General features: G+C 34.8%; 60 protein-coding genes, 4 tRNA genes and 8 pseudogenes (2 of these 72 only partly in view). 24 read left to right on the top strand and 48 right to left on the bottom strand.

Features of this window, described 5'->3' with window-relative positions:
- Window positions 1–836, top strand: the 3' portion of a protein-coding gene (locus tag ACQ9BO_RS24375) for an iron chelate uptake ABC transporter family permease subunit (RefSeq protein WP_431245200.1). 133 nt of this gene lie to the left of the window's left edge; only the last 836 of its 969 coding nucleotides appear in the window; its start codon lies off the left edge, out of view; the stop codon is at window positions 834–836.
- An 85-nt stretch (window positions 837–921) separates the two neighbouring features.
- The gene (locus tag ACQ9BO_RS24370) at window positions 922–1698 is read left to right on the top strand and encodes an ABC transporter ATP-binding protein (RefSeq protein ID WP_431242829.1); all 777 of its coding nucleotides are present in this window, start codon (window positions 922–924) and stop codon (window positions 1696–1698) included.
- A 619-nt stretch (window positions 1699–2317) separates the two neighbouring features.
- Here ACQ9BO_RS24370 and ACQ9BO_RS24365 read toward each other — a convergent pair.
- The 3 genes from ACQ9BO_RS24365 to ACQ9BO_RS24355 are packed head-to-tail and all read right to left on the bottom strand — an operon-like array spanning window position 2318 to window position 3621.
- On the bottom strand, window positions 2318–2776 hold the full coding sequence (locus ACQ9BO_RS24365) for a tRNA (cytidine(34)-2'-O)-methyltransferase (RefSeq protein ID WP_431242828.1): 459 nt from the start codon (window positions 2774–2776) through the stop codon (window positions 2318–2320).
- A gap of 22 nt (window positions 2777–2798) precedes the next feature.
- Window positions 2799–3371 carry a pseudouridine synthase gene (locus ACQ9BO_RS24360; RefSeq protein ID WP_431242827.1) on the bottom strand — a complete coding sequence of 191 codons (573 nt, stop codon included), beginning with the start codon at window positions 3369–3371 and terminating at the stop codon, window positions 2799–2801.
- Between the two features lie 52 nt (window positions 3372–3423).
- Window positions 3424–3621, bottom strand: a complete 198-nt coding sequence (locus tag ACQ9BO_RS24355) for a hypothetical protein (protein ID WP_431242826.1) — start codon at window positions 3619–3621, stop codon at window positions 3424–3426.
- A gap of 117 nt (window positions 3622–3738) precedes the next feature.
- Here ACQ9BO_RS24355 and ACQ9BO_RS24350 point away from each other — a divergent pair, with 117 nt between their 5' ends.
- Window positions 3739–4140 (top strand): hypothetical protein, encoded by a 402-nt coding sequence (locus tag ACQ9BO_RS24350; RefSeq protein WP_431242825.1) that lies wholly within the window; start codon window positions 3739–3741, stop codon window positions 4138–4140.
- A gap of 149 nt (window positions 4141–4289) precedes the next feature.
- On the top strand, window positions 4290–5042 hold the full coding sequence (locus tag ACQ9BO_RS24345) for an SDR family NAD(P)-dependent oxidoreductase (RefSeq protein WP_431242824.1): 753 nt from the start codon (window positions 4290–4292) through the stop codon (window positions 5040–5042).
- 55 nt (window positions 5043–5097) lie between these two features.
- Here ACQ9BO_RS24345 and ACQ9BO_RS24340 read toward each other — a convergent pair whose 3' ends face one another.
- The 6 genes from ACQ9BO_RS24340 to ACQ9BO_RS24315 all read right to left on the bottom strand — a co-directional run bounded on the left by ACQ9BO_RS24340 (window position 5098) and on the right by ACQ9BO_RS24315 (window position 9523).
- Window positions 5098–5658, bottom strand: a complete 561-nt coding sequence (locus ACQ9BO_RS24340) for a MepB family protein (protein ID WP_431242823.1) — start codon at window positions 5656–5658, stop codon at window positions 5098–5100.
- Window positions 5659–5714: 56 nt separating this feature from the next.
- On the bottom strand, window positions 5715–6023 hold the full coding sequence (locus ACQ9BO_RS24335) for a hypothetical protein (RefSeq protein WP_431242822.1): 309 nt from the start codon (window positions 6021–6023) through the stop codon (window positions 5715–5717).
- 308 nt (window positions 6024–6331) lie between these two features.
- Window positions 6332–7189 (bottom strand): hypothetical protein, encoded by an 858-nt coding sequence (locus ACQ9BO_RS24330; RefSeq protein WP_431242821.1) that lies wholly within the window; start codon window positions 7187–7189, stop codon window positions 6332–6334.
- A complete protein-coding gene (locus tag ACQ9BO_RS24325; protein WP_431242820.1) occupies window positions 7176–7643 on the bottom strand; it encodes a hypothetical protein in 468 nt (155 codons plus the stop codon). Before ACQ9BO_RS24325 ends, ACQ9BO_RS24330 begins: the two co-directional genes overlap by 14 nt.
- Complete coding sequence (locus ACQ9BO_RS24320; protein ID WP_343536918.1) at window positions 7640–8191, bottom strand: RNA polymerase sigma factor; 552 nt, start codon at window positions 8189–8191, stop codon at window positions 7640–7642. Before ACQ9BO_RS24320 ends, ACQ9BO_RS24325 begins: the two co-directional genes overlap by 4 nt.
- Before the next feature lie 456 nt (window positions 8192–8647).
- Window positions 8648–9523 (bottom strand): protease complex subunit PrcB family protein, encoded by an 876-nt coding sequence (locus tag ACQ9BO_RS24315; RefSeq protein ID WP_431242819.1) that lies wholly within the window; start codon window positions 9521–9523, stop codon window positions 8648–8650.
- A gap of 188 nt (window positions 9524–9711) precedes the next feature.
- Here ACQ9BO_RS24315 and rmuC point away from each other — a divergent pair, with 188 nt between their 5' ends.
- The 3 genes from rmuC to ACQ9BO_RS24300 all read left to right on the top strand — a co-directional run bounded on the left by rmuC (window position 9712) and on the right by ACQ9BO_RS24300 (window position 12899).
- Window positions 9712–11085, top strand: a complete 1374-nt coding sequence (gene rmuC, locus ACQ9BO_RS24310) for a DNA recombination protein RmuC (RefSeq protein ID WP_431242818.1) — start codon at window positions 9712–9714, stop codon at window positions 11083–11085.
- A 185-nt stretch (window positions 11086–11270) separates the two neighbouring features.
- A complete protein-coding gene (locus ACQ9BO_RS24305; RefSeq protein ID WP_431245199.1) occupies window positions 11271–11819 on the top strand; it encodes an acyl-CoA thioesterase in 549 nt (182 codons plus the stop codon).
- A 540-nt stretch (window positions 11820–12359) separates the two neighbouring features.
- Window positions 12360–12899: a YceI family protein gene (locus ACQ9BO_RS24300; protein WP_431242817.1), complete on the top strand. Its 540-nt coding sequence runs from the start codon at window positions 12360–12362 to the stop codon at window positions 12897–12899.
- A gap of 92 nt (window positions 12900–12991) precedes the next feature.
- On the opposite strand, the gene ACQ9BO_RS24295 is transcribed toward ACQ9BO_RS24300, so the two are convergent.
- Together ACQ9BO_RS24295 and ACQ9BO_RS24290 are read right to left on the bottom strand one after the other, a co-directional pair.
- Window positions 12992–13306, bottom strand: a complete 315-nt coding sequence (locus ACQ9BO_RS24295) for a DUF1731 domain-containing protein (RefSeq protein WP_431242816.1) — start codon at window positions 13304–13306, stop codon at window positions 12992–12994.
- Window positions 13307–13323: 17 nt separating this feature from the next.
- Window positions 13324–13902 (bottom strand): NAD-dependent epimerase/dehydratase family protein, encoded by a 579-nt coding sequence (locus tag ACQ9BO_RS24290; RefSeq protein WP_431242815.1) that lies wholly within the window; start codon window positions 13900–13902, stop codon window positions 13324–13326.
- Between the two features lie 148 nt (window positions 13903–14050).
- On the opposite strand from ACQ9BO_RS24290, the gene ACQ9BO_RS24285 reads away from it, so the two are divergent.
- The 3 genes from ACQ9BO_RS24285 to ACQ9BO_RS24275 are packed head-to-tail and all read left to right on the top strand — an operon-like array spanning window position 14051 to window position 15962.
- Window positions 14051–14203, top strand: a complete 153-nt coding sequence (locus ACQ9BO_RS24285) for a hypothetical protein (RefSeq protein WP_431242814.1) — start codon at window positions 14051–14053, stop codon at window positions 14201–14203.
- Complete coding sequence (locus ACQ9BO_RS24280) at window positions 14200–14661, top strand: TetR family transcriptional regulator C-terminal domain-containing protein (RefSeq protein ID WP_431242813.1); 462 nt, start codon at window positions 14200–14202, stop codon at window positions 14659–14661. Before ACQ9BO_RS24285 ends, ACQ9BO_RS24280 begins: the two co-directional genes overlap by 4 nt.
- Window positions 14658–15962 (top strand): ABC1 kinase family protein, encoded by a 1305-nt coding sequence (locus ACQ9BO_RS24275; RefSeq protein WP_431242812.1) that lies wholly within the window; start codon window positions 14658–14660, stop codon window positions 15960–15962. The genes ACQ9BO_RS24280 and ACQ9BO_RS24275 overlap by 4 nt, the downstream gene beginning before the upstream one ends.
- A gap of 235 nt (window positions 15963–16197) precedes the next feature.
- Here the strand turns inward: ACQ9BO_RS24275 and ACQ9BO_RS24270 are convergent, their stop codons facing one another.
- The 14 genes and pseudogenes from ACQ9BO_RS24270 to ACQ9BO_RS24205 form a co-directional block, all read right to left on the bottom strand.
- Entirely contained in the window at window positions 16198–17493 is a 1296-nt protein-coding gene (locus ACQ9BO_RS24270) for a cryptochrome/photolyase family protein (protein WP_431242811.1), read from the bottom strand.
- Between the two features lie 158 nt (window positions 17494–17651).
- Window positions 17652–18053 (bottom strand): SRPBCC family protein, encoded by a 402-nt coding sequence (locus tag ACQ9BO_RS24265; RefSeq protein WP_431242810.1) that lies wholly within the window; start codon window positions 18051–18053, stop codon window positions 17652–17654.
- Between the two features lie 140 nt (window positions 18054–18193).
- Window positions 18194–18634 carry a sterol desaturase family protein gene (locus ACQ9BO_RS24260; protein WP_431242809.1) on the bottom strand — a complete coding sequence of 147 codons (441 nt, stop codon included), beginning with the start codon at window positions 18632–18634 and terminating at the stop codon, window positions 18194–18196.
- A gap of 240 nt (window positions 18635–18874) precedes the next feature.
- Window positions 18875–19715 (bottom strand): annotated as a pseudogene (locus tag ACQ9BO_RS24255) (phytoene/squalene synthase family protein).
- Between the two features lie 3 nt (window positions 19716–19718).
- Window positions 19719–21184, bottom strand: a pseudogene (locus tag ACQ9BO_RS24250) (phytoene desaturase family protein).
- Window positions 21185–21218: 34 nt separating this feature from the next.
- Window positions 21219–22121, bottom strand: coding sequence for a MerR family transcriptional regulator (locus tag ACQ9BO_RS24245; RefSeq protein ID WP_132988442.1), 903 nt, complete (start codon window positions 22119–22121; stop codon window positions 21219–21221).
- A 261-nt stretch (window positions 22122–22382) separates the two neighbouring features.
- Window positions 22383–22883: a tetratricopeptide repeat protein gene (locus ACQ9BO_RS24240; protein ID WP_235832296.1), complete on the bottom strand. Its 501-nt coding sequence runs from the start codon at window positions 22881–22883 to the stop codon at window positions 22383–22385.
- Between the two features lie 96 nt (window positions 22884–22979).
- Window positions 22980–23536 (bottom strand): annotated as a pseudogene (locus ACQ9BO_RS24235) (DUF4256 domain-containing protein).
- Window positions 23537–23554: 18 nt separating this feature from the next.
- Window positions 23555–24067: a DNA alkylation repair protein gene (locus ACQ9BO_RS24230; protein WP_431242808.1), complete on the bottom strand. Its 513-nt coding sequence runs from the start codon at window positions 24065–24067 to the stop codon at window positions 23555–23557.
- A complete protein-coding gene (locus ACQ9BO_RS24225; protein WP_431242807.1) occupies window positions 24019–24219 on the bottom strand; it encodes a hypothetical protein in 201 nt (66 codons plus the stop codon). The genes ACQ9BO_RS24230 and ACQ9BO_RS24225 overlap by 49 nt, the downstream gene beginning before the upstream one ends.
- A 26-nt stretch (window positions 24220–24245) precedes the next feature.
- A complete protein-coding gene (locus tag ACQ9BO_RS24220) occupies window positions 24246–24824 on the bottom strand; it encodes a YdeI/OmpD-associated family protein (protein WP_431242806.1) in 579 nt (192 codons plus the stop codon).
- Window positions 24825–24835: 11 nt separating this feature from the next.
- Window positions 24836–25213, bottom strand: coding sequence for a DoxX family protein (locus ACQ9BO_RS24215; protein ID WP_431242805.1), 378 nt, complete (start codon window positions 25211–25213; stop codon window positions 24836–24838).
- 7 nt (window positions 25214–25220) lie between these two features.
- Window positions 25221–25688 carry an SRPBCC domain-containing protein gene (locus ACQ9BO_RS24210; protein WP_431242804.1) on the bottom strand — a complete coding sequence of 156 codons (468 nt, stop codon included), beginning with the start codon at window positions 25686–25688 and terminating at the stop codon, window positions 25221–25223.
- Window positions 25689–25693: 5 nt separating this feature from the next.
- Complete coding sequence (locus ACQ9BO_RS24205) at window positions 25694–26017, bottom strand: ArsR/SmtB family transcription factor (RefSeq protein WP_132988448.1); 324 nt, start codon at window positions 26015–26017, stop codon at window positions 25694–25696.
- Window positions 26018–26266: 249 nt separating this feature from the next.
- Here ACQ9BO_RS24205 and ACQ9BO_RS24200 point away from each other — a divergent pair, with 249 nt between their 5' ends.
- Window positions 26267–26752 carry a nuclear transport factor 2 family protein gene (locus tag ACQ9BO_RS24200; protein ID WP_431242803.1) on the top strand — a complete coding sequence of 162 codons (486 nt, stop codon included), beginning with the start codon at window positions 26267–26269 and terminating at the stop codon, window positions 26750–26752.
- Between the two features lie 30 nt (window positions 26753–26782).
- Here ACQ9BO_RS24200 and ACQ9BO_RS24195 read toward each other — a convergent pair whose 3' ends face one another.
- From ACQ9BO_RS24195 to ACQ9BO_RS24110, 18 genes and pseudogenes are all read right to left on the bottom strand, one after another.
- Window positions 26783–28525, bottom strand: a complete 1743-nt coding sequence (locus ACQ9BO_RS24195; protein ID WP_431242802.1) for a CocE/NonD family hydrolase — start codon at window positions 28523–28525, stop codon at window positions 26783–26785.
- Window positions 28526–28547: 22 nt separating this feature from the next.
- A pseudogene (locus ACQ9BO_RS24190) lies at window positions 28548–29194 on the bottom strand (LytR/AlgR family response regulator transcription factor).
- 61 nt (window positions 29195–29255) lie between these two features.
- Entirely contained in the window at window positions 29256–29771 is a 516-nt protein-coding gene (locus ACQ9BO_RS24185; protein WP_431242801.1) for a sensor histidine kinase, read from the bottom strand.
- Complete coding sequence (locus ACQ9BO_RS24180) at window positions 29768–30313, bottom strand: hypothetical protein (RefSeq protein ID WP_431242800.1); 546 nt, start codon at window positions 30311–30313, stop codon at window positions 29768–29770. Before ACQ9BO_RS24180 ends, ACQ9BO_RS24185 begins: the two co-directional genes overlap by 4 nt.
- A gap of 296 nt (window positions 30314–30609) precedes the next feature.
- Window positions 30610–31449, bottom strand: coding sequence for an outer membrane beta-barrel protein (locus ACQ9BO_RS24175; protein WP_431242799.1), 840 nt, complete (start codon window positions 31447–31449; stop codon window positions 30610–30612).
- A 51-nt stretch (window positions 31450–31500) separates the two neighbouring features.
- Window positions 31501–35553 carry a T9SS type A sorting domain-containing protein gene (locus ACQ9BO_RS24170; RefSeq protein WP_431242798.1) on the bottom strand — a complete coding sequence of 1351 codons (4053 nt, stop codon included), beginning with the start codon at window positions 35551–35553 and terminating at the stop codon, window positions 31501–31503.
- Window positions 35465–36724, bottom strand: a complete 1260-nt coding sequence (locus tag ACQ9BO_RS24165; protein WP_431242797.1) for a hypothetical protein — start codon at window positions 36722–36724, stop codon at window positions 35465–35467. Before ACQ9BO_RS24165 ends, ACQ9BO_RS24170 begins: the two co-directional genes overlap by 89 nt.
- A 60-nt stretch (window positions 36725–36784) precedes the next feature.
- A pseudogene (locus tag ACQ9BO_RS24160) lies at window positions 36785–37360 on the bottom strand (SprB repeat-containing protein); the annotation flags it as partial.
- Window positions 37344–37583, bottom strand: a complete 240-nt coding sequence (locus ACQ9BO_RS24155; RefSeq protein ID WP_431242796.1) for a SprB repeat-containing protein — start codon at window positions 37581–37583, stop codon at window positions 37344–37346. The gene ACQ9BO_RS24155 and the pseudogene ACQ9BO_RS24160, both read right to left, overlap by 17 nt.
- Window positions 37567–38145: a hypothetical protein gene (locus ACQ9BO_RS24150; protein ID WP_431242795.1), complete on the bottom strand. Its 579-nt coding sequence runs from the start codon at window positions 38143–38145 to the stop codon at window positions 37567–37569. Before ACQ9BO_RS24150 ends, ACQ9BO_RS24155 begins: the two co-directional genes overlap by 17 nt.
- Window positions 38075–38617: a hypothetical protein gene (locus ACQ9BO_RS24145; protein WP_431242794.1), complete on the bottom strand. Its 543-nt coding sequence runs from the start codon at window positions 38615–38617 to the stop codon at window positions 38075–38077. Before ACQ9BO_RS24145 ends, ACQ9BO_RS24150 begins: the two co-directional genes overlap by 71 nt.
- A gap of 60 nt (window positions 38618–38677) precedes the next feature.
- A complete protein-coding gene (locus ACQ9BO_RS24140; RefSeq protein WP_431242793.1) occupies window positions 38678–39811 on the bottom strand; it encodes an ABC transporter substrate-binding protein in 1134 nt (377 codons plus the stop codon).
- 312 nt (window positions 39812–40123) lie between these two features.
- Window positions 40124–40279 (bottom strand): hypothetical protein, encoded by a 156-nt coding sequence (locus ACQ9BO_RS24135; protein ID WP_431242792.1) that lies wholly within the window; start codon window positions 40277–40279, stop codon window positions 40124–40126.
- Window positions 40263–40466: a phage tail protein gene (locus ACQ9BO_RS24130; RefSeq protein ID WP_431242791.1), complete on the bottom strand. Its 204-nt coding sequence runs from the start codon at window positions 40464–40466 to the stop codon at window positions 40263–40265. Before ACQ9BO_RS24130 ends, ACQ9BO_RS24135 begins: the two co-directional genes overlap by 17 nt.
- 463 nt (window positions 40467–40929) lie before the next feature.
- A tRNA-Lys gene (locus ACQ9BO_RS24125) sits at window positions 40930–41002 on the bottom strand.
- Between the two features lie 129 nt (window positions 41003–41131).
- A tRNA-Leu gene (locus ACQ9BO_RS24120) sits at window positions 41132–41214 on the bottom strand.
- A gap of 42 nt (window positions 41215–41256) precedes the next feature.
- A tRNA-Lys gene (locus tag ACQ9BO_RS24115) sits at window positions 41257–41329 on the bottom strand.
- A gap of 40 nt (window positions 41330–41369) precedes the next feature.
- Window positions 41370–41442: transfer RNA gene (locus ACQ9BO_RS24110), tRNA-Lys, on the bottom strand.
- Between the two features lie 127 nt (window positions 41443–41569).
- Here ACQ9BO_RS24110 and ACQ9BO_RS24105 point away from each other — a divergent pair.
- Window positions 41570–42088 carry a shikimate kinase gene (locus tag ACQ9BO_RS24105; RefSeq protein ID WP_431242790.1) on the top strand — a complete coding sequence of 173 codons (519 nt, stop codon included), beginning with the start codon at window positions 41570–41572 and terminating at the stop codon, window positions 42086–42088.
- Here the strand turns inward: ACQ9BO_RS24105 and ACQ9BO_RS24100 are convergent.
- Entirely contained in the window at window positions 42080–42580 is a 501-nt protein-coding gene (locus tag ACQ9BO_RS24100; protein ID WP_431242789.1) for a phosphoribosyltransferase domain-containing protein, read from the bottom strand. The genes ACQ9BO_RS24105 and ACQ9BO_RS24100 overlap by 9 nt on opposite strands.
- 123 nt (window positions 42581–42703) lie before the next feature.
- Complete coding sequence (locus ACQ9BO_RS24095; protein WP_320568542.1) at window positions 42704–43093, bottom strand: RNA-binding S4 domain-containing protein; 390 nt, start codon at window positions 43091–43093, stop codon at window positions 42704–42706.
- Between the two features lie 79 nt (window positions 43094–43172).
- On the opposite strand from ACQ9BO_RS24095, the gene ACQ9BO_RS24090 reads away from it, so the two are divergent.
- Together ACQ9BO_RS24090 and ACQ9BO_RS24085 are read left to right on the top strand one after the other, a co-directional pair.
- Window positions 43173–43712 (top strand): FKBP-type peptidyl-prolyl cis-trans isomerase, encoded by a 540-nt coding sequence (locus tag ACQ9BO_RS24090; RefSeq protein WP_431242788.1) that lies wholly within the window; start codon window positions 43173–43175, stop codon window positions 43710–43712.
- Window positions 43636–44262, top strand: coding sequence for a hypothetical protein (locus tag ACQ9BO_RS24085; RefSeq protein WP_431242787.1), 627 nt, complete (start codon window positions 43636–43638; stop codon window positions 44260–44262). The genes ACQ9BO_RS24090 and ACQ9BO_RS24085 overlap by 77 nt, the downstream gene beginning before the upstream one ends.
- Window positions 44263–44343: 81 nt before the next feature.
- On the opposite strand, the gene ACQ9BO_RS24080 is transcribed toward ACQ9BO_RS24085, so the two are convergent.
- The 3 genes and pseudogenes from ACQ9BO_RS24080 to ACQ9BO_RS24070 form a co-directional block, all read right to left on the bottom strand.
- Window positions 44344–45297: a transketolase family protein gene (locus tag ACQ9BO_RS24080; RefSeq protein WP_431242786.1), complete on the bottom strand. Its 954-nt coding sequence runs from the start codon at window positions 45295–45297 to the stop codon at window positions 44344–44346.
- A 76-nt stretch (window positions 45298–45373) separates the two neighbouring features.
- Window positions 45374–46226: pseudogene (locus tag ACQ9BO_RS24075) on the bottom strand (transketolase).
- Between the two features lie 240 nt (window positions 46227–46466).
- Window positions 46467–46763, bottom strand: coding sequence for a hypothetical protein (locus ACQ9BO_RS24070; protein WP_431242785.1), 297 nt, complete (start codon window positions 46761–46763; stop codon window positions 46467–46469).
- 385 nt (window positions 46764–47148) lie between these two features.
- Between ACQ9BO_RS24070 and tgt the strand changes: the two genes are divergently transcribed.
- From tgt to ACQ9BO_RS24020, 10 genes and pseudogenes are all read left to right on the top strand, one after another.
- Window positions 47149–48279, top strand: a complete 1131-nt coding sequence (gene tgt, locus ACQ9BO_RS24065) for a tRNA guanosine(34) transglycosylase Tgt (RefSeq protein WP_431242784.1) — start codon at window positions 47149–47151, stop codon at window positions 48277–48279.
- Between the two features lie 67 nt (window positions 48280–48346).
- Window positions 48347–49434: pseudogene (locus ACQ9BO_RS24060) on the top strand (LptF/LptG family permease).
- Window positions 49421–50307: pseudogene (locus ACQ9BO_RS24055) on the top strand (DMT family transporter). The pseudogenes ACQ9BO_RS24060 and ACQ9BO_RS24055 overlap by 14 nt, the downstream one beginning before the upstream one ends.
- Window positions 50308–50419: 112 nt before the next feature.
- On the top strand, window positions 50420–51373 hold the full coding sequence (locus ACQ9BO_RS24050; RefSeq protein ID WP_431242783.1) for an acetyl-CoA carboxylase carboxyltransferase subunit alpha: 954 nt from the start codon (window positions 50420–50422) through the stop codon (window positions 51371–51373).
- Window positions 51374–51511: 138 nt separating this feature from the next.
- Entirely contained in the window at window positions 51512–53056 is a 1545-nt protein-coding gene (dnaB, locus tag ACQ9BO_RS24045; RefSeq protein ID WP_431242782.1) for a replicative DNA helicase, read from the top strand.
- 133 nt (window positions 53057–53189) lie between these two features.
- Entirely contained in the window at window positions 53190–53567 is a 378-nt protein-coding gene (locus tag ACQ9BO_RS24040) for a hypothetical protein (RefSeq protein ID WP_431242781.1), read from the top strand.
- Between the two features lie 3 nt (window positions 53568–53570).
- Complete coding sequence (locus ACQ9BO_RS24035) at window positions 53571–54209, top strand: hypothetical protein (protein WP_431242780.1); 639 nt, start codon at window positions 53571–53573, stop codon at window positions 54207–54209.
- Window positions 54210–54267: 58 nt separating this feature from the next.
- Window positions 54268–54576, top strand: a complete 309-nt coding sequence (locus tag ACQ9BO_RS24030) for a hypothetical protein (RefSeq protein WP_431242779.1) — start codon at window positions 54268–54270, stop codon at window positions 54574–54576.
- The gene (locus ACQ9BO_RS24025; RefSeq protein WP_431242778.1) at window positions 54566–54973 is read left to right on the top strand and encodes a hypothetical protein; all 408 of its coding nucleotides are present in this window, start codon (window positions 54566–54568) and stop codon (window positions 54971–54973) included. The genes ACQ9BO_RS24030 and ACQ9BO_RS24025 overlap by 11 nt, the downstream gene beginning before the upstream one ends.
- Window positions 54974–55094: 121 nt before the next feature.
- Window positions 55095–55712 carry the 5' portion of a hypothetical protein gene (locus ACQ9BO_RS24020; protein WP_431242777.1) on the top strand. It continues 132 nt past the right edge of the window, so the window shows 618 of its 750 coding nt (coding positions 1–618); its start codon is at window positions 55095–55097; its stop codon lies beyond the right edge, outside the window.

The following is a 55712-nucleotide window of genomic DNA, read 5'->3' as shown; positions in this document are numbered from 1 at the left end:
TAACGGCGGTTTTAGTAGGAACTGGACTTTCGATAAGCGGACTTTTAATGCAGACTTTATTTAGAAATCCGTTAGCAGGTCCGTATGTTTTAGGACTGAGCTCAGGCGCAAGTTTGGGCGTTGCTTTTGTAATTTTGGGAGCAGGATTTTTGCCTTCCTTTTTGCAGATAATTGCGCTGTCGTCGTACGGAATTGTGATTGCATCTACTTTTGGAAGTACCTTAGTTTTGCTTTTGGTTTTAGTAGTTTCGCAAAGATTGCGTGATACAATGGCAATTTTGATTGTTGGATTAATGTTCGGAAGTTTTACGACTGCAATTGTAAGCGTTTTGACGTATTTTAGCACTGCAGAACAGCTTCAGAAATTCACTTTTTGGTCAATGGGAAGTCTCGGAAATCTTTCTTGGGGAACTATCGTAATTTTGACTGTTTGCGTCGGAATTGGTTTGATTTTAAGCGCAAGTAGTATAAAACCCTTAAATGCATTGCTTTTGGGAGAGAATTATGCAAAAAGCATGGGATTGAATTTTAAAAAAGCGAGGCTAATAATCATATTTGCAACGAGTATTTTATCAGGAAGTATTACAGCTTTTGCAGGACCAATTGCTTTTATCGGATTAGCTGTTCCTCATATCGCAAAACTGGTTTTTCAAACGAGCAATCATACAGTATTGTTTTGGAGTACTTTGTTTTTCGGATCTATAATAATGTTGTTTTGCGATATCGTTTCACAAATGCCGGGATTTGATGTGACGCTTCCAATCAATGCCATAACATCGATAATTGGTGCGCCGGTTGTGATTTGGCTTTTAGTCCGAAAAAGGAATTTTCAATGATTTGTTTGGCCACAGATTACGCAGATTAAACGGATTATTTTTAAACTTAGAAGCTTAGAATCTTAGTAACTCAGAATCTTTAAAAATGAAAAACATTTTAACTACTTCAAATTTAAATATTGGATACAAATCCAAGAAAGGAGTTACGACCATTGCGGAGCATCTAAATCTAAGTTTGGCTTCTGGAAAACTCATTACTTTGATTGGCGCAAACGGAATTGGAAAATCCACTTTACTCCGAACAATTACCGGAATTCAAAAACCATTGTTTGGAAATGTTTATTTGAATGAAAAGAATATTTCGGCATACAAACCTTTAGAATTAGCGCAGAATCTAAGTTTAGTTTTAACGGAGAAATTACCACCAAGTAATCTTTCAGTTTTTGAATTAGTCGCGCTTGGTCGTCAGCCTTACACGAATTGGGTTGGAACTTTAACACCCGAAGATATTGTAAAAGTTAATGAAGCTTTAGCGTTAACTCAAATTACTCATTTAGCAAGCAAAAAGCATTTTGAAATAAGCGACGGACAATTACAGAAAGTTCTAATTGCGCGAGCGCTAGCTCAAGACACACCTTTGATTATTTTGGATGAACCCACAACACATCTTGATTTGCTTCATAAAGTTTCGTTATTCAAATTATTGAAAAAATTGACTCAGGAAACCGAAAAATGTATTTTGTTTTCAACGCACGATATTGATTTGGCCATTCAGCTTAGTGATGAAATGATCATGATGACCCCAGAAAATATAGTACAAGACGAACCGTGTAATTTAATTTCAAATGGAAGTTTCAGTAATTTGTTCAAAGATGAACATATTGTTTTTGATGCTGAAAAAGGGAAGTTTATTGTGAGTTAGTTTTTGTTGTTTTCCATTCCTTGATTTTCTGATTAATCATGCTAAAAATGCCAGCAGAAATTAGAAAAATTAAAAATTTGATTAACAGTTCAAGAAATAAATTTGAAGAATAAGAACTTGAAGTCATTGTCCAAGAGCTTGGCAAATAGTCACGATGAAAAGAAGTGATAATAATGACTATTTTTTCAATTGAAACAATAAAGAAAAAGCTGAAAATTAATTTTAGAAGGATGTTTTTTTGAATTGATTTAATTCGAAGAAGCTGGCTCATCGAAATCCAAAGTAATGGTTGAAGCCAAAAGCCAAACCAATATTGACCAAACATTCTGTTAAGCAAATAATTTTTACTTTCTTCATCAGAAATGTTTAATTCAACAATTGTTGTAAGTGGGAAGATGATTAAATAAACAATTCCAATGAATGAAATGAAGAGGTTTGATTGACTGTTAATTTTTTGGAGAATCTCATTTTTTAGAAATATTGAAAGAAATAAAGAAATGATACTAATTATTCCATAAGTAGAAAAAAATCTACTAATATAAATTCTGTACTAAACAATAATCTTTCAATCATATATAAATTTCTTAACCCTCGATTAAACAGTTAAACAAATAAACAATTAAATTTTCTTTAATCCAATTTGCCTCTTAGCCTCACCAACCACAAAAGCAACAGAATTTGCAATATTAAAAGAACGAATCAGCGGAGACATCGGAATAGTCAAATGATTCTCAAATCTAACCATAAATTCTTTGCTCAAACCGACACTTTCTTTTCCGAAAACCAGCCAGTCGCCATCTTGAAATTCATTTTCCAAATATGATTTTTCAGAATGCGAGCTCATCAAAAATACACGAGAATGATCTGGGATTTGTGCAATCCATTCTTCTACATTTTGATATTCGGTTACGTCAAGATGTACCCAGTAATCCAATCCAGAACGTTTCAGGTTTTTGTCATTAATTACAAATCCGAAAGGATGAATTAAATGAAGTCGGCTTTCTGTACCAACGCACAATCTTCCAATATTTCCAGTATTATTTGGTATTTCAGGTTCTACAAGAACAACGTTTAGCATTATCGTTTATTTGTTAATTTGTTTAATCGTTTAATCGGAAATCTGAGACTTCAAGAACTTCTCCGGCTTTAAGGTTTTGCAAATATACATTTCCAATTCGTACACGCACTAATCTCAATGTTGGAAATCCTACTGCCGCAGTCATTTTTCGAACTTGGCGAAATTTTCCTTCTCTCACTGTGATTGATGCCCATGAAGTTGGTCCGTGGCGTTCATCTCTGATCTTTTTTGCTCTTGGCCCAAAATCAGGAATTTCGGTAACTATAAATGCTTTACAAGGTTTTGTTTTGTATTTACCGCCATCAAGTCCAATTTCGACACCTTTTTGCAATTGTTCTATAGCTTCTGGAGTAATTAATCCATCGACTTGAACATAATATTCTTTGTCAACCTTTTTGCTTCGAACAAGTTCGCTCATGCTTCCGTCGGTTGTCAGTAACAGCAATCCTTCAGAATCTTCATCTAGCCTCCCAATCGCCATTGTTCCTTCGGGAAAATCATGCAATTCGCCCAAAAGCTTTTTCTTTCTTTTTAATTCATAAATAAATTGGCTCAAATAGCCGTATGGTTTAAAAAGAATGAAGTGTCGGTGCATGTTTTAATTTTTTACAAAGATAGTTTCTTTGGTAAAATTAATTGGCAAAGATTTATGCTTTCATTTTTTTCAGCCATTGGTACACAAACCAAATTACAGTAATTGCAAAAATGACAATTAAAATAGGGTAGTAATTTTGAAAAAACTCATGAAAATAGCTTCCAACCAAAATATAAATGGAAGCCATGCATAATTTGATCAGAATAAATTCGGCATTTGACCAGCTGGTTTTGATTTTAAAGAAATTCATGATTATAAACGTTTTTAAGTTGCTTTTACTAAAGGTAATAAAATAAAAAAAGATGGCAATTATAAAAAAGAAGGACTATAAAGCGATAAATTTTTCAGCTCTAGAATTCGTAATATTATGCTAAGAATTTTAAATGGAAATAATATGGAAACGAATAATTTAGGCTCAAAAAAGATAAACGGAATCCAGAAAAATATAGACGAAACGAAAGGTAAAAATGTATCGCACGACATAAAATATGACAAAGTAAATCTGGAACAAGAAATTGTATCTGACGAAAAGGGCGAAAAAGAAATTGTAGATCGTGCACGAAACGTCAACGAAGAAATCGACAAAGTCGCTGATAGCATAAATCCTGATAATCCAAATGCAAATCGTGGTGTGGAGACAGATGAAGAAGCCAGTAAAACAGTAGAAAATAAAGACCGAAATTCTGATATAACACCAAATCGTTATCCAAATTCAAATCCGGAAAGTCATGAAGATCGCGGCAATATGAAATTGGATGAAGAACAATAAATACGGATTTTTTTGCAGACAATCATCAATTTATCGTCAAATAACATTTGATTAGCATATCAGGTTAATGTTATGCTAAACTCTGTTTTTAAGGCTTCTAACCATTAATATCTTCGTAAATTGTAGGAGCAATTTAAAATTTTTACAATATGGCACTTTTAGAAAACAAAGTAGCTTTTGTATCTGGCGGTGGTTCCGGAATTGGACGCGCAGTTGCAGAAGCCTATGCACGAGAAGGGGCAAAAGTCGTTCTTTCAGATATCAATGTTGAACATGGTGAAGAAACCGTAAAAATGATTAAAGACAGCGGAGGCGAAGCTTTTTTTGTAAAAGGCGATTCGTCGAGTGCAAGCGACAACAAACATATGGTTGAGGTTGCAGTTTCAAAATATGGACGTTTAGATATTGCCTGTAATAATGCAGGGATGGGCGGACCAGCAAAACCAACTGGCGAATATGAGCCCGAAGCTTGGGATCGCGTAATTGCACTTAATATGAGTGGTGTTTTTTATGCTTGCAGATATCAATTAGAGCAAATGGAAAAAAATGGTGGCGGAAATATTGTGAATATCGCATCGATTCATGGGCAAGTCGCCGCGCCAAATAGTCCAGCTTACACTGCCTCAAAACATGGAGTAGTTGGTTTAACTAAAAATATCGTCGCGGAATACGCTTTGAAAAACATTCGCTGTAATGCAGTTGGTGCAGGTTACATTGAAACTGCTTTGTTGAAAGATAACCTGACTCAGAGTTTAATGGATGCTGTTGCGGCAAAAGCGCCGATGAATCGATTAGGAACTGCTCAAGAAGTCGCCGATTTGGTTGTATTTCTAAGTTCTGAAAAATCGTCGTTTACAACAGGAAGTTATATTATCGCAGATGGCGGTTATACTGCAATTTAAAGTTTCAGACATAAAAAGAAAAAAGGCTTTCTAGAAATAGAGAGCCTTTTTTGTATTAATAGGAAATCAATTTTTTAAAAGCGTCAAAATCAGGTTCAGGCACTATCGGATAAAAATATTCCAGTTGCCATTGCTGTGATTTTTTTGCTTGTTTGCTTTCAGTTTCATCCCAAGGAGGATAAACTCTGATGGCTCTTTTTCCTTCTTCAGTTTTAGAAGAAAAAACAGCTTTTTCCAGCAAAACATTTTTTGGAAAGATAAATTGTCCCAAAAGATCATCTTTGCGAACGCTTACGATTACAAAATCGATAGCATCACTATGATCAAAAGGTTCAATAACTCCCAGTCTGCTTCGTTTCCACAAAGTAACAAACTGTCCAGTTTTTGCTGGGGTAATTTTGGCCTCGCGATAACAAATATGTTTTTCATTCATCAGGAAACGGTAAGCACTATAATCAATGCTTTCGCTTTCCTGTTGAGGTCGCGTGCAGTCAAAATCAAAACAATCATAAACCAGTTCCTTGGCTAAAATTAAATCCTGGGGGAAAGATTTGTGGTTAGACCAATGGTTTTTTACGATCATTTTGAGAAGACTTGCTTTTAGGCTTGTTTTCAAAATTATGTAGGTTTAGGGGGTTACGTGGTTTGGGGTTTAAATGGTTAATAATTTATTTAAAATGAAACATTCAATCCAAAATTCAATCCCCATTGGAATTGATTGAAAGACTGGCTGTTCAAAGGATTAATATAATAATTCATTGCTGGTTCTACAAAAACATTTGTTTTTTTATAAACGCGATATTGTAGCGTACTGCTTAAAGTGGAACCGTATACAAAATCATTTGCATTTGCGTTTTCACCAATGGAATTTCCGTCAAGAGCAATATTGTTTGCAATTAATTTTCCAACAAAGCCTCCAGTATTTAAACTGATGCTTGCTTTGTTTTTAGAAAAAACAGCATATGAAACCTCTAACGGCATTTCGATATATTTTAAGCTTTGATCTATATTTCCGGTCTGAATGTTGTCACTTTTTAATGCATTCTTAGTGGTATTAGATACAAGTACATAACCATCGTTTGTTGCAATTTGAGGAACAGTCGCATTTTGAACAAAATAATCACTGCTTCCTAAAAATGCATTATTTTTCGTGCTAATATAAGAAACATTTGCAACACTTTGTCCTAATTCATTTATTTTAAACCCAGAACCTACAGCCCATTTTTTGTTAAGCTTATATTTTGTTTTTACCCCAAAACTATTGCTTTGTTTTGAATCGTTGACATTGCCTAGCGTTTTGTCGTTTTTATAGTTTTCAGAATTGGCAACTCCTGCAAAAACTTCAAGAGCCCATTTTTCTCCGTTTGTAGTTTTTGGATTTTTCTTTTTTCAGTTTTTACCTCAGGCGTTATAATTCCTTTTTCTAGATTTTGAAGCTCTGCCAATTGTACAGAATCCTTTTTGCTTAAAGCATCATTGAATTTTGAGTTGTTTTTTTGCGTATTGGCGGCAATTGCTTTTTCTGATTTTTGATCTTTGATTATCGATTCATTTTTGTTTGCCGAAACGCCATTTTGTTTGTTGCTTTCAGTTGTATTTGCCGAGTTAAAAGCAATATTGTTGTTATTCGGATTTACATTGTTTTCAAAAACAGAATTTGGAAGCTGATTTTTTGAAGACGTGCTAAATGAATTTGTGTTTTTGCCTGTAAATGTTTTTTCAGCCAATACTTTGTCAAGATTTTTCTTTTCATTTTCAGAAAACTGATTCTTGCTTGCAGTATTGAAAGCATTCTGTTTTTGTAAAGAATAATTTTTTACCGCTAAAGCTTGATTTGAATTTCTCTTTTCAGCATTCAAATTTTGATTTCCGGCAGTCGTAAATTGGTTTTTGCCCGATGAATTAAAACCATTCGATTTTTCTGAATTGTAGCTTTTAGCCGCAACTGCTTGATTTGATTTTTGATTTCCAGAGGTAGAAAACTGATTTTTATTAGATGAATTAAATGATTTTTGTTTTTCTGAATCGTAATTTTTAACCGCAACAGCTTGATTTGGTTTTTGAGTTCCAGAAACAGAAAATTGATTTTTCTTTTCTGTATTCATAGTTCCTTCTGCGACAGCTTGGTTCGAATTAGTTGCTCGCATTTGATTTTGAAACTCCAGTTTTTGAATTGTTTTCTGTTTTAGAATCAACATTTGCAACCGCAGTTTTTTCAGCGGCATTTGCGTCTGAATTAGGAACAGGGTTTGAAATGTTTTCAGAATCTGGTTTTACAATTCCGTTTTTATTTGTTTCAGAATTCTGATTTTCTTTTGAAGTTGCGTTTTTGTGATTTTCACTATTTTTATTTTCGTCAAGAACTACATTGTTTTTTTCTACGGAATTGCCAGTACCAATTTTATTGCCAGAATCGGACAAAACCGCAGGAAGTGATAAGCATAATAACAAACATGCCGCCGCCGACCACCAAAGAATAGCCCGCTTTTTCTTTTTAGGTTTATCTAGTTTTTCCTCAATACCAGCCCAAAGTTCTGGTGGCGGAACACTCGAAAAGTCTTCCATTGATGAAAAAATATCTTCTATTTTGTGCTTTTTCATGCTGTTTTAAAATTTTTTATGCTCAAAATCCTTTTCTGCAAAATGCCCTTGGCCCTATTTAAATTTGATTTTGATGTTCCTTCTGAAATCTTCAATAATTCGGCTATTTCCTTATGTTTCATATGTTCAAAAACATATAAGTTAAAAACCGTCCGGTATTGATCGGGTAAATCCCGTATGTATTCTAATAATTTTTCTTTCTCTATCGGAATTGTTTCTAATTCTTCTTCTTCAATAAAATCAGTATCAGGATCAAAAACATCTAAAAAGAAACTTTCCTTTTTCTTCTTGTTTAAAGTTTCGATAAGCTTGTTGATGAAAATTCGCTTCATCCATCCTTCAAAACTTCCTTCAAATTTATATTGGCTTATTTTCTGAAAAACGATCACAAATGCTTCCTGGAAAACATCTTTTGCGTCATCTTCATTTTTCATATACTTTAAGCAAATACCATATAAAACCGGAGAAAACAGCTGATAGATTTTCAGCTGTCCTTCTCGGTTATTCTGCATGCATTGCTTGATGTATTTTTCTAAATCGTCTTTCAAAAAAGTGGTATTGTTTGGTTTGGCAAAAATAGTTTTTTAAAACTTAAAAAGCTATCTTTTAAAGATGCTTCGCGTAGCATCTTGATTGTTGCTTAGAATGGTTAAGTTTTGACTGTCAAGGTTTTCTATGACGTAAGTTTTACCTTCAAAGGTAATTAGGTCATGTTCCAAATGATCAGAAAAACCAATTCCTTTTCCTATTTCATAACTGCTGTTTCTGATTTCTACATCATTTTTATAGGTAATAACTCTTCCATTTGAGGTAAAGACTACCTTTTTAGTAAAACCAGCTGTTTTTGGTGTTGCAGTGTATGGATTACTCGCGCCTCCAACAGATTTTTCCCAAATCCATGTATTTACAATTGATGCCGAATTTATTTTTGAAGCATCTATCGAATAAGCATTTGAAAAAGTCCAAAAACAATAAGAAATAAAAAATGTTTCTTCATGATCCGATTATTTTAAACTTGTGATTTTATCTTTAATTGCTTTTTTGAAAGTCTTAATATCTTCGCTTTGATCTGGTGTATCGTTGTTGTCAATAAAGATTTTTGTTGTTGATGCGCCTTGTTTCAATTGGAAGAAAATACCACCTTGGTCTGCGGCATCTGGAGAACCATAAGTTTTAGTTTGTCCTTTTAATGCATAAATTTCTGCCGGAATGAATTTTGTGAAAGTTGTATATTCATTTCTTTTTGTCTTAGCAAAATAAGCAGATTGGTCAAAATTGAAATTTCCTGGTGCAGTGCTAACCAATTTCAAAATATTGAAATCATTTAATTGAAAGAAGTTTTGACAGTCAGAGCCAGTACATTCGCCATAATAACTTCCAATAATAATATTGTCTGGGCTTTCACTAGTTTTATTGAAAATGATTGTTTTATTTGATTTTGGAATCAAAATAAAATCCAAAGGATATGTTGGAGTTGAAGATGTTGTTTCTCCAGATTGAGGACCACTTTCAAAATAATTGATTACAATTTCGCATTTGTTTTCAACTATTGAAGTCATTTTTATAGAATAACCGCTTGTTGATTTAACGCCTGCAAAAATACCAACTAACATGTTTTTAGTAAAATCAATAGTAGGATCTGTAGCTACAGGACACGTATTTTCATGTTTAGTAAAAAGAGAAGTCATTTTATCCTCGCTTGTCACCACAACAGCAACAGGATTATTAGGCATTGTTTTAACTGCATAATTACATAAAAGCGGATAACCTGCAAACTGCACTTCTGTATTTGCGCCGCAATCCATACTTATATCATCATTTCCAAGCGAACATGCGCTCAATCCAAAAGCTATAAACAAGCTCAACATTAATTTTTTCATTATATTATTTTAATAGGTTATATACTGTAGATGGCTGGGGTTTAAAATGGTTGCGTCGAAAATATTTTTTTCTTCAATTTTTTTAAAATGTTTGTTTAATTTAGAATGCGCACGAATTAGTGAAATTTTAATTTTAAAAAATCAGAACTACGTATTATTGCGTACTTTTACTTAAAAAAAACTTAGTTATGTTTGACTTTCTTCCAATTTTACTGGCTTTTATTGTTGCATTGTTTTTAGGTATTTACTTAGGAAAGCAATTGATGACGGCAAAATCGCAGACCGAAAAAGTAAGTTTGGAGGAAAAATTAAATGCCAATGCAAATCAGCCGCAGTTGCAAAAGGAACAATTTGAAGTCGAAAGAAATAATTTTCAGAAGCAAGTTCAACTGATTAATTCTGAAAAAGAAAATATCAGAACAGAGAAAGATAGTTTAGCGATTCAGCTTTCAAAAAAAGAAGTTGATTTTGAAAATTTGTGGGAACGTCATAAAGAACAGAAAGTTGAAATAACCGAACTTCAAGAAAAATTCACCAAAGAGTTTGAAAATTTGGCAAATAAAATCCTCGAAGAAAAGTCGGCTAAATTTACTGAACAGAACAGCGAAAACATGAAAAGCATTTTGTTGCCGCTACAAGATAAAATTCAAGGATTTGAGAAAAAGGTCGAACAAACGCATAAAGAAAGCATCGATTATCATGCGGCTTTGCGCCAGCAGATTATAGGTTTAAGCGAAATGAATGCGCAAATGAGCAAGGAAACGCTGAATTTGACCAAAGCTTTAAAAGGCGATACAAAAATGCAAGGAAATTGGGGTGAGCTAGTTTTAGAACGTGTTTTAGAAAAATCGGGTTTAGAAAAAGGAAGAGAATATGAAGTCCAGCAAAGTTTTACCAATACGGAAGGAACTCGAGTTTTGCCCGATGTTGTAATTAATTTGCCTGATGGAAAAAAGATGATTGTCGATTCAAAAGTTTCACTGGTGGCCTATGAAAAATGGATCAACGAAGAATCTGAAATATTGAAAATCGATTTTCTGAAAGAACACGTAAGCTCAATAAAAAGGCACGTAGAACAACTCGGAAATAAAAATTATCACGATTTGTACCAAATGGAAAGCCCAGATTTTGTGTTGCTTTTTATTCCGATTGAACCTGCTTTTGCCATTGCTCTAAACGAAGATTCGACTTTATATAATAGAGCTTTCGACAAAAATATTGTGATTGTTACTCCAAGTACTTTATTAGCTACTTTGCGCACAATCGATAGTATGTGGACCAACCAAAAACAACAAGAAAATGCTTTTGAAATTGCAAGACAAGCCGGAGCGCTTTATGATAAATTTGAAGGTTTTGTGACAGATTTAGTCCGAATTGGAAATAAAATTAAAGACACCAAAACCGAATATGAAAACGCGATGAATAAATTGGTTGACGGAAAAGGAAATCTGATTTCTAGCGTAGAAAGACTTAAAAAAATGGGAGCAAAGGCAAAAAAATCACTTCCAGAAAATATTATTGCAAGAGCGTCAAATGAAGATGAAAATCAATTTTTGAACTAAAAAATATTTAAACAGATAGAAACATAGGTTTAGTTTGTCTTTAAAAGAACAAAGAAAGAAACTTGTTTCTCACACATAGAAAGTTATGTGAATTTATGCAAGTGAAACTTTTTTTTAACTTTCCAATGAGCTATGATTCTATGTGTTTAAAATAAATGATTACAAACAATACCAAAAACAAAAACATGGCTACAGATTTTAAACCCGTTTCTTCATCAAAAATTAGCATATCCGAATTAATGTCGCCTTCGCATACCAATTTTAGTGGCAAAATTCATGGAGGATATATTTTGCAATTGCTGGATCAGATTGCTTTTGCGTCGGCATCAAAATTTTGTGGAAATTATTGTGTAACTGCTTCAGTAGATACAGTAAACTTTTTGAAACCTATTGAAGTAGGTGAATTAGTTACTATGAAAGCTTCTGTAAATTATGTAGGAAGAAGTTCAATGGTTGTAGGCATACGAGTAGAGGCAGAACATATTCAAACTGGAGTTGTAAAACATTGCAATTCATCTTATTTCACGATGGTAGCCAAAGATAAAGATGGAAAAAGTGTTCAGGTTCCGGGACTAATTTTGTCGAATCTTGATGAGGTGCGCCGTTTTAGAAAAGCTATCAAGCACATCGAAATCAAAAAAGAAATCGAAGAACACGAGAAAATCGCCAATATAAGCTCGATTGAAGATTTGGCAAGTCTTGAAAAATATAATGTGCTTTTAGAAATTAGTTAAATTTTTTGAATATGCAAGGTGTAGTCCCTACGGGACATTTCTTCTTTTGGATAATTTTATTTTCTACCAATATTTGATTCCTAACGGAATATTTTACGTTGATTATTTTGATCAAATAATAAAATATCTCGTAGAGATTAAATATTGGTAGTTAGATTTTTTGAATATTGAAGGTGTAGTCCCTAAGGGGCATTTCTTCTTTTAGATAATTTTATTTTCTACCAATATTTAATTCCTAACAGAATATCTCGTAGAGATTATATATTGGTAGAAATATAATAGAACACAATTGTTTTGTCCCGCAGGGACTTCACAATTCACAATTCAAAACCCAATTTTAGGCCCAAAATATTCACAAATTTTTAGGAGTAGTTCAAGAACTTTGTACTGAGAAATTTCGTAACTTTAAGTATGAATTATTAGTTTATGGAATATTTCACGGAGTACTGCCATTCTTTTTTTAGTTATTATCTTAAGTTCTGATTTTTCTCTTCTTAAAATAAAAAAATCGAATGACATAATTGTTTAATGCTGACGATTATGAAAAGAACTACTTTATTAATTTTACTTTTTACTGCATTTTCTTTGTTTGCCCAAGAAAAATTTAAAACCAATTCGGCGGTTGTAAATTTCGAAGCTTCGGTTCCCTTTTTTGAAGAAGTAAAAGCGGTAAATAAGCTCGGAACGCTTGTTCTTGAACCTGAAAGCAGTACGCTCATTTGTACTGTTGTAATCAAAGATTTTCGATTTAAAATGGATTTGATGCAAGAGCATTTTAATGATAATTATATCGAAAGCCATCGCTATCCTAAAGCTGTTTTTAAAGGCAAAATCGAAAAGTTTGATTTGAAAAATATCGACGAAACCGAAAAAGAATATGATATTAAGGGGAAATTATACCTGCACGGGAAATCAAAAATGATCGCAGTAAAAGCATTGATGAAAAGAGTTCCCGAAGGAATTCAGATTGTCTCAAGTTTTCCAATTTCAGTAGAAGATTTTAATATTGAAATTCCTTATGTCGTGGCAAACAAAATATCAAAAACAGTCAATACTGATTTAGCGGGAATCATGAAATAAAAAATGACTCAGATTTCACAAATTCTTTAGACTTTAAAATAAATGGGTAGCGAGCATATCGGCCTCAAGAATTTATAAAATCTGAGTCGTTTTTAATGCAAACAACTTAAAAGTGTTTTTTCTAAATCAGTAAATTGAAATTCAAATCCTGTTTTTTGGATTTTTTGAGAAGAAACGCGTTGTCCTTTCAAAACGGCTTTGCTCATTTCTCCAAGAGTTAATTTTAGGATAAAAGCGGGAACTTTCGGCAACCAGATTGAATAGCCTAAAATAGTAGCCAATGTTTTTGAAAATCCAGAGTTTGTAGTATTGTCCGTAATGCAGGCATTATACGCTCCATGCATATGTTCGTCTGTAATTGCTTTAAGATAAATTTCGGATAAATCATCAATATGAATCCAAGGCAAATATTGTTTTCCTGTTCCTAAAACGGCTCCAAAACCTGCTTTAAAACTCGGAACAACTTTTTCAGAAAACCTTCGTTTTTTCCAAAAACAATTCCGGTTCGCACTTTTACAGTCCGAATTCCTAATGTATTTATTTTGTCTACTCGACTTTCCCATTCTTGGCAAGTTCTTCCCAAGAAATCATTTGCTGGAGGTGTTTCTTCAATACAAATTTTATGGCTGGTAATTGCACCATAAATCCCAACTGCAGATGCCGAAATAAAGCCTTTCAAGGTTTTATTGTTTTCTTCCAAAATTGAAAAAATAAGCTCAATAGGTTTTGTCCGACTTTCTAAAATTGCTTTTTTGCGCTTTCTGGTCCATCTTTTTTCCACAATTCCTTCGCCGGCGAGATGCACAATATAATCTGCATTTAAAATGGCTTCTTTTTCAATGAAATTCTTTTTCAAATCCCATTTGTAGTACGTTATTGAAGGCGTATTTTTTTGTTCTGTTCGACTCAAAACAGACACCGAAAAGCCGTTGTCGATAAGGACATCCGTCAGATGTTTACCAACAAATCCACTTCCGCCGGTCAGTAAAATATTTTGAGCCATAAGAGTTTATAATATATTTAACAGTGCATATTGTTTAAGGATTAGTAAAGGTACTTAAACAATGCTTACCTTTAAGGCAAATTCTAAATTTTAATAAAATGGCGACTAAAAAAAGGTAATTACCAAGGATGATATCGTTTCAATATACATGAATGAAATTTTAGAAAAAGGTCAAAAACCAAAATCAGTTTATCATTTTGCGAAAGAAAATGATTTTACAGAAGCTGAGTTTTATGCTTTTTTTGGAACATTAGAGGGTTTAGAAAAAGAAATATTCCGACTTTTTTTGAAAACACAGTGAATCTGCTTCATAAAAATGAAGAATATCAGCAATATGATATGAAGAATAAAATGCTGAGCTTTTATTATACTTTCTTTGAAATTTTAACTGCCAACAGGAGTTATGTTCTTCAATCACTTAAAATCGATAGAAATCCGCTTAAAAATTTAGTACAGTTAACTTCACTCAGAAATAGTTTTAAAGAATATGTTTCTGAAATTCTGACGGATGATTATAGATTAGAACAGGAAAAACTTCAAAAATTTCAGGAAAGCGCCATTAAAGAATCAGCTTGGCCGCAATTAATGCTTACCATAAAATTCTGGATGGATGATGAATCTGTCGCTTTTGAGAAAACCGATATTTTTATCGAAAAATCAGTTAATGCTTCATTCGAATTAATGAATGTCGCACCAATGAATCATTTGATTGATCTTGGGAAATTTCTGTTCAAAGAAAAAATCTACAGCAAACAATGAAAACAATCGATTATATTCCAACCTCAAAAATAGAAAGAGCCGGAAAACTGGTTCAAACCGGAGCAAAAATTGGTGTAAACTATGTAAAGCATTATGCCGAGAAAATTGTAAATCCAGATTTGACCCGAGATAAATTAAATGAAAACAACGCCGAAGATATTTATGACGGATTGAAAAGCTTAAAAGGAAGCGCTTTGAAAGTTGCCCAAATGCTAAGTATGGATAAAAATTTCCTGCCTCAGGCGTACGTGGAGAAATTCTCTTTGTCGCAGTTTTCTGTTCCGCCACTTTCAGCTCCTTTGGTTTTAAAAACTTTCAAAAGCAATTTCGGAAAAACGCCTTATGAAATTTTTGACGAATTCAACCCAAATTCTGTAAATGCGGCAAGTATTGGCCAAGTGCATTTGGCTAAGAAAAATGATAAAAAACTGGCAGTCAAGATTCAGTATCCCGGCGTTGCCAATAGTATTTCCTCAGATTTGGCTTTGGTTAAACCAATTGCCATCAGAATGTTTAATCTTCAAGGAAAAGATTCTGATAAATATTTTAAAGAAGTTGAAGACAAATTGATTGAAGAAACTAACTATTTATTGGAATTAAAACAAAGCCAAGAAGTTGTAGATGCTTGCAGTAAAATAGAAAATATCATTTTTCCGAATTATTATCCAGAGTTTTCATCAGAGAAAATCATTACAATGGATTGGATGACGGGAATTCATCTTTCTGAGTTTACAGCAAAAAATACAGATCAAGAGGCAGGAGATAAATTAGGGCAGGCGCTTTGGGATTTTTATATGTACCAAATTCATGTTTTGCGAAAAGTGCACGCAGATCCGCATCCGGGGAATTTTTTGGTTGACGACCAAAATCAGTTGATTGCATTGGATTTTGGTTGCATGAAACAAATTCCAGATGATTTCTATACGCCATATTTTGAGTTGATCAATAAAAATGTGATTACAGATGAAAAGCTTTTCAATAAAAAACTTTTCGAATTAGAAATTCTTCGTGAAGATGATTCGCCAGCAGAAATTGAATATTTCACAGAGATGTTTCACGATTTATTGTCGCTTTTCACAAGACCTTTTCAAAACGAAACTTTCGATTTTGCCGATGAAACTTTCTTCAATTCAATTGCCGAATTAGGAAAACGTTTTTCAGAAGATACAAACTTGAAAAAAATGAACGGAAATAGAGGTTCTAAACACTTTATTTATATGAATCGTACTTTCTTCGGTTTGTACAATTTAATGTTTGATTTGAAGGCGAAAATTGTTGTTGAGAATTATTTGAAATATTAGGTTTTTGTTTCAGGTTTCAAGTTGGCTGAACTTTACGTATAGAACTTTGTCAAAGTTTTAAACTTTGACAAAGTTTTTTTGTTTAGTTTGTCATCCCGAGGAACGAGGGATCTCCAGGAGAAACTCTACAAAGATTGTCGATTCTGATTGCGGAGCTACTTGCGAAGATTCCTCGTTCCTCGGAATGACAAGATTGTGGGTAAACGTTCAGTAAAAACCTGAAACCTGAAACAAATTATTTCAAAATCCCTGCCTTGTAAGTCGCAATTGCGCGATCTCTCGCAAATGCATGATCAATCATAGGTTCATTATAGCCAAAATCAAACTCAGGAATCCATTTTCTTATGTATTCGCCTTTTCCGTCGAATTTTTGTTGTTGAATTTCAGGATTGAAAACTCTAAAATAAGGCGCTGCGTCGCAACCTGTTCCTGCCGCCCATTGCCAATTTCCTACGTTTGAAGCCAATTCAAAATCCAAAAGCTTTTCGGCAAAGTACGCTTCGCCCCATTGCCAGTTGATGAGCAAATGTTTGCATAAAAAACTTGCTACAACCATCCGAACGCGATTGTGCATATAACCAGTTTCATTAAGCTGACGCATTCCTGCATCGACCATCGGGTAGCCAGTTGTTCCAGAACACCAGCGTTTGAAATCTTCTTCGTTATTGCGCCATTGAATTCCGTCATAATTAGATTTGAAGTTGTGGTTGACACAATTCGGGAAACTAAACAGAATTTGAATGAAGAATTCTCGCCAAATCAATTCGCTCAAAAAAGTCTGATTTTTTCGGTTTGCCCAATTTACTAATTTCCGAATACTCACAGTTCCAAAACGCAAATGTGGTGAAAGATAAGAAGTGCTGTCTAAAGCAGGAAAATCTCGAGTTTCTTTATAATTTGAAATCTGAGATAAATTATGTGGAAGTACTTTTATGGAACTTCTTTCAAAACCAATTTTTGATAATTCAGGAAATTTAAAATTGTTTTTTGCAAAATTGGAATGCAATGAAATCGAATCATATTCAGGAGCTGTTCCTAGAAAATGATATTTTTCAAGCCATTTGTTTTTGTACGGAGTATAAACAGTATAAGGAAGTCCGTCGGCTTTTGTGATTTCTTTTTCTTCGAAAATTACGTGATCTTTAAAAGAGAAACACTCGATTTTGTTTTCTTTTAAAAGAGAACAAATTGCGGTGTCTCGTTTGATGGCAAATGGTTCGTAATCTTTGTTGAAGAACACGTTTTGAACATCAAATTCTTCAATAAGAGATTTCCAAACGTCGGTAGTTTTTCCTTTTTTGATTAAAATTGAAGATTCAAAAGAATTTAATTCTGATTTTATTTTTTCAAGTGAATCGTATATGAAACTTACTCTGGCGTCATTTTTTGGAAGATGGTCTAAAATGTCATCATCAAAAATAAAAAGAGGCACAACAGGAAAATCAGATTGCAAAGCGTGAAATAATCCGGTATTGTCTTCTAATCGCAAATCGCGTCTGAACCAGAAAAGAGTAATTTTTTGTTTTGCCATTGTCATTGTTTTTGCTAATCGAATTTTGAAGTTTTTTTTTAATGCTGAAAATTGCTCGCAAAGACGCGAAGTCGCAAAGCATTTCTTTTTAAAGTTTTTCAACAAAACTTTGCGACTTCGCGTCTTTGCGAGATTAAAAAAACATTGTATTTTATATTTTAAAAACTTTTTTGTTTGCCATTAAGTTGCACAATTTGTGGCTGTGGTTTCGAATTAAACAATTCTTCGATTTTGTTTCGTCTGAAATCGAAAATGGTTTTGAGTTTGTTTTTTACAATTAATGTATTCATAAATCGGCCTAGAATTCCTAGGGGTAGCGCGTAATGAACAATGTCAGTCATTTTTGTTCGGCCATCTTTTGTGGGTTCAAAAAAATGTTTGTGATGCCATAATTTATAAGGGCCGAAACGCTGAATGTCGACGAAATATTCATTTTCCTTGCAAGCTGTAATTTCGGTAACCCATGAAATTTTGATCCCGAATAGTGGTTTTAATGTATAGGTTATGATTTGGCCATGATACATTCGCTTGTCATCGAAATCTTGGATTTCAAAACTCATATTGTCGAGCGTTATGGTTTGCAGGTTTTTTGGGCTGGAGAAAAATCCCAGCAATCCTCAACGCTTGAATTTACATACTGAACGGTTTCTATTTTGTATAATTTCATTTTCTCGTTGAATCAATTGTTACAAATTAAAAGCTACATTTTATAATACTTAAATGGTACAAACAACATTCCGAAACATTCTCCTTTTTCCTTATTTAAGTGTTTATGATGTATTTTATGCGCTTTTCTGAGTCCTATGAGATATTTGTTTTTGGTGTTTTTGAACCATTTAAAACGCTGGTGAATGAGAACATCGTGAATCAAGAAATAGCATGCACCGTAAAGTGTGATGCCACATGCTATAAAAAACAGATAATTGAACCCGCCCTGAACACCAAAGTAAAACAAGACAATACTCGGAATCGCAAAAATGACAAAGAAAATGTCGTTGCGCTCAAATGTATTATCATATTTTGGCTGATGATGATCTGCGTGAAAATACCACATAAATCCGTGCATTACATATTTGTGCGTAAGCCACGTAACACATTCCATGAACAGAAAAACGCTTAAAAAGATTAAAAAAGAAATCATTTTATAGATGTTGATGTTTTAAAATTATGATTTTATTTTTTTTGATTTTAGCTTTAAATTAAAAAAGATTAACTCAAATGAATTTTTATTTTACTCTTGATTTTTAAACACATAGAAACATAGATTTTGTTATCCTAGAGATTGTAGAAAGAAACTAGTTTCTAACACATAGCACTATGTGCATTTATGCTAGTGAAACGCCTTTTATCAGTCCGAATTCTATGTTTCTATGTGTTTAAATTATACCAACTTCAATTTATAAGTCACAAAAGACTGCGCCAAAAGCCCGGCTTTTGTATAATTAGAAACCCGAATTCGAGAATTTCTAATTTCATGTGAAGGCGTATTCTTCAGTTTTTTCAGTAACTTTTTATAATAAACATAAGCCGTATAAACCCCAAATTTTGCTTCCATTGGGAGTTTGACGATTCCTTGATAAGCAATTTTGAAATCTTCTTCGATTTCTTTTATGATTTGCTCTTTTGAATCTTCATTGAAATTTTCAAGATTCACTCCAGGGAAATAAGTTCGGTTTAAAATGGTATTGTCATCTTTTAAATCTCTTAAAAAATTAACCTTCTGAAAAGCAGAACCTAATCTCATGGCTTCATTTTTTAATTGTTCGTATTTATGCTGTTTTCCAGCAACAAAAACTTTCAAACACATTAAGCCAACAACATCGGCAGAACCATAAATATAATCGGCATATTCGGTTTGTGTGTGGTATGTTGATTTGATGAGGTCGAGTTTCATGCTCGCGCAAAAAAGCCTGAACTAAATCGTCTGTGATATTGTATTCTTTAACGGTATGCTGAAAGGAATTTAATATCGGATTTAGGCTGATTCCGAGCTCCATTGCTTTGTAATATTCTTTTTCGAAATCATCTATTAGGTATTCTTTTTCATAAGCATGAAATGAATCTACAATTTCATCGGCAAATCGAACAAAGCCATAAATGCTGTAAATGGCATCGCGAATACTTGGCGAAAGCATTTTTACCGCCAATGAAAAAGAGGAGCTGTAATTTTGCGTAACGAGTTTACTGCATTTGAAAGAAACGGCGTCGAATAGTGATTTCATTTTTTAAGATCTAAAAGATTTTTGAATTAACTCAGCAACCAATTTTCCCGAAATTAAAGCAGGCGGAACCCCTGGACCAGGAACAGTCAATTGCCCTGTAAAATATAAATTACGTACTTTTTTGCTTTTTAGTTTTGGCCTTAAAAAAGCGGTTTGCAATAGCGTATTGGCCATTCCGTAAGCATTTCCTTTGTACGCGTTGTAATCTGTTACAAAATCATTTTTGCAGAATGATTTCTTAAATATAATGTTGTTTCGGATGCTCTGTTGTGTAAGTGCTTCAAAGCGTGAAATTATTTTTTCAAAATGTTTTTCTCGAAGTGCTTCGTTATCTTTAATTCCGGGCGCCAAGGGAATTAAGAAAAATCCAGATTCCATTCCGTCTGGCGCGGCAGTCAAATCTGTTTTTGATGGAAAATTGGCATAAAACAAAGGTTCGTTTGGCCATTTAGGTTCGTCATAAATGTCTTTTGCATGTTTGTCGAAATCAACATCAAAGAATAAAGCATGATGCGAGATATTCTCTATTTTTTTGTTGAAGCCAATAAAAAATAGGAGCGAAGAGGGCGCAAAAACTCGGCTTTGCCAATATTTTTCAGAATACGCACGATGCTCTTTTTCAAGCAGAGTTTCGGTATGCTGATAATCGGCGCCACTTAAAATAATGTCTGCTTTTATGATTTCGCCATTGACTACAATTCCGGTTGCAGTTTTGTTTTCAACGATGATTTTTTCAACTTGCGAATCGGTTTTGATTATAACTCCCAGCTCTATAGCCAATTTTTCGATTCCACGAACGACGTCAAACATTCCTGTTTTTGGATGCCAAGTTCCTAAACCAAAATCGGCATAATTCATGAAATTGTAAAATGAAGGCGTTTTGTTGGGTTTTGCTCCAAGAAATAAAACAGGAAATTCTAAAATCTGAATTAGCTTTTCATTTTTAAATTTCTTGCGGATATCCTGACTCACATTGCTTAAAAACTGATTTAGTTTTAATGCGGTTTTTGGCGTAATCAATTCTAAAGGAGAAACTCCAGGACGATAAACCAAATCTTTAATTGCAATATCATAATTGCTTTTTGCTTGATCTATAAAGTTTTGAAGTTTTTCTGCGCTTCCTTTTTCAATTGTTTCAAAAGTGGTTTTGATTTCTTCTAAATTATCACAAATTGTGATAAAATCATTTGCTCCAAAATAAACCCTGTAAGCTGGATTTAGTTTGATGAGCTCATAATAATCAGAAGTCTGTTTATTGAAATCCTGAAAAAAACGTTCAAAAACATCGGGCATCCAATACCAGCTTGGACCCATATCAAAAGTAAAACCATCTTTTTTGAATTGACGCGCACGGCCTCCTATAGTTGAATTTTTTCATAAATAGTAACCTTGTTACCTTGTTTCGCCAAGTAACAAGAAGCAGCTAACGAAGAAAAGCCAGAACCTAATATGATAATCGTTTTTGTCATTTGTTTAACAAATATACAAAAACTTTAAACAAAATTATTGCATTTCTTCTATAGTTTCTTCCATCGAATCAAAAATACGAATACGCTCAGGAAGATTAGATTGATCAATATGCTCAACCATGCTTCCCATAAGCCAGATTTCGTTGTTTTTTAGAAGCAACTTCTGTCCCATAGATTTCACATATTGATTGATAACCGTTCTATCTGGCTGTACTGTCATAAAGGAAACGAAGGTGATGTTTTCAAAATGGCGCGTAAGATCCTGAAGGTTTTCAATTGGCATGCTTTCGCCTAGATAAATGGTTTTGTATCCTCTTGACAAAATTTCATACTGTAGATATAACAACCCAATTTGATGAATTTCGTTCAATGGTAATGAAAGGACAAAAATTCGATCCGTTTTGGTTGGTTTTAATATTTGAAGGCTTTCGGTATAAATTAAAATCTTTTGCTTGATCAAATGACTCATAAAATGCTCATTTGCCGGCGTAATAGTTTCAGATTGCCATAACAATCCTAGTTCCTTCAACAATGGAAGAAAATGTTCTTTGAAAACTTCTTTAAAGCTTTTTTCTGAAATAAGCCAATCGAAAGTATTGAAGAACAATTCTTGGTCAAAATTCATCATCGCCATTTTAAATGACGTGATCGCATAGTTTTGCGAATTTTTCTTGGAAATGATTTCACGTACTAGTTGTGGAATTTTGTCCTCAGGATAAGTAGCAATTTTAGATATTTTATACCCGTACTCGTGCAGTAAGGTAATATTTAAAAGCTTCTGTAAATTTTGTAAATTATATAGTCTGATATTGGTATCCGTTCGCATAGGTTCAAGAATATTATATCTTTTTTCCCAAATACGAATAGTATGCGCTTTAATTCCAGATAAGTTTTCAAGATCTTTTATGCTGAAAACTGTTTTTATATTGTTTACCATTTTGAATTGTTGAATAAACAAAAATAAAATAAAATCTGAAAAAACCTTTAAAACTTTATTAAAATGATCGATATTTAAGAGTTTGTAGTAACATACTGATTTAATTGGGTTAAAAGAGGCTTTTTTCTGTACGATTTTACTTTTTAACAAATAATTCGCAACTATTTAGAGTCAATCTAAGATGATTTTTAGCGCAATCTATAGAAAAACAAACAGCCTGTAGATGAATTTCTACAGGCTGATTTTTATTTAATGCTTCAATTACTTGCAAAAAGTGGCTTTGTTTTTTATAGCGCTTTGGCTTCCTAATTCAACTGCTTTCGAAAAATCTTTGCAAGCATTTTTCTTGTCTCCAATTTTATTATAAGCCAAGCCTCTCAAATTGTAGGCAATATAATCTTTTGGGTTTAAGCCTAATGATGAAGTACAGTCGGCAATTGCTTCGTTATAGTTCATCAATTTGTAATTTACATTTGCTCTTCCTGTAAAAGCATCGGCGTTCATACTGTCTAATTCGATGGTTTTGCTAAAGTCTGCCAATGCCCCTTTTAAGTCATTAAGCTTAAGTTTTGCTACACCACGGTTTTGGTAAGCTTCAACAAATTTAGAGTTCATGCTGATGGCTTTGGTGTAATCAGCGATGGCGCCTTTTGTGTTTCCTGCTTCAGCTTTTTTCATGGCTTTGTCAAAATAAGCCGTTGCAGATTGCGCCCATGAAGAGCAAGTAATCATAATAAATGATACTAATAGTAGGTTTTTCATAAACTAATTTGGGATTAGTGATTAATTATTTCCAAACGAATTTAATGAAGTTTTGTTTTGTAAGAGAATTTCTTTTGTGAAATAATCGTGATTAAATTAAATTTTTAGACTACCTCGAAATCCTCTCGCGACATAATAAGATTCGGCCCCATTATGATAAAGAAATACTTGTCCATATCGATAATCACAAAAAACGGCGCCACCAAGTTTGCGAACATTTTCTGGAGTCGCGACCCAGCTTGAAGTCTTGGTGTCAAAATTTCCTAGTTCTTGCAATTGTCTGTATTGTTCTTCGGTCAAAAGCTCGATTCCCATTTCTTCGGCCATATCAACGGCACTGTTTTTTGGTTTATGTTCTTTTCTTGAATCCAAAGCTTTTCTGTCGTAGCAAAGACTTCTTCGTGATTTTGGGCTCTCGGCGCCGCAATCAAAAAAATATATTCGTTGGAGTTTTTGTCATAACCGACAACATCTGGCTCGCCTTCCGTTTTTTCCATTTGCAAAAGCGACCAAAGTTTTTCTGGGTCAGCGATAAGTTTTGCTTCTACTTTTGGCCATTCAATGTCCTTGTGTCTGTTTTTGTTTTTTTCAAAGCGAACTTTCAAAATACTGATGAGCTGTTCTTGTTCTTCTTGCGAAATCTTATTTTTCATGATGTTGTTTTTTGATTTTTACTCTTGTCGGCGAACCATTTCGTTGATCCAAATTGGGGCAAAAGGAGAAGTACAACCTTTTGAGGTTGGATAATCTCGATAAATGCCCAATTTTTCTCCAATTGCTAACGCGCGAGCTCGATATTCGGGAAATTTAATCCCGATTTGTGCCAAAGTGCTGTTCATTGTCCATTGTACTTCTGGAGCCGCAGTAGGCATTTCGTTTTCAATTCTGTCAAGCAAAGCTGGCAAGTCTAGAATATCGGGATTTCTTGCAACGCATCCGCTGGTGAGGCTCCATGCCGCACGTCCGTGCATTACGTCGGTCGAATGCATCCATGCTTGTCGCAAAGTTTCACGATCTGAATAATCTTTTATAATATAAGAATAAAACCAATCGGCAATATGAACGAATTTTTCCGAAGAAACCATTTTGGCAATTTGTTCCTTCGAAAGTTTTTCAGGTTCTATAATTAGTATGGCTAAAAAACGTGCGTCAGCATTTCCAGTTTCCCAAAGTTCCAAAGCCAATTCATGATTGGTTTTGATTTTTTTGCCAATGTTCGAATATCGCCCATTTTTACGCCAAATTGATTTTCGCTGGCGCCTCGTTTTTTATTTTGAGCAAATACTTTTGGATCGCCAATAGCTTTAAGTTTTTCTAAAATATCGTTTGCTGTCATATTTTGTGGATTATTTTAAAAACAGATTAATCATTTAAACCTTTTCCGTCAAGAATGTTTTGTGTGTGTTTTTCAACTCTTGCTTCTCTTGTTTTGGCTTGTTTTGGTTGAGAAAAGTGTAATAAATATGCTCTTTGTCTGCCAGGAGTCAAAGCTTCAAAAGCTTTTTTGAGTTCTGGATCTGAATCTAGTTTGGTTTGAAATTCTTCTGAAACAGGAAAATCTGAAGTTTTTTTCAAGATGACTTTTAAACCTGCTTTTTCAATTTCAATGGCTTCATAGATGTAAGTTTTTAAAATTGGCTTCAAATCGATAATCTCCTGCAGATTTGTAAATCGTATGTGACGCGCCGCTTGCACATTTTCAGATTGCTGGATCAAAATTCCGTCGGTGTCATTTAGCAATGCGCCTTTAAAGAATAAAAAAGCGCAATACTCCTTAAAAGCATGAATTAAAACAACATTGCTGTCTTGGTACATATAACAAGGATTTCCCCATTTTAATTCTTCGGTAAGTTGGCATTCAAGAGCAATGATACGCATTTGTTCTAGCTCTTCCTGCCATTTTGTGGCTTTGTCAAAGAAAAAATCAACTTTCGGATTCATTATTTATTAGTTTAAGCGTTAATCAGTTTTCGTTCCGCTGGTCTAAAATACCAAGAAATCACGGTGAGAATTAATAGTAAAGTTGGGCCAAAGAAATCTTTAGCGTCATCATTTGCGGCAAAATGTGAAAATATCGCGCCAGACATTGCAAAGAAAAACCCGGCATAAGCCCATTCTTTCAACAATGGAAATTTTGGAGCTAAAACGGTTACGACACCTAGCAATTTCCAAACTCCTAATAAAATTAGTAAATAAATTGGATAACCCAAATGCGACATTCTATCTGTTTCGTCTTTTGACTGAAGCAATTGTACAATTCCTGTCGCTGTCATTCCTAGTGCTAACCAAAGTGTAGCAACCCAATAGATAATTTTGTTTCTTTTTGTCATAATACATTTATTTTAGTTTGTTACAAATTTCTTCTAATCGATTATGAGCCATATTAAGACCTTGTTTAAATGGCAATTGTAGCATTTGATCTCGCAAATCTGTCGATTTATAAACGATCTGCATAGTGAGTTTGCTTTTGGAATCGCTTACTTTTTCAAATTCTAAAAATTCCAGCTGAACGGCAAAAGGTGAATTTTCCATTTCAAATGTTCTCGTAATTTTTTCATTTGGAATAAATTCATGAATAACACCATTCATTTGAACAACTACATTTCCTTTGGCGTCGCTGGTTTCAAATTGATAACCGCCATGTTTTTTGCTTTCAAGTTTTAAAACTTTGGTTCCCATCCATTGCGCTACAATTTCAGGTTCGATGTATGCTTTAAAAAGCAATTCGACAGGCAAATCAAAATCGCGTGTAATTACAAGTTCTTGTTTGTCTTCTTGAGCATTTATTTTCGTTTTTAATTCCATAACGGTTAATTTTCAGGTTTGTAGTTTTTCATTATATCTTCCAGTTTGTTGAATCTTTCATCCCACATTTGGCGAAACGGTTCTATAAAATCAGCTATTTCTCTCATCTTTTTCGCATTAATTGTATAATGAACTTCGCGTCCGTTTTGCGTTTGTTGCAGTAATTCACATTCTGTCAAAATTTTCAAATGTTTAGAAACTGTTGGTCTTGCTGTGTCAAAATTTGAGGCTATCGCACCGGCAGTCATAGAATGTGAAGTCACCAAAAGTAATATAGCTCTTCTCGTAGGATCGGCTATTGCCTGAAATACATCTCTTCTTAAATTCATAATATGAAGTTATTTGGCTACAAATTTATATGAAGTCATTTGGCTACGCAAATTTTTTAACAACTATTTTTGTAATTATTTGATAACCTGACTGTTTTATTGGGCTTAAGGGTTTTTGTTTTTTGGAAGAATTGAAAAAAAGGAATTATAGCACTTGAAAGATTGTTTTTGATGAGTTTGTTTTATTTTTAATGAAAATTAGAAAGTCAAATGCTACTTTGAAAAAAGTACCGATTAATAAATTTAGATATGAAAAAAGTCCTAGTATTGTTTTTATTGAATGTTTCGATTGGAGTTTTCGCGCAAGCGGCAAAAGATTCGGAATTGTTTTTAGCACTAAAGAAACACGACAGCATTTTCTTTGAAAAGAGCTTTAATCAATGCGATATTGCTTTTTTGGAAAAAGCGATTCATCCTGATTTGGTTTTTTATCACGATCAAGGCGGCATTCAGAATAAAAAGATTTTTTTGGAAAATGTCAAAAAGAATATTTGTGGAAAAGGTGCTCAAAAGCCAATCAGAAAAGTAAAATCAGAAAGTTTAGAAGTTTATCCGCTTTACAGTGAAGGAAAACTTTATGGAGTTGTCCAAACTGGAATTCATGATTTTTATTTAAGAGAAGCAAACAAACCGGATGTTTTTACCAGTGAAGCCAAATTTACTCATGTTTATCTTTTAATCAATAACCAATGGGTTTTGAAAGAAGTTTTGAGTTTTGATCATCAGAGTAAATAAAAGGAATATTTGGAATTGTGGAGATATTATTTATTTCCAAATCGGGATTTTTATGAAACTGTCATTGTACCATTTTATTTTTAATGGTTCTTTAGCATCTTTGATCGTTTCGTCGCTGACTTCTTTTCCTGTTCCGTAATTTAATTGTGCAAACGCATTTTTATTGACATTTATGACAACAAGCAAACGGCTTCCTTTGTTTAATTGCTTACTGATCAAATGTGTATTTGAGAAAGAAATCGTTTCTATTCCGTTTGGGTCTAATAAAATTCTTTTGGTACTATCTTTTGCATAACTAGCGCGACCAATAAAATAAGATAAATGAAAATATTCTCCATTAGGCAGTACTTCATAAAGCGTAACTCCTAAATCCATATCTTTTTTATTAATGCTTGCTTTTATTTCTCCTAAAAAAGAACCATTTATCAAGATTGGATTTTTTAGAGGTTCACTAATAAAAGCATAACCATTAGTGGTGTCAATTTCTTTTCTAATTATAGGATCCGGATAATATTCGTTGTTGAATGTTTGTCTGTCGGCAAAATCTACTTCTTGGTACAACGATCTTTTTTGACTTGGTTTTTTGTTTTCCAAAGCATAAAATTGGCCTGACTTTTTATCGGTTAAATAAAGCTTAAGAAAGCTATTGTGCATTTTATCAAGTGAGGGCGCGCTTCGCCATTCGTTTGTTCCTAGGACTTGATAGTTGATTTTATCTTTCAGCATTTCGGGTTTAGTGCCATTTTTTAAAATGTAATCGAACCATTCGTAGGTGGTTTTTTTGATATTGAATAGCGCAGTTGGATCAACAGTATAACCATACAGATTTTTTTCACCGCCCATTTGAGTTCCGAAATGTCCGTAAGGACCAATAACCAAATAAATAGGCGCTTTTGGATTATACTTTTGAAGTTCTCTTAAATAGTATAAACTAGAATTTTGAGAGTCGTTATAATATCCGTCAAAGGCTAATACTGGAATATTTATTTGAGCAAAATCTTTTTCAAAAGGAGCCATTTTTTGCCAATATTCGTCAAATGAAGGATGCGAAATCCAGCGTTGAAATAATTTGTTAGGATGACCGTCTATGCTATCTAGTTTTTTATAGGCAGTACCTGTTTCCCACCATTTGAACATCATTTTTCTGAAACGTTGTCTATCATTTCCAGCAATAGTGTCCAAATATTTGTTATTGCCTACATAAAAAGACCATTCATAATTGGGATTTATAAAAACATTATTTTCCATAGGAAGGCCCATTCCTGGTCTATTAGCAACAGCTGGAACTATAGTTTTGAGTGCAGGATGCATTTTTTTGCAAGCGACCCATTGCGTGAAACCATTATAACTGCCGCCGTACATTCCGATACGTCCGTTGCACCATTCTTGTTTGCTGATCCAATCAATAACATCATAGGTGTCATTGGCCTCATTTTCGTAAGGGAATATTTCTTCAGGACTAAATCTTTTGCCTCTGCTGTAAGCTATAACGCCAATATAATCTTTGTCTGCGGCTTCTTTCAAAGATTTTAGATCTCGGCCTTTGTCTCTGACGTAAATTGTAAATTGGAGAATAATGGGTTTTGGAGTATGATTGCCTTTTTTCTGAACGATCATTGCCGAAATAAGTGCGCCGTCTCGAGTTTTGATCATCACGCTATCCTGAATATCATAAGCGCTTTTAAAATCTTCTGATTTTGTAGCTTGCGTTTGTTGCGAAAATGCTTTTGCAAATACGAGAACTAAAAAAGCTATGTTGTAAATAAATTTCATGGATATTTTTTGTTTTAGGAGTTTAAAGCCCGTTGCTGTTTTTGAATTTAACCGATTGGCGATTGGAAGCTTCTAGTAATTCTCCTGTCTTAAGTTTAATTTGTAATCTTCCGCCATTTATTTTATTTACTTCTTGAATGTATTTTACATTAATAATTTCGGTTCTGTTTATTCTAAAAAAGTGTTTTCGTCAAGCAGTTCTTCCCATTGTTTAAGCGAGCGTCTTTGTAAAGCTTTTTTGTCCCGAAAAAATAGTCGGGTGTAGTTTTCGAGTGATTCGATTAAATAAATTTCGTCAGTGCGGATAAAGAATCGTTTTTCGCCATCTTTAATAAAAATCTGTCGATCTTCTGATGCAATTGTTTCAGATTCCGATTTAATCGTATTTCTTATTTTTTCAATTGCTTTTGCAAAACGTTCTTCTCGTATGGGTTTCATTAAGTAGTCTAAAGCATTGACTTCGAATGCTTGTACGGCGTATTGATCATAAGCTGTGGTAAACAATATTTGTGGTATAATGTCTAAAGATTCTAATAAATCAAAACCGGATTTTTCTGGCATTTGAATGTCTAGGAAAACTAAATCGGGTTGCTCAGATTCGATCAAGCGTTTTGCGTCATCAGCATTTTCAGCTTCGGCGATAAGAACAAAGTCGTCGTAAGGTTTCAAGGCTCTTTTAATTCCTCTCTTGATAATCGCTCATCATCTACTATTATAACTTTTATCTTTTTCATTTTGATGGAATTAAAATTGTTGCCAAAACAGTTTCGTTTTCGGTCTCTTTAATTTCAAAAGAAGCATTTCCGCTGTATTGAAGTTGAAGCCTTTCTTTTAAATTATTCAATCCGATGCCTGAATTTTCACTATCGATATTTAGTCTTCCCGAATTTTGAACACTGATTTTTATGAAATTGCTTTCTATTTCGACTTTTGCATTTATAAATCCGCCAATTTTTCTTTTTTCAATTCCGTGTTTTATTGCATTTTCAACCAGCGACTGAATGCTCAAAGGCAAAATCAAATGTTCTGATGCATCTGGATTCATTTCAATATTTATTTTCAGCCGTTCTTCAAATCGCATCTTTTCTAATTCCAGATAATCTTTGACAAGGCTGATTTCATCATTAACAGAAATGAATCGTACAAAATTATTGTTTAACGAATTTCGTAATAGCTCAGATAAAAGGTCAATTGCTCTTCTTGCTAAATCTGGATTTTCTATAATGAGGTATTTTATGTTATTCAAAGAATTGAAAAAAAGTGCGGATTAAGTTGTGTGCTGAGGTTTTGCAATTGTGCTTCTTTTATGATAAGTGACAAGCGTGCATTTTCTTTTACAGTTTCTAGTTCGAGTCTTGAATAATGGTAAAGATGATATGCTAGCAACCATACGGACATCAATCTAGTTCCGGTAATGAAAACTTGCAGTTGTGTCGATTTGAAAAAAGCGGAAAAAGAAAGCGTCATGCTTTTTAGAACAAGAAGGCGAATCAAATAAAGTTTGACAACAATTGCAACCGTGTACAACACAGAAAGAACTAAAACGCTTAGTATAATTCTTGGAATCAATTTTTTTAGATTGAGTTTGTGCCATCCTTTTCTGATTGCAAAATTTCGGTAAAGATGTGTCAATGCAATACCAATCGCGATATCGAAAATGAAATCTAGCAAACCCATTTCCCAAATGAAGTAATCGCTTAAAACAAAGCCCGAAATTCCCCAATACAAAGCGGCAGAAGTCCATCCGATAAGTTGTATTTTCCAGTAATTTGATACAGATATATTCATTTTAAAAGCGATGATTATTTTAATGCTTTAGTAAAGATATTTCTCTATTACAGATTGAACAAATAAAAGTAGAGGAACGGAAAATAATAAGTGATGAGTGTGGAATTGATTAGAAAGATTGTATGTAATAATTGAAAAGGAATTATTAATGCCGAAAATCTTCAAATTAGAAACGGTTTATTTATAAAAATGTAGTTTGATTTTTTCTCTAGTTTTTGTTTGCATATCTATGTCTGATATTAAAAAAGAGAGCTATTTCTAAATAGCTCTCTTTTTGTTTTTGGAGATTTTCTAAATTATCTTAATGCTACTCTTAGTTTAAGACCATAAGACACTAATCTTCCATTTATGGCAAAACCTGAACTTGAAACACTATTGTATTTTAAGACAACAGGTAATTCTGGGTTGTACTGAACAAGATTATTAGTAGTGTTTTTGTCGTAAATATCGTTTAATCCGTAATCTAAATACGCTCCAATATAGATTGCGTTTCGAGTGCTTATGATTTGTTTCCAACCTGTTTCAAAAGTTGCCGAGTAGGAAATTTTGTTATTGAGATCTTGCTCTGGCGTTTCGACATTATCTGTGCTGGCAAAACCAGCAAATGCTGGACCAAATAACTCTACATTGTATTGTGGATAATATCCACTAGTAGTAAGATTTGAAATCGTTGACTGATAATTTCCGCTTGATGCAAAACCAATTTTTGCGCCCGCCGCAACATACAATTTTGATGTTCCTGGAGTTTCAAATTGAATGCCAATAGGAACATTGATATAGCCTAATTTTTGTTCTTCTCTATAATTTGTTGCTTTATATCGAAATTGGAATGCTTCATTTTCGGCATCGACTGCGTTATATTGACCTGAAAGTTGACCGAATTTAAAATCAGAACTATATGTTTGGTATTCTACGCCAATGCCTACACTAAGCCCTTCATTTAGATAATATGAATAACGAAGACCAGCGCTAATACCGTTTCCTTCTACAGTTTGTCCTGCTGATTGGGCTTTTACAAATGAAAATGGTCCTCCTATCGAAATTGAAAATTCGTGCTTTTTATCCTGACCGTAACTATTAAAACACGCCATCAAAAATGTCGTAATTACAGCAAGTGATTTTATATGTTTTTTCATCTTTAACTAATTTATGCCAGCGCCATTTTGAGATGACACTGGCAGGTTTATTTATTTTACAATTACTTTGAAAGATTTTTTGGTATTTGGAGTTTCCAAAACTACAAGGTACATACCGCTATCAGTTGTGTCAGGTAATTGTATTTCAGTAATGACTGTAGATGATGATACAGTTTTGATCAACTTGCCTGATACAGAATAAAGACTAATTTGCATTTTCTCTAATTCTTCTTGAGGGAAATCAGCTTCTACGGTGATTGCTTTTCCTGTTTCGGCTGGGTTAGGATAAAGTTTAGCCTGAAGCGAATTTGTAAGTTTGATTTTTGTTGAACATGTTTGTAAAACTTTACCATCTTTAGTGGTCATTTTTACACTATAATCTGCCGTAGGATCTAATGTTGAACCTATGTTATCACTAGCAGAGTAGTACTGGCCAGTTCCAACTAATTGTCCGTTTTTAAACCATTGGTAAGCAACAAATTCATAACCTCCGTTTGTTTGTGGATTATTGTTTACAAGCAATACGTTGTTGAATTTTTGATGTACGATATCGTAGAAACCAAATGGTTTTTCAACTGTAATGGAGTAAGTAGCTGATACACTTCCATCTTCCGATGTAATTGTTGCATTTTGCGTGTAAATTCCAGGTTTAGGAGTTTGTATTGTAAAACTAGCAGATGGTGTGATAGTCGCATTTGATTCGTTTACAATCGTAACCGCTGGATTATTTTCTCCGCAAGGCAACAGATAGTTGATTGTTTTTCCTGGTGTTTCAAAAACTTTAGATCCTACAGTAATTCTCTTAACATCAATATTGTTGTTTAAGATTATTAACAACTGCGAAACATTTGTAGCAGGAAGATAGTTGCTATCTCCGGCTTGTTGAGCCGTAATTAATATCTGACCAGATCTTAACATAGTAACAGTACCAGTTGCTGAAACTGTAGCAGGAGGAAGTGGTGAACTGAATGAAGATGTATAAGTTATTGGCAAACTTGCACTTGAAGTAGCAGTAAGATTAAAAGTATTGTTCGCCCCAAGTATCTTAACCGCAATTGGACTGAACGTAATTTGTTGTGGCGCTTTCTTAATTACAAGATTTGCTGTTAACACTATTGGTGAGCAATTTGGTGTGCTAGCTGATGGTGTAATTGTAGCTGTGACAGCATAAGTTCCGGCATTTGTCGAAATGTTGTTTGCAGAATATGCTACAGTAGCTCCAGCTGGTAAATTCGCAACCTGAAGAGAATGCGGATTTCCATCATAAGTAAATTCAGCAGTGCTTAACGTGGTTGCACTAATTGGAGAAGCTAATACGTTTACAGTTTGTGGTTGCGAAGTGATATTTCCGCTTGCATCAGTATATTTCCAAATAATAGTATAAGTTCCAGTCGCTGTATAAGTTAAAGGGTCGGTTGTAGTTCCGTTTAGAACTCCTGAACAATTATCAGTAGCTGTTGGAATAGTAATTTGCGCGACTAAAACAGAACAATAGTTTGAAATTACAGGAAGTGTAGCTACAGTTGGTACTGGAGCAGTTACATCTGGAGTAGTAATTACATTTACTGTTTTAGTGATGAAACATCCATTAGCATCTGTAATAGTTACAGTGTAAGTATTTGGACTTAATCCTGTTGCAGTTGCGGCAGTTCCACCAGAAGGAGACCAAGCATAAGAATAAGCTCCAGTTCCGCCAGTAACATTTACAGTTGCAGTTCCGTCATTAGCACCATTACAAGTAACATCAGTTTTAGAAGTTGTTGCAGTAAGTAATGTAGGTTGAGCAATAAGAACAGTTGCTGTTGTCTGGCAAGAATTTGCATCAGTAACCGTAACAGTGTATGTTCCTGCTAATAATCCTGAAGCAGTTGCAGTAGTTCCGCCAGAAGGAGACCAAGCATAAGAATAAGCTCCGGTTCCGCCAGTTACATTTACAGTCGCAGTTCCGTTTGAACCACCATTACAAGAAACATCTGTTTTAGTTGTTGTCGCAACAAGAACATCAGGTTGAGTTATTGTTATACTGTTTAATGTCTGACATGAATTTGCATCAGTAACTGTAATGCTATAAGTTCCCGGAGCAAGCCCCGTTGCAGTAGCGACAGTTCCACCAGAAGGAGCCCATAAGTAAGTGTAAGCACCAGTTCCACCAGTTGTACTTACAGTTGCAGTTCCGTTATTTACACCATTACAAGTAACATTTGTAGCTGTCACTGTTGATGCAAGCAAAGTTGGTTCTGTAATAGTTACATTAGCAGTAGTTTGACATAAATTGGCATCCTTAACTGTTACAGTGTAAGTTCCCGGAGCAAGACCAGTTGCAGTTGCGGCTGTTCCGCCAGAAGGAGCCCATGAATAAGTATAAGCACCAGTTCCGCCAGTTGCATTAACAGTAGCAGTTCCGTTATTTGCGGCATTACAAGTAACATCTGTTTTGGATGTTGTTGTAACAAGAGTGGCAGGCTGTGTAATTGTAACGCTGGCTGTAGTTTGACATAAGTTTGCGTCTTTAACGGTTACGATATAAGTTCCCGGAGCGAGGCCAGAAGCTGTAGCCGCTGTTCCGCCAGAAGGAGCCCAAGAATACGTATAAGCGCCAGTTCCGCCGGTGACATTTACAGTTGCAGATCCGTTTGTGCCACCATTACAAGAAACATTCATTTGAGTTGTTGTTGCAACAAGGGCAGTAGGTTCTATAATTGTGAAACTTTTTGTTTGCTGACATAAGTTGGCATCTTTAACGGTTACGGTATAAGTTCCTGCAGTAAGACCTGAAGCCGTTGCCGCAGTTCCTCCAGTTGGAGCCCATTGGTAAGTATAAGCACCAGTTCCTCCAGTTGCTGTAACACTAGCAGAACCATTGGCTCCCCCATTACAAGAAACATTTGTTTGTGGATTTGCTGTTACCACAAGTGCACTTGGTTGTGTGATTGTAAAGTTTTTTACAATAGAACAGCCATTAGAAGAGGTAATTGTTACTGAATAAGTACCCGCAGTAAGGTTAGTTGCTGTATCGGCACTTCCTCCAGATGGAGACCATACATAAGTAAAAGGTCCCGGAGCACCACTTGGAACTACTGAAGCAGATCCTGTTGCTGAACCATTACATAATATATCAGTTTGTGAAGTAGTAGCAACTAATGTATTTGTAGTACCAATAACAAAGTTTTTTGTTAGAGTACAACCATTAGCATCAGTAATTACTACAGAATTACTTCCTGCACTTAATCCAGTTGCTGTTGCAGTTGTTGCGCCAGAAGGCGTCCATAAGTAGTTATACGGCGAAGTACCACCACTTACATTTACGCTTGCCTCACCACCAGCAGAACAAGTTGCATCAATTTGGCTTGTTGTTGCTGTTAAAGCTGATGGTTGTATAATGGTGAAGTTTTTTGTTATGCCGCATCCATTGGCATCTGTAATAGTACAACTATAACTTCCTACTACTAATCCTGTAGCTGTGGTCGCAGTTCCTCCGGACGGAGCCCATAAATAGCTATAAGAACCAGTTCCTCCACTTGCAGTTACTGTAGCAGTACCTGTTGCACCACCATTACAAAGCACATTTGTTTGAGACTGCGTAGCTGTAAGAATAGAAGGTTGGTTTATAGTAACACTTTGTGTTTGAGTACAGGTATTAGCATCTGTAATGGTTACTGTATAAGTTCCGGCGACAAGACCTGAAGCTGTTGCCGAAGTTCCTCCGGTAGGAGCCCATGAATAAGTATAAGCACCAGTTCCGCCAGTTACATTTACTGTTGCAGATCCATTTGTTCCTCCATTACAAGAAACATCAGTTTTTGTAATTATAGAAGATATTATTGCAGGCGTATTAACTGTGAAATTTTTTACGAGAGTACATCCGTTGGCATCTGTGATAGTACAAGAATAATTTCCTGCCGCTAATCCAAAAGCTGTAGCGTTGCTTCCTCCAGAAGGAGCCCATGAATAAGTATAACCCGGAGTACCACCAGAAACTGTTACGCTTGCGGCCCCATTTGCTCCTCCAAAACAACTAACATTTGTTGTTGATGTCGTTGCTGATAAAGTCTGCTCCAGGTTGTGTGATGGTAAAACTTTGAGTATCCTGACATCCGTTTGCATCAGTAACGGTCACCGTATATGTTCCTGCGACAAGCCCGGTTGCTGTAGCCGCAGTTCCTCCGGTAGGCGCCCAAGAATATGTGTAAGCAGGCGTTCCTCCGCTTGCTGTGACAGTTGCAGATCCTGTGGAGCCACCATAACAGGCAATATTGGTCTGGGCTACAGGTAGAGCGTTTAAAACAGCTGGCTGGCTGATTGTAAAGCTTTGGGTGGCCTGGCATCCATTTGCATCGGTAACCGTAACAGTATATGTTCCAGCAGTCAGTCCAGAAGCTGTAGTCGCTGTCCCTCCGGAAGGAGCCCAAGAGTAAGTATAAGCTGGCGTGCCTCCAGAAACTGAAACAGTCGCAGATCCTGTTGCGCCGCCATTGCATAAAACATCAGTTTGTGCTCCGGCTGTAGCTGTCAAAGCGCTTGCAGGAGATCCCACAACAATATTGTTTATAGTGGTTGAACAGGAATTGGCATCTGTAATAGTTACACTGTATGTTCCTGCTACTAATCCTGAAGCCGTTGCAGAAGTACCTCCAGAAGGCGCCCATGAATAAGTATATGCTGGTGTCCCTCCGCTCGCTGTAACAGTTGCGGTACCATTTGCACCTCCAAAACAGGACACGGCAGTTGCTGAAGCAGTTCCGGTCAATGCGGCTGGTTGGGTTATTACAATATTATTTACTGTTTTTGTACAAGAATTTGCATCAGTGACAGTTACGCTATAAGTGCCAGCAGTCAATCCTGTTATTGTTTGTGTTGCGGCTCCATTGGACCATAAATAAGTATATGGGCTGGTGCCGCCAGATGGAGCAATAGTTGCAGTGCCATTTGCGCCATTATTACAAGAAACTGAAGTTGTTGAGGCTATTGCATTAAGTACAGGTGGTCGCGTTATTGCAATATTATTTACAGTAAAAGTGCAAGAGTTGTTATCCGTAATCACAACACTATATAATCCCGCAACAAGGCCATTTGCAGTTTGTGTTGTCTGATTATTAGACCATAAATATGTGTAAGGAGATGTACCTCCAGAAGGAGTTACAGTAGCTGTACCATTCGCTCCTCCGTTACATGAAACCGAAGTTGTAGAATTTGTGGCAGAAATCGCTGTTGCAGGACTACCAACAACAATGTTGCTTATAGTTTGAGGACAGCCTAAATTATCTGTAATGGTCACACTATATGTACCAGCTACAAGACCTGTTGCTGTTGATGCAGTTCCGCCTGATGGAGCCCATGAATACGTATAAGGACCAGTACCTCCACTTGCAGTAACAGTTGCAGTACCATTATTGCCCCCAAAACATGAAACAGGAGTAGTAGAAGTTGTTCCTGAAATTGCAGAAGCAGAACCGCTTACTGCGATATTATTTACAGTAAGTTGACAGTTATTAGCATCTGTAATTGTTACGCTATAGGTTCCAACAGCAAGACCAGTTGCAGTTTGTGTAGACTGGCCATTCGACCACAGATAAGTATAGGCAGGAGTACCGCCAGAAGGTGTAACTTTAGCAGTACCATTAGAACCTCCAAAACATGTAACTGGAGTTGAAGAAGGGGTTGCACTTAATGCGGCGGCAGGACCTCCTACATTTATATTATTGATAATTTTTTGACAACCGTTAGCATCTGTAATTGTTACGCTATATGTTCCAACAGCAAGATTAGTTGCAGTTTGAGTTGTTTGTGCATTAGACCATAGATAAGTGTACCCAGGAGTACCGCCAGTTGGATTAGCTGTAGCATTACCATTCGATAATCCGAAACATGAAACCTGAGTGGTTGATGCAGTACCGTTAAGTGCGGTACGCAGGTTGATTTATAGTGACATTCCTGGTTATTTGTGTTCCTTCATTATCTGTCACAGTCACTGAATAAGCCCCTGCTGTAAGACTGCTAGCTGTAGCATTACTTCCTCCAGAGGGTGACCATGAATAGGTATAAGGAGTTGCTCCTCCTGATATACCACTAACAGTGGCGGTACCATTATTGCCTCCAAAACAACTTACATCTGTTTTGCTAAGAGTAGCAGGCACAGTTAATGCTCGCTCCGGTAGTAAATGTTAAATCGTTACCATAGCTTGTTCCTGCACTATTTGTTGCATAAGCTCTAAAGTGAATTGTTGTAGCAACAGGAAGTCCGGTTATTGTAGCACTATAAGTACCAGTGCCGGTTCCGTTTGGAACTGTTGTATTAGTAGTAACAACCGGATTTGCAGTTGTTGCCCAGACAATTCCTCTAACTACAGAATCACCACCATCAGCAGTTACATTCCCACCTAATGTTGCAGAAACTGATTTAATATTTGAAGTCGCTGTAGAAGCCACAGTTGGCAAAGATGCACAAGTTATATTTGGAGTATAATTACTAGGTAGAATTCCGGAATCAACCGTCCCAATATCCCAATTAGTCGTATTAACTGTATTAATACTTGTTCTTATAGCAGAGGATGTACCTGTCAGATTACCTTTGTATTTTGCAAAAAATTGACCCGTTTCGGTTGTTCCCGGAAACAGGGAGATACAATTAACGCCATCCGTCAATCCTGGTGGTATTATACTTTCTGCACCACCTCCAGTAGATGTTACAGCGAGCACTATTCCAATGTGTAGTACTGTCATAATTTAGAGAATTGTAATCGCCATGAATTCCCGCTATAAATGTTATAGTACTTGGAGAAATTGCAGGCCTCATCGAATTATTAGCACTTTGATAGGCAAGCATTTGGTCTCCTGCAGATAAATTAAAATTATAAGCAGTGCCTTCAGGATTAATAACAAAATCACTAGCTGATCCGCCTGTCACAGTAAAAACATTTGGTGTTGCACTTTCTATGACAGAAATAATTTTACCGCAGGTTACGCCGGGAGGAACAGTCCATTTTATATGAGGTTCAAAACTGTTTACCCAGCCACCGCTATATAAACCTTCTTCAGTAAAATAAATTATTTCACCAGCAGGAATATTTTTCAAAGCAATAAAACTAAAGCCATCTGGACCTCCGATATTAAAGCCTATAAAGGCTATATCGCCAGTCGCTAAAGTCTGCGCTTTTGCATTTTGGAACATGCCAAGACAGCAAAAGAGCGTAATAAATAAGAGTAATTTTTTTCATAACATAGGTTTTAGTTAATGACATAGATAAGCATTCTGCCAACCGCTTAAGTTATCAGGTCTTGTAGTTGAAGTAAAAGCCTTAATAAAATGTCCGTCATTTATCAATGTTTCAATTTTTCTAAAGCTTATATTATTAAGAGAATCTAAATTTAATTCGTAGATGTGATGATTAAATATTGTCCTGTTTGTTTCCTCGTCAAAGTGAATAGTCCCCCTTGGCCCGGCAATATTTAATTTTGCAGTGGCTTCAATTAAAGAGTTTATATTAAGATTGGTTGTATTCTCAAGTATATTCTTTAATATAAGTCCGTTTTCATATCCTAAAACTGAAAAGGCAGATGGATTCTCTGAATAGGTATTGAAATATTCATTAGTAAAGTCTAATGTTTCGGTATCATTTAGCATCCATGAACTCACTACATAAAGATCGTAAGGATTGCTTTTGTACTCTTCTAAAATTTTATCATTGATGAAAAAAGGAGTAACATAAAACGGATACTTTTGTGTAATTTGATTTTTACTTATAAAATCGGCACTTTCCTCGGCGTATAAACCACTATAGAAAGCAAAAACGGCATCAGGTTTTTGATTGTCAATGGAATAGTTCATATGTATAGCCTCGTTTTCTCTAGGGATAAAAGGAGTGATATAATGACCTGAAAAATTAGTGCTTTTTCTAAATGCAGACTCAATTGCAGTAAGAAGACCATAGCCAGAATCATAAAAAGAAGTTGCTGTAGCAATTTTTTCATAATTCTTGTTTGTGAAATACGTGCCTAAATGAAAGCACGATTCATTTAATCCAAATGAATTGATATAAACACCCTTTTGAGCTGTGCTCTCATACGGTAGAGTTGCCCCAAGATCTGCGACTAAAAGTAAAATATCATTTTTTGAGGTATAATGGTATACTTCTGTTATTTTATAATGTCCAAAAAAACCAATGATAATTGAGATATCTTCCTGATAATGCATTTTCTGAATTTTCTCAATTATGATTTTCTCGTCTGCACCAATACCAATATTTTCGACAAATATCTTTACATTAAGAGCATTAAGTTTTAATCCTCTCATAAAGTCTTTATCGAGTCTAGGATACTGTTGTGACTTTGGAATTAAGATTCCTATTTTGATGTCGTTATCCATGAAATGAGATTAAAAAACAGAGGTAAAATTTTTTCACCTCTGTTTTATATTTTAAATATTAGTCTCTTGAAGGAAAAATTCCTTCCATAGCAATACAATAATTAATACCCAAATAAGGATCTCTAACACTAAATGGCTGTGAGCCTCCAGCTATAGCTGTAGAACCAGATATACTTGAAGTTATACCTCCAACTTTAGTAGTATTTGCAGTTGGTTCGCTATAAATATTTGGAGTTGCACCAGCTCACTGCTAAAAAGTTAGTACCGTTATCAGTCTCATTAGTATTTGCTCCACCAGTATAAGCAAGAGCATTAGTGGCTAAATTTACCTGGCCAGCGAGCAACTCCAGGAACAAGTTGGTGATTGTGCTGTGGCATATTGTTGATCGTTAGTGTAGTATTTTCAACTCCACCAACTTGACCCCAAACAACAGGGCTTAAGCCAGGTCCATTACCAGCGCCAATCATGCTTGCGTCCTCTTAAATCTGGCAAAGCAAAAGTTGTTTGCCCATTTCCTCCATAAGTAGTGCCAAGTAATGAAAAAAGAGCAGTGTTTTGAGCTATTGATATCAATTGACCACTACATGTTTGCCAGCCTCTAGGATTGAAAGTAAATCCGAAAGCCATAATTGCTCCTAAGAAAGGTTCATTCATAATTTTTAATTTTAATTGATTAATGTTGGTTTTTTTTTGATTTGTTAATAATTAGTCAGACAGAATAATGAACCGACTATTCTTACAATAAAACAAAATTAGTTGATTACTAGTGTTTTAAAGCAGGTATTTATACCCGTTTTTAAAGTAAAACAGTACATTTCAATCAAAGGATAGATTCTCAGAAGTTCTAGTAGGATATTAAATGTTATATAAAAAAGAATATGCAGTTTTGTAGATGAGCTGATTTAGCACGGTGTTCAGTTAAGAACTAAATCTTAAACTTTAGAAGGCGAAAGAGAATTGTAAAATTTATGATCAGAATTATAAAAAGAAAGCAACTCAATTAAGTGACCATGAAATGATTTGAAGCCTAAGGGGTACCCCGTCAAAATCTCGGGTCTAGCGTTTTCCAGTTGGCCTAAAAAGAAAAAGGCCAAGTAAATTAATACTTGACCTTTTGTGACCCGACTGGGGCTCGAACCCAGGACCCCATCATTAAAAGTGATGTGCTCTACCGACTGAGCTATCGAGTCATTGTTTTTCTCGAATGTGGGTGCAAATATAAGCACTTTATTTAGGTTTTGAAGCCTTTTTTTAATGCTTTTTTGCAATAATTTATTAAAAGTCTATTTTACAACAAAATAGGTTTTCAAATTTTATTGTGACCATGGAGGGATTTGAACCCTCACGCCCTTGCGAGCACCACCCCCTCAAGATGGCGAGTCTACCGTTTCTCCACATGGCCTAAAAGAAAAAAGGTCGAGTAAAATAATTTACCCGACCTTTGTGACCCGACTGGGGCTCGAACCCAGGACCCCATCATTAAAAGTGATGTGCTCTACCGACTGAGCTATCGAGTCATTGCTTTCAAGAAACTTATTTTGTTAATCACAAATTTTGTGACCCGACTGGGGCTCGAACCCAGGACCCCATCATTAAAAGTGATGTGCTCTACCGACTGAGCTATCGAGTCATATTCGTTTCTTGAATGCGGGTGCAAATATAAGGAGTTATTTTCGAAGTTTCCAAGCATTTTTATTATAAATTTGTCTTTTTTTACAAAAAGTTCCCAATGTCTTAGTTTATAAGGTTTTATTAATATGAAAAAAATAGTGTTATTAGGTTACATGGGTTGCGGAAAGTCAACAATTGCCCAAAACTTGTCAAAAATTACAAATATTCCGTTTCTGGATTTAGATACTTGCATTGAAAAAAGAGCAAATTTGTCCATAAATGAAATTTTTTCTAAACATGGAGAGGTTTATTTTCGAAAATTAGAACACGAAATGTTTGTCGAATTATTAAAATCTTCAGAAAATTATATTATTGGTCTTGGTGGAGGAACTCCATGTTATGCTAATAATCATTTATTACTTCAAAACAATGATATCGTTTCTATATATTTAAAAGCATCAATCGATACATTGTATAATAGATTAGTTCACAATAAGAGCAAACGACCGCTTATTGCAGAAATGAATGAAGAAGAAATGAAAGAGTTTATCGCAAAGCATTTGTTCGACCGAAGTTTTTACTACAATCATGCACAGCATAAAGTGTCGGTTGATGATAAATCAGTCGAAGATACTGTTGAGGATATTTTAAAGATCTTAGCTTAAAAAAGCATAGTTGTCGCCATTTTCATCAAAAACAACTTGAACGTGCTCCAATAAAGAAGTAGATAGAGAGATCCCTTTAAAATCAGCTTTTACTGGATATTTTTTATGGTTTCGGTCAACAAGTACTGCTGTTTTGAATTTCTTAAGAGGAACGTCTAAGAAATGACGAACAGCATATATTAATGTAGTGCCCGAATTTAAAACATCATCAACTAAAACCAATCCTTTGTTTTGATACTCTTCTTTAGTCAAAGAAGTCTGTATTGGTGATTGTGGATTTTGTTTGTCCACTTTAACTTCGCAAGTCGAAACCTTTAGTGTTGAAATACTGCTCAGGGCAGTGGCGATTTTTTGTGCAAAAACAGATCCGTTAGAAGCGATTCCGGCAATCACGACTTCTTCTTCGTCAACAAAGGTTTCGTAAATTTGATAAGCGATACGTTTGATTTTGTGTTCGATTTCTTGATTGGTCAAGATGATGTTTTTGCTCATGATTTTATTTTTTGCTAAAGTACAAATTTATAAAATTTAAAATCCCAATTTTTGAAATTCCAAATTCCAAAAGTAAATAGATGGATTTTCCAAGATTGGAATTTGGAATTTTGTTGTTGAAATTTAGATGTCATCTTCTTCGTCGAAAATTTCATTTCCGTAGTCGTCAATATCCCTTCTGTCTTTTTTAGTTGGTCTTCCAGTGCCGCTTTTTCTGTAATGTTCTTTTGAAAGTTTTAATAACTCTAAATGAGCATAAGCTTCTGGTGGAGTTTCGTTCTTGCGATATATATCGACAAGTTTTGCTCCCACGCGACTTTCAGGAATATCAAGTACGGTAATAATTTGAGTAATTTGGTCTTTTCTAAACGTGATTTTGTCTGTAGGAAAAACTTCTTTAGAAGGTTTTGCAATCTGCCCATTTACAGTAATGTGGTTCTTTTTGCATGCCTCGGTGACCATGTTTCTGGTCTTATAATAACGCACGCACCAGAGGTATTTATCTATTCTCATAATTTTTCTAAAATCGAAGTTAAATTCTTTACAAAAATAAATCAATATTGTATCTTGCGCACCTAAAAAATTAACAATAATGAATAAATTTAAATATTATTTTATTTTATTACTAGCTGGTATTGCTATGGTTTCCTGCAACAAGGGTGATGATGATGAAACTACAGTTGAGGTAAGGGATTATAAAGAGCAGTACAAAGCAGACAAGGATTCTATTGAAAATTATTTAAAGACGAATTATATTAAAGAAGTAACCGCAGATTATGACATTGTAATCGAGAAAATTCCTGCTGGCGGTACACAGACTTCAATTTGGGATCAAAAAACGTATCCATTAGAATCTAGAGAAGTTTATAATCGCGATGTTTATTATACGGTTTATTATTTGACATTAAGAAAAGGAACTGGTGAGGCGCCATGTAATACAGATAGGATTTACGCTTCGTACAAAGGTAATTTACTTAATGGGACTCAATTTGATACTTCTTATGGTTACGGTACAACATTTGACTTATTTGTATATACATCGGGAGCTGTAATTGATGGTTGGGGAGAAATTTTTCCAAAGTTTAGAACTGGTACATCTACAACAGCGAGCAGATGGTGTAATAACTTATGACAATTATGGAGCGGGTGTAATGTTTCTTCCTTCAGGATTGGCTTATTATGCAAGTGCACAAGATAAGATTCCTGCTTATTCTTGTTTGGTCTTTAGCTTTAAATTGTTTGGTCTTTTAAGATTGGATCATGATACTAAAATTGTGGGTACAACCGTAACTGCCGAGCCAGATGGTATTCCTGATTATTATGAAGATGTTAATAAAGATGGCAATGGTAATGGCTATGTTTATGATTTAAGAGATTTGGTAAGATATCCAAATCCGCCAGCATGGATGAAAGACGATACAGATGGAGACGGAATTGCTGACTTTTTAGATGTTGATGATGATGGTGACGGTTATACTACTCGTTATGAAATTACAAAACCTACAGGTGCTCCTTTTACAGGAATAAGCAAATATTATCCTTTTGATCCAATTCCGGATAATCCTAGCACTCCAAATGTTGATGAAACTGAAACATGGGGTATTCCAGCTTTTGGGGGTGATTATACTTCTCCAGGAAGATTAAGAATACATGTTGATAAAGATCATCATTCGGCTAAATAAAAGTCGTTTGTTTATAGATAATAAAAAACCTCGAAATGTGAATTTCGAGGTTTTTTTATAAAGTAAGAAAAGTAAAAAAAATTATTTTCTTTTGATCACTCTTTCTACAGCTTCAACAATTGCTTGATTGTTTAATTTGTATTTTTCCATTAATTGCTCTGGAGTTCCAGATTCTCCAAAACTATCTTTTACTGCTACGAATTCTTGCGGAGTTGGATTGTTTAAAGCCAATACTCCAGAAACGCTTTCTCCAAGACCTCCAAGGTAGTTGTGCTCTTCTGCAGTAACTACACATCTTGTTTTGGCAACCGATTTTAGAATAGCTTCTTCGTCAAGTGGCTTAATCGTGTGAATGTTGATTACTTCAGCAGAAATTCCTTTTTCTTCTAATTTTTCAGCGGCGATAAGCGCTTCCCAAACTAAGTGTCCTGTTGCGATGATTGTAACATCAGTTCCTTCGTTCAGCATAATTGCTTTTCCAATTACGAAAGGCTCATCAGCAGGAGTGAAGTTTGCTACAACTGGACGTCCAAAACGTAAATAAGCTGGGCCATGGTGGTCAGCCAATGCTAAAGTTGTCGCTTTAGTTTGGTTGTAATCGCAAGTATTGATTACTGTCATTCCTGGCGACATTTTCATCAAACCGATGTCTTCTAAAATTTGGTGTGTAGCTCCGTCTTCTCCTAAAGTCAAACCAGCGTGAGAAGCACAGATTTTTACATTTTTATCTGAATAAGCAACAGATTGACGAATTTGATCGTAAACTCTACCTGTCGAGAAGTTAGCGAAAGTTCCTGTAAAAGGAATTTTTCCTCCAATTGTCAAACCTGCGCCGATTCCAATCATGTTAGCTTCCGCAATCCCGATTTGGAAAAAACGCTCTGGGTGATTTTTCTTGAAATCATCAAATTTTAATGATCCAATCAAATCGGCGCATAATGCCACAACATTTTCGTTTTTTTGACCTAGTTCAGTCATTCCCGCTCCAAAACCAGAACGAGTGTCTTTGCTTCCTGTATTTTCGTATTTTTTCATTTTATTTTTTTGAGATGCTAAGCTTCTAAGTGATTAAGTTTCTAAGCTGAAATTGTACACTAAAGCTGTACATTTTTTAGTAATCAACTTGATCTTTAGAATAATTTTGAGCTAATGCAATCGCCAACTGATCGTTGTTTGGCGCTTTACCATGCCAAGCGTGTGTATGCATCATGAAGTCAACTCCGTGCCCCATTTCTGTGTGCAATAAAACACAAACTGGTTTTCCTTTACCTGTTCTTGATTTAGCATCAGTTAATCCAGCAATGATGGCGTCGATGCTGTTTCCTTCTTTGATTTCCAAAACATCCCAATCAAAAGCTTCGAATTTAGCGCGAAGGCTTCCCATTGCTAAAACTTCGTCAGTTGTTCCGTCGATTTGTTTTCCGTTAACGTCAACAGTTGCAATAAGATTGTCAACCTTTTTGGCAGAAGCATACATGATAGCTTCCCAGTTTTGGCCTTCTTGCAATTCTCCGTCTCCATGTAGAGTGAAAACTAAATGTTTGTCTCCGTTTAACTTTTTTGCTTGAGCAGACACCAAGAGCAACAGATAAACCTTGTCCTAATGATCCAGAAGCCATACGAACTCCAGGTAAACCTTCGTGAGTTGTTGGGTGTCCTTGTAAACGAGAATTTAGTAATCTGAAAGTTGCAAGCTCCGAAATTGGAAAATAACCGCTACGTGCTAAAACGCTATAAAATACTGGTGAAATATGACCATTTGAAAGGAAAAAGATATCTTCTCCAATTCCATCCATATCAAAACCTTCTTTGCGGTCCATAATATTTTGATATAGTGTTACCAAAAATTCAGTACAACCTAATGAACCACCTGGGTGTCCAGAGTTTACAGCATGTACCATTCGAAGAATATCTCTTCTTACTTGGATCGTTAAATCGCTTAATTGTTGTGTGTTAGGCTTCATTTTATATGTAAAATTTTAAACTGAAGCAAAAGTAACGGATATTTTGTGGGGAGACAAATGATTTTCTGCTTTAGTTCGCCTCAATTGTTAAATTTTTTTGACTTTTTTTCATCAGATTTGGCAAAAATTCGTGATTTTGATAATTGCGCATAATTTGATGCCACATATCAAATGTTTTATAGTGTAAAAAATACACTTAATATGTGGCAAAAAATATTTGTGGAGAATTTTATATGAAAATTAATTTGTGTCGCTTTCACTATAGAAATTGTTTTCTTCATCTTCTGATCCAATTTCTTCTTGTTCATCATCGAGTTCTGAGCCAGGAATGTCTAAATCATTTCCGATTTTGTCACTATTTTGTTTCCATTCATGGTCATTCTGAGTGATTGTTTTATCACTTGAAATGTTTTCTGGATCGATATCTAAATTATCTTCTTGATTGTAAATGTCTTCACCTGCAGGATAATTTAGGTTTTCTAAATTTCTTTCGATTTCATTTTCTTGTGCTGAATTTTTATTTTCTGAATTTACCATGATTTCTAATAATTAATGTTTTGAAGTATTAAAATTAGAAAATCAGATGCGTTGGTGAGTTATATTATAATAGCTTGAAATTGTAAATTTTACATTTGATTTTGCGCGAATTTTAATTTCTTGAGAAACTATATTTCTTTAGCGTTAGGGATAGAAGCGACATATCCTGAGTTAGAAAAACAAGGCTTTTTAGCCATAGTTTTTGTTAATCGGGAATATAGGGGATAGCCCGATCTCGTCAGCGACGGAGAGTGTCCAAAAAAAGTTATGAGTTATGAGTTTTTTATGTTAGAGTTTTTGGGTATTATCTAATTTTCTAATTGACAAATTATCTAATTAATTTTCGTGAAATTAGCTTATCTTTGCGCTCTGAAAAAAGAAACAGATGAAGTTTGATTTATTACAAAAAGATCCGCAATCGAAAGCAAGAGCGGGAAGTATAACTACTGATCACGGCGTAATTGAAACGCCTATTTTTATGCCTGTTGGAACGGTGGCTTCTGTAAAAGGGGTGCATCAGCGTGAATTGAAAGAAGAAATTAATCCAGATATTATTCTTGGAAATACCTATCATTTATATTTACGTCCACAGACAGAAATTCTTGAAAAAGCAGGAGGATTGCATAAATTCATGAATTGGGATCGTAATATTTTGACTGATTCTGGTGGATATCAAGTGTATTCTCTTTCCTCAAACAGAAAAATTAAAGAAGAAGGAGTAAAGTTCAAATCGCATATTGATGGTTCTTACCACTTTTTTACGCCTGAAAATGTAATGGAAATTCAGCGTACCATTGGTGCTGATATCATTATGGCTTTTGACGAATGTACACCTTATCCTTGTGATTACCGTTATGCGCGGCGTTCTATGCACATGACGCACCGTTGGTTGGATCGTTGTATTAATCATTTGGAAAAAGTTCCTTATAAATATGGTTACGAACAAACGTTTTTCCCGATTGTTCAAGGAAGTACATATAAAGATTTGCGTCGTCAATCGGCTGAATATATTGCAAATGCAGGCCAGCAAGGAAATGCAATTGGCGGACTTTCAGTTGGGGAGCCAGCGGAAGAGATGTATGCAATGACAGAAGTGGTTTGCGAAATTCTTCCGGAAGACAAACCGCGTTATTTAATGGGTGTTGGAACTCCTATTAATATTTTAGAAAATATCGCATTAGGAATTGATATGTTCGACTGTGTTATGCCAACGCGTAACGCGAGAAACGGAATGTTGTTTACAGCAAATGGAACAATCAACATCAAAAACAAAAAGTGGGAAGCTGATTTTTCCCCAATCGACGAAATGGGGCACACTTTTGTAGATACAGAATATTCAAAGGCATATTTACGTCATTTGTTTGCGGCAAACGAATATTTAGGGAAACAAATCGCTACTATTCATAATCTTGGTTTTTATATGTGGTTGGTTCGTGAGGCGAGAAAGCATATCTTAGCTGGAGATTTTAGACCATGGAAAGAAATGATGGTTAAAAACATGAGCCAAAGACTTTAAAATATGTTGATTTGTTTAATCGTTTATTCGGTTAAACGATTAAACAGATAAACGATTAAACCTTACTATGTTAACAATAATAGATAAGTATATTTTAAAAAGATATTTAGCCACTTTTTCGGTGATGATTTTGTTATTTATTCCGATTGGGATTGTAATTGACGTTTCTGAAAAGGTGAATAAAATGTTGGAGAACAAGATTCCGTTTATGGATATTGCGCTCTATTATTACAACTTTACTATTTATTTTGCGAATTCTCTTTTTCCGATATTTTTGTTTTTGTCGGTGATTTGGTTTACTTCAAAATTGGCAAACAATACAGAGATTATTGCGATTTTGAGTTCCGGGATTTCTTTTACGAGATTTTTAAGACCTTATATTATTGGAGCTTCTATTGTTTCGATTTTTGTGCTTTTGATGGGGTTTTTTATTGTTCCTGTCATGAGTGAAGGATTTAATAATTTTAGATATACTTATTTAAAAGGAAACGGAAAAGAGCTGATGCGAGGCGAAAACACAAATGTGTATCGTCAGCTTAATGATCACGATTTTATTTTCGTAAATAGTTTTAATGAAGAATCTAAAACGGCTTTTAATTTTACGTTGGAACATTTTGAGAAAGAAAAAATGACCTATAAAATTTCTGCTAGCCGAATTAAATGGGATCCAAAAAGAAGACGTATGTTTTATACGATTATGTAAAAAGAACGGTTGGAGATTTGAATGATATCATTGAAAAAGTTCCAGAAAAGGAAGTTAAATTCAAATTTGAATTGGCTGATTTGACACCGGTTGTTTATATCGCTGAAACACTTTCTCTTGGAAAATTGATCGATTTTATTGAAAAAGAAAGAAAAAGAGGTTCTGGAAACATCAATACTTATTTAGTTGTTCTTTATAAAAAATATAGTGTTCCGGTTTCCGCTTTTATTTTGACAATTATCGCCGTTGCGGTTTCTTCTATGAAACGCCGTGGCGGAATGGGGACTAATTTGGCTATCGGAATAGCAATTGCATTCTCATTTGTGTTTTTTGATAAAATATTTGGAACACTTGCCGAAAAATCTACATTTTCACCTTTATTAGCTGTTTGGTTCCCAAATATTGTTTTCGGAACTCTTGCAGTTTACCTACTACGTAATGCGAAACGATAATTTAAAAAGTTATTTAAATCTTCATTTAATTGTTTTTATCTGGGGTTTTACTGCCATTTTAGGCGCCTTGATTACTATTGATGCTGAAAATTTGGTTTGGTTTAGAATGCTTCTTGCCATGATTTTTTTGGGCGGATTTATTTTGTACAAAAAACAATCTTTTCAAGTTCCGATAAAAGAGCTTTTTAAGCTCATTTTTGTTGGATTGCTGATTGCCCTGCATTGGATTTTCTTTTTTAAAGCGATTCATGTTTCAAATGTTTCGATAACACTTTCTATATTTTCTCTAGGCGCTTTTTTTGCTTCTTTGCTTGAGCCTCTTTTCTACGGAAGAAAAATATTGTTTTATGAAGTTTTCTTCGGATTGGTCATTATTGCTGGCCTTGCGATGATCTTGCAGGTTGAAATAAAATATCTTACAGGTGTTTATTATGCGTTGGTCGCGATAATCCTTGGCGTTTTATTTACGCTAATGAATGGGAAGCTGATTTCAGATCATGAGCCTTCGGTAATTACGTTTTATGAATTTGGCGCAGGCGTTTTTTTATTACCCTATATTTTTTATTTCAAGGAAAATTCACTGCTGAATTTTTTACTTTATCATTAAATAATTGGATGTGGCTTTTTGTTTTGGCTTCGATTTGTACAGCATATGCTTTTACGGCATCTGTGAAAGTAATGCAGAAATTGACGCCTTATACGGTGATGTTAACGACTAATTTAGAGCCAGTTTACGGAATTATGTTGGCGTATTTTATCCTTGGCGGAAAAGAAAAAATGAGCACCGAATTTTATATCGGAGCCGTAATAATTATAATTACAGTTATCTTAAACGGGGTTTTTAAACATTACAAAAACAAGAAGGAAGTGTAATAGTTTACTTATCTTTTAAATCACAATTTGATACTTTACTAACAATTAACTATGCCAATGATATAATATTTTTATATTTGCGGTTCGATTTAAAAACAAAATTCAAAAATCCATGGAATATTTAGATTTTGAGCTTCCAATCAAAGAACTTGAAGAACAGTTGCAAAAGTGTGTTGTAATTGGAAAAGAATCTGAGGTTGATGTAACAGCAACGTGCAAGGAAATCAACAAAAAATTAGAACAAACTAAGAAAGATATATATAAAAACCTTACTGCTTGGCAACGCGTCCAATTATCAAGGCATCCAAATAGACCTTATACTTTAGATTATATCAGAGCAATTTGTGGTGAGACTTTTTTAGAGCTTCATGGAGACAGAGGTTTTAAAGATGATAAAGCGATGGTTGGTGGTCTTGGTAAAATAAACGGGCAATCGTATATGATTATCGGGCAACAAAAAGGTTTTAATACAAAAACACGTCAATACCGTAATTTTGGTATGGCAAATCCAGAAGGATACCGTAAAGCTTTGCGTTTGATGAAAATGGCAGAGAAATTCGGAATTCCGGTTCTTACTTTGGTAGATACTCCGGGTGCATATCCAGGTTTAGAGGCAGAAGAAAGAGGACAAGGAGAAGCAATTGCAAGAAATATTTTTGAAATGGTTCGTCTTCAAGTGCCAATTATCACTGTTATTATTGGTGAAGGTGCTTCTGGAGGAGCTTTAGGAATTGGTGTTGGAGACAAAGTTTACATGTTAGAGAATACTTGGTATTCTGTAATTTCTCCAGAATCTTGTTCTTCAATTTTATGGAAAAGCTGGGAGTACAAAGAACGTCTTGCTGAAGCTTTGAAATTGACTTCTTCAGACATGAAAAAGCAAAAATTAGTTGATGATGTAATCCCTGAGCCACTTGGTGGAGCGCACTACGATCGCGAAACTACTTTCAAGACTGTAGCGGAATATATTACTAAAGGATATAATGAATTGAAAGACTTATCAACAGCCGACTTAATTGCCCAAAGAATGGACAAATACAGTAACATGGGCGAGTTTAAAGAATAAATTCAAATAAATTGATTAAAAATCCGAAGCCCTGCGGTTTCGGATTTTTTTTGGTTATCAACAAAAAAACTTATTTATAAACATCGTAGTAGTTATAACTCACTGACAATTTTTTTTAAATTTTGTTACTTTCGCTATATGGAAAATTTCAAAAATGTAAACCCTGTAAAGGTAGATAAAACCACAATTATTAATCTCGAAAAAGGAAAGCTTCCTCCACAAGTGATTGAACTTGAAGAGGCTGTTCTTGGCGCAATGATGATTGATAAAAAAGGTGTAGATGATGTAATTGATATTTTGCGGCCTGATGCTTTCTATAAAGATGCGCACAAACATATTTTTGAAGCGATTTTGCGACTTTTTACAGAAACACAGCCAATCGATTTGTTGACTGTTTCGACGCAATTAAAGAAAAATGGAAAGTTAGATGTTGCTGGAGGTGATTTTTATTTGATTCAGCTGACGCAGAAAATTGCATCTTCTGCTCACATCGAATTTCACTCACGTATTATTCTTCAAAAATTTATTCAAAGAAGTTTGATCAGAATTTCTTCTGAAATTATTGAAGAATCTTATGATGAAACTACAGATGTTTTCGATTTGCTGGATAAAGCCGAATCAAAATTATATGAAGTAACTCAGGGAAATATCAAGCGTAGTTCTGAAACTGCACAGAGTTTGGTTCTTCAAGCCAAAAAACGTATCGAGGAAATTGCAGGAAAAGAAGGTTTGAGTGGAATCGCAACAGGTTTCGAAAAATTGGATGAAGTAACTTCTGGATGGCAACCTTCGGATTTGATTATTATTGCGGCTCGTCCGGGTATGGGTAAAACAGCATTCGTACTTTCGATGGCGCGTAATGTTAGTATTCAGTTTGGTCATGCAGTGGCAGTTTTCTCTCTTGAGATGGCTTCAGTTCAGTTGATTACGAGGCTAATTTCTTCGGAAACTGGATTGTCTTCTGAAAAATTAAGAACAGGAAAATTAGAAAAACACGAGTGGGAGCAATTAAGTACTAAAGTAAAAGATTTAGAAAAAGCGCCATTATTTATTGACGATACGCCTTCGCTTTCAATTTTCGATTTACGTGCAAAATGCCGTCGTTTGGCTTCGCAACACAACATTAAATTAATTATTATTGACTACTTGCAGTTAATGACTGCCGGAGGTAATGGTAAAGGAGGAGGAAACCGTGAGCAGGAAATTTCGACTATTTCCCGAAACTTAAAAGCTTTGGCAAAAGAGTTGAATGTTCCTGTAATTGCACTTTCGCAGTTATCGCGTGCGGTTGAAACCCGTGGTTCGAGTAAACGTCCGTTGCTTTCGGATCTTCGTGAATCTGGAGCGATTGAGCAGGATGCCGATATTGTATCGTTTATTTATCGTCCTGAATATTATAAAATTGAAGAATGGGATGATGATGAAGCATCTCCAACTACTGGACAAGCTGAGTTTATTATAGCCAAGCACCGTAACGGTGGATTAGAAAATATTCGTCTGAAATTCTTAGGACATTTAGGTAAGTTTGACAACCTTGAGGAATTTACCGGTGGATTTGATGATTTGCCTTCAAAAATGAATCATGACGACAATCCGTTTATTACTAAAAATTTGCCGTCTGCTAATGAAGCTTTTGGTAGCAATTTGAATGATGACGATGACGACAGCGATGTGCCATTTTAAAAACATTTTAAAAACCTTTTTATAAGGTTTTTTTATTCCTTATTGTTAAATTTATTAATTAAATTCAGTAGATTAGCCAAACGATTGCCAAACAATCGTAATATTAACTGTAATCAATAAACAAATTTATATTATGGCAAATCAAAAATTACCTGAAAGAGACACTAACATCCCTTTAGAAGTAGCGCAAACTTGGGTTGCAAAATGGAAAAAACAAACTGATGAAGAAACTGCAAAAAAACGTGTTAACTCGTTTTTAATCCCAAAAGTTAATTTAGAAAAAGTTCTAGCACAAGGAATCGATGTCGCAAGAGCTTATATCGGAATAAATGACGAAGGTTTGCAAACATTGATGATCGTTGGAACAACTTATAACGAGAAAACGGGAATTTATGAAGATCAGATTCCTAACAACAAAGATGGAGTAGCTGAAGACGGTGCAGGTATTTATGATTTTTCAGAACCAAGCCCTCCTGGAACTCCAGATCCTAATAGCCCAATGAACGAATAAAAGATGCATACGTATCTTGTAAATACAGGACATATACTTTTATTGATAAACTTTATCTTATATTCCTTAGGCTTTTTTAGAAATAAATCGGCTTATAAAATTTTTACTGTTTATTTGTTTGTGATAATAGGTGTACAGCTTAGTTCTCGCATTATAAGACAAATGGGACTTAGCAATCTTTATTTATCTCATGTATATTTTATAGGACAGTTTATAATTTTAAGTCTTTTTTATTTACAATTAGTAAAAGACCCATTTCAGCAAAAAGCAATTAAGATTGGTTTTGTGTTGGTTTTATCAACATTGATCATTCAATATAGCTTAAAACCTGAGATGTTTTTTAAATTCAATTTATATGAAATTTTTATTACTTCGTTCTTGTTGATTATTTATGCAGTGTTTCATTTCTACAATATGCTGGATGAGAAAAAAGAATTTTACTATATCAACATGGGGCTTTTATTGTATCTCTTTGCGAGTACAATTTTATTTCTGATAGGTAATTTGACAACAAAATTCAGTAAAGATTTTAGCATGATTACTTGGACTATAAATGCAATTTTGGTAATAGTGTATCATATTTTTTTCTTGTATGAATGGAAAGTAAGTTATTTCAGAACGAAGACAATTAATTCTAACTGATAATTTAAATAATGATAAAAAAACAATTTTATTTGGGCTTGCAGGAGCAGCGCTTATTGTGTTTTCTTGTCAAAAAGATAATTCGCAAGAAAATAGTTCTGCAGTTTCAGCAACAGAACAAGAAAACTGGTTGACAGCAAAATTAGATGCTGACTTCGCTAGTTCGCAAGAACAAGTTACCGCTTATTTGTTTTCCTCAACTGAACTTTCAGCACTAGTGAAAACTCCTAATGTCGAAAATGTGCAGTTTGTTCTAGGTTATAGCGACAAAACGTTGCAAATAAAAGTAATTGGCGTTGATAAATCGGGCAAAGAGCTTGGCAGTTTGGACTCCAAAATTTTAAAAGATCCATCTTATGCTCGCTAAACTAGCAAAATTGGAAACTGGAGAAACTAGCAAAACTGACAAAGGTTCTGCTCTTTTAAATGAACATTTGATGTTGTCACAAGAAGCTTATGACGGAATTGTGGCATGGCAGAATAAATTAAAAACGGTAACCGATTTAAACGAAGTAACTTCGTATGAAGGAGCACGTTTTCAGCATTACAGTTTGGAGGTCATGGTTGTGGCCGAAATGCTTAAAGGCGACAATACGGCAAATATTGGTTTGTTCCTTGGATTAAACGGAAAAGGAAAAGTAACCACAATTTTAGTTGAATTGGATAAAAACAATGCCATCAAATCTAAATCATCTGTAACAGGAAAAACGATGGATAATCCTGAAGATGTTTATGATGGCTCACGTCCTTCGCCTCCCTATTAAGATTAACTGCTTAAAATAATAAGCCTTTATCAGGATTTATATTCTGATAAAGGTTTTTTAATGTTTTAAGTCAATAAATTTCTAGAATAATATTTAAAAATTTATCCCTAAATCCTTAATAATGAAAAAAACAATTTTATTTGGGCTTGTAGGAGCCGCGCTTATAATGTTTTCTTGTCAAAAAGATAATTCGCAAGAAAATAGTTCTGCAGTTTCAGCAACAGAACAAGAAAACTGGTTGACAGCAAAACTAGATGCTGACTTTGCTAGTTCGCAAGAACAAGTTACCGCTTATTTGTTTTCATCAACTGAACTTTCAGCACTAGTGGAAACTCCTAATGTCGAAAATGTGCAGTTTGTTCTAGGTTATAGCGACAATACGTTGCAAATAAAAGTAATTGGCGTTGATAAATCGGGCAAAGAGCTTGGAAGTTTAGATTCCAAAATTTTAAAAGATCCATCTTATGCCGCTAAACTAGCAAAATTGGAAACTGGAGAAACTAGCAAAACAGACAAAGGTTCTGCTCTTTTAAATGAACATTTGATGTTGTCACAAGAAGCTTATGACGGAATTGTGGCATGGCAGAACAAATTAAAAACGGTAACGGATTTAAACGAAATAACTTCGTACGAAGGAGCACGTTTTCAGCATTACAGTTTGGAAGCCGCTGTTGTGGCCGAAATGCTTAAAGGGGAAGATACGCCAAACATTGGTTTGTTTTTAGGTCTTAACGGAATT

It is taken from the genome of Flavobacterium sp. P21 (genome assembly GCF_050632225.1).
In the GTDB taxonomy this organism is placed as follows: domain Bacteria; phylum Bacteroidota; class Bacteroidia; order Flavobacteriales; family Flavobacteriaceae; genus Flavobacterium.
Note: the sequence above shows the minus strand (reverse complement) of the source record. Positions and strands in the feature narration are given on the sequence as shown.

What these genes read in the sequence shown, in the direction of transcription:
- ACQ9BO_RS24370 (WP_431242829.1), top strand. Translation starts at nt 922, where the DNA reads ATGAAAAACATTTTAACTACTTCAAATTTAAATATTGGATACAAATCC.
- ACQ9BO_RS24365 (WP_431242828.1), bottom strand. Translation starts at nt 2,776, where the DNA reads ATGCTAAACGTTGTTCTTGTAGAACCTGAAATACCAAATAATACTGGA.
- ACQ9BO_RS24360 (WP_431242827.1), bottom strand. Translation starts at nt 3,371, where the DNA reads ATGCACCGACACTTCATTCTTTTTAAACCATACGGCTATTTGAGCCAA.
- ACQ9BO_RS24355 (WP_431242826.1), bottom strand. Translation starts at nt 3,621, where the DNA reads ATGAATTTCTTTAAAATCAAAACCAGCTGGTCAAATGCCGAATTTATT.
- ACQ9BO_RS24350 (WP_431242825.1), top strand. Translation starts at nt 3,739, where the DNA reads ATGCTAAGAATTTTAAATGGAAATAATATGGAAACGAATAATTTAGGC.
- ACQ9BO_RS24345 (WP_431242824.1), top strand. Translation starts at nt 4,290, where the DNA reads ATGGCACTTTTAGAAAACAAAGTAGCTTTTGTATCTGGCGGTGGTTCC.
- ACQ9BO_RS24335 (WP_431242822.1), bottom strand. Translation starts at nt 6,023, where the DNA reads ATGCCGTTAGAGGTTTCATATGCTGTTTTTTCTAAAAACAAAGCAAGC.
- ACQ9BO_RS24330 (WP_431242821.1), bottom strand. Translation starts at nt 7,189, where the DNA reads ATGCGAGCAACTAATTCGAACCAAGCTGTCGCAGAAGGAACTATGAAT.
- ACQ9BO_RS24325 (WP_431242820.1), bottom strand. Translation starts at nt 7,643, where the DNA reads ATGAAAAAGCACAAAATAGAAGATATTTTTTCATCAATGGAAGACTTT.
- ACQ9BO_RS24315 (WP_431242819.1), bottom strand. Translation starts at nt 9,523, where the DNA reads ATGAAAAAATTAATGTTGAGCTTGTTTATAGCTTTTGGATTGAGCGCA.
- rmuC (WP_431242818.1), top strand. Translation starts at nt 9,712, where the DNA reads ATGTTTGACTTTCTTCCAATTTTACTGGCTTTTATTGTTGCATTGTTT.
- ACQ9BO_RS24305 (WP_431245199.1), top strand. Translation starts at nt 11,271, where the DNA reads ATGGCTACAGATTTTAAACCCGTTTCTTCATCAAAAATTAGCATATCC.
- ACQ9BO_RS24300 (WP_431242817.1), top strand. Translation starts at nt 12,360, where the DNA reads ATGAAAAGAACTACTTTATTAATTTTACTTTTTACTGCATTTTCTTTG.
- ACQ9BO_RS24290 (WP_431242815.1), bottom strand. Translation starts at nt 13,902, where the DNA reads ATGGCTCAAAATATTTTACTGACCGGCGGAAGTGGATTTGTTGGTAAA.
- ACQ9BO_RS24285 (WP_431242814.1), top strand. Translation starts at nt 14,051, where the DNA reads ATGAATGAAATTTTAGAAAAAGGTCAAAAACCAAAATCAGTTTATCAT.
- ACQ9BO_RS24275 (WP_431242812.1), top strand. Translation starts at nt 14,658, where the DNA reads ATGAAAACAATCGATTATATTCCAACCTCAAAAATAGAAAGAGCCGGA.
- ACQ9BO_RS24270 (WP_431242811.1), bottom strand. Translation starts at nt 17,493, where the DNA reads ATGGCAAAACAAAAAATTACTCTTTTCTGGTTCAGACGCGATTTGCGA.
- ACQ9BO_RS24265 (WP_431242810.1), bottom strand. Translation starts at nt 18,053, where the DNA reads ATGAGTTTTGAAATCCAAGATTTCGATGACAAGCGAATGTATCATGGC.
- ACQ9BO_RS24260 (WP_431242809.1), bottom strand. Translation starts at nt 18,634, where the DNA reads ATGATTTCTTTTTTAATCTTTTTAAGCGTTTTTCTGTTCATGGAATGT.
- ACQ9BO_RS24245 (WP_132988442.1), bottom strand. Translation starts at nt 22,121, where the DNA reads ATGGTAAACAATATAAAAACAGTTTTCAGCATAAAAGATCTTGAAAAC.
- ACQ9BO_RS24240 (WP_235832296.1), bottom strand. Translation starts at nt 22,883, where the DNA reads ATGAAAAACCTACTATTAGTATCATTTATTATGATTACTTGCTCTTCA.
- ACQ9BO_RS24225 (WP_431242807.1), bottom strand. Translation starts at nt 24,219, where the DNA reads ATGACAGCAAACGATATTTTAGAAAAACTTAAAGCTATTGGCGATCCA.
- ACQ9BO_RS24220 (WP_431242806.1), bottom strand. Translation starts at nt 24,824, where the DNA reads ATGAATCCGAAAGTTGATTTTTTCTTTGACAAAGCCACAAAATGGCAG.
- ACQ9BO_RS24215 (WP_431242805.1), bottom strand. Translation starts at nt 25,213, where the DNA reads ATGACAAAAAGAAACAAAATTATCTATTGGGTTGCTACACTTTGGTTA.
- ACQ9BO_RS24210 (WP_431242804.1), bottom strand. Translation starts at nt 25,688, where the DNA reads ATGGAATTAAAAACGAAAATAAATGCTCAAGAAGACAAACAAGAACTT.
- ACQ9BO_RS24205 (WP_132988448.1), bottom strand. Translation starts at nt 26,017, where the DNA reads ATGAATTTAAGAAGAGATGTATTTCAGGCAATAGCCGATCCTACGAGA.
- ACQ9BO_RS24200 (WP_431242803.1), top strand. Translation starts at nt 26,267, where the DNA reads ATGAAAAAAGTCCTAGTATTGTTTTTATTGAATGTTTCGATTGGAGTT.
- ACQ9BO_RS24195 (WP_431242802.1), bottom strand. Translation starts at nt 28,525, where the DNA reads ATGAAATTTATTTACAACATAGCTTTTTTAGTTCTCGTATTTGCAAAA.
- ACQ9BO_RS24180 (WP_431242800.1), bottom strand. Translation starts at nt 30,313, where the DNA reads ATGAATATATCTGTATCAAATTACTGGAAAATACAACTTATCGGATGG.
- ACQ9BO_RS24175 (WP_431242799.1), bottom strand. Translation starts at nt 31,449, where the DNA reads ATGAAAAAACATATAAAATCACTTGCTGTAATTACGACATTTTTGATG.
- ACQ9BO_RS24170 (WP_431242798.1), bottom strand. Translation starts at nt 35,553, where the DNA reads ATGCAAACGGATGTCAGGATACTCAAAGTTTTACCATCACACAACCTG.
- ACQ9BO_RS24145 (WP_431242794.1), bottom strand. Translation starts at nt 38,617, where the DNA reads ATGTTCCAAAATGCAAAAGCGCAGACTTTAGCGACTGGCGATATAGCC.
- ACQ9BO_RS24140 (WP_431242793.1), bottom strand. Translation starts at nt 39,811, where the DNA reads ATGGATAACGACATCAAAATAGGAATCTTAATTCCAAAGTCACAACAG.
- ACQ9BO_RS24135 (WP_431242792.1), bottom strand. Translation starts at nt 40,279, where the DNA reads ATGATTGGCGCTGGTAATGGACCTGGCTTAAGCCCTGTTGTTTGGGGT.
- ACQ9BO_RS24130 (WP_431242791.1), bottom strand. Translation starts at nt 40,466, where the DNA reads ATGAATGAACCTTTCTTAGGAGCAATTATGGCTTTCGGATTTACTTTC.
- ACQ9BO_RS24105 (WP_431242790.1), top strand. Translation starts at nt 41,570, where the DNA reads ATGAAAAAAATAGTGTTATTAGGTTACATGGGTTGCGGAAAGTCAACA.
- ACQ9BO_RS24100 (WP_431242789.1), bottom strand. Translation starts at nt 42,580, where the DNA reads ATGAGCAAAAACATCATCTTGACCAATCAAGAAATCGAACACAAAATC.
- ACQ9BO_RS24095 (WP_320568542.1), bottom strand. Translation starts at nt 43,093, where the DNA reads ATGAGAATAGATAAATACCTCTGGTGCGTGCGTTATTATAAGACCAGA.
- ACQ9BO_RS24090 (WP_431242788.1), top strand. Translation starts at nt 43,173, where the DNA reads ATGAATAAATTTAAATATTATTTTATTTTATTACTAGCTGGTATTGCT.
- ACQ9BO_RS24085 (WP_431242787.1), top strand. Translation starts at nt 43,636, where the DNA reads ATGGTTGGGGAGAAATTTTTCCAAAGTTTAGAACTGGTACATCTACAA.
- ACQ9BO_RS24080 (WP_431242786.1), bottom strand. Translation starts at nt 45,297, where the DNA reads ATGAAAAAATACGAAAATACAGGAAGCAAAGACACTCGTTCTGGTTTT.
- ACQ9BO_RS24070 (WP_431242785.1), bottom strand. Translation starts at nt 46,763, where the DNA reads ATGGTAAATTCAGAAAATAAAAATTCAGCACAAGAAAATGAAATCGAA.
- tgt (WP_431242784.1), top strand. Translation starts at nt 47,149, where the DNA reads ATGAAGTTTGATTTATTACAAAAAGATCCGCAATCGAAAGCAAGAGCG.
- ACQ9BO_RS24050 (WP_431242783.1), top strand. Translation starts at nt 50,420, where the DNA reads ATGGAATATTTAGATTTTGAGCTTCCAATCAAAGAACTTGAAGAACAG.
- dnaB (WP_431242782.1), top strand. Translation starts at nt 51,512, where the DNA reads ATGGAAAATTTCAAAAATGTAAACCCTGTAAAGGTAGATAAAACCACA.
- ACQ9BO_RS24040 (WP_431242781.1), top strand. Translation starts at nt 53,190, where the DNA reads ATGGCAAATCAAAAATTACCTGAAAGAGACACTAACATCCCTTTAGAA.
- ACQ9BO_RS24035 (WP_431242780.1), top strand. Translation starts at nt 53,571, where the DNA reads ATGCATACGTATCTTGTAAATACAGGACATATACTTTTATTGATAAAC.
- ACQ9BO_RS24025 (WP_431242778.1), top strand. Translation starts at nt 54,566, where the DNA reads ATGCTCGCTAAACTAGCAAAATTGGAAACTGGAGAAACTAGCAAAACT.